This is a genomic window from Ruegeria sp. AWH4_226, from assembly GCF_056159225.1.
The window spans coordinates 1-56102 of the sequence record NZ_JBSWUU010000001.1 but is presented as its reverse complement, the minus strand read 5'-3'; the positions used below and the strand labels follow the sequence as shown (position 1 = coordinate 56102).

The window sequence follows — 56102 nt, the reverse complement described above, 5'->3', positions numbered from 1 at the left end:
TTCAACCCGACCGAACTCTTCCCCGAAGATACCGTCATCCGGGCGGTGCAAGGCTAAGACATCGCGCATCGCTTTCTCGGCATTGCGATCAGCGACCGTAACCGGGTCAAAACCTTTGGACAGCTTGTTGACTGTTTCAATATTCGATTGCCTGAAAAACGGCAGAATGGCCGCCCGCGCAGCGTCGGCCATTTCTTCCGCAACTTCCAGATCGGTCAGAGTGGTCTCATGCATGCGCTACCCGTGCGGCCCGCACGCAACAGAGTCAACCCTATTCGGTTACGCAACGTCGCTGAGAACCCGTGCCAGTTCGAACAGGCGGCGACGCTGGTTTTCGGGAATCGCATAGTAAGATCGCACCAAATCCAATGCCTCTTTGTCGCCCATCAGATCCGCCGGAACCGATTTCTTTCCGGACGCGTCTTTCTCAGGCTCTTCAAGGCCCTCGAAGAAAAAGCTGACGGGCACATCCAAAGCCTCGGCAATGTCCCACAGGCGCGACGCGCTGATCCGGTTGGCCCCGGTTTCATATTTTTGAATTTGTTGAAATTTAATACCAACCTGTTGCGCCAACTGCTGTTGTGTCATGCCAATCAGCCAGCGGCGATGCCGGACGCGCTTGCCCACATGGACATCGACGTGATGGGTCATTGGTATTCTCCTCTAAACTAAACACACAACCAATTCGGGCATGCGACACGCATCTACTACCGCAACACTAGCAAGCCGCACTCTACCATTCCCTAATCAGGACGATGCCCCCCAAATTAGAACCTCAGACAATATTGCGCTTTTTAGGCATTTTTTCAAGAAGGTTGAATCTGTTTTGACGAACAAAGGACTGCGGTTGTATCAGATTGAGAGGTTGCACGTCGTTTCCGTTGCGGCAACTAAGCACGCTGTCCGACCCGGTCTTTCCAGCGGCAAGAGGAAGTGATTGACAATCCACAACCCGCAAGAACGATTGCGGAAAGCGACAGGAGTACACGTATGCTGGCTTACCGGATTTCCACCCAAGGCGAGGCCCCCAAGCTTTGCGAAATTGACCTGCCCAACCCGCAAGAGCGGCAGGTACGGGTTGCAATCAAAGCCTGTGGTTTGAATTTCGCCGATCTGTTGATGCAGAAAGGGACGTATCAGGATACTCCCACCGCTCCGTTTACGCAGGGGATGGAGGTGGCTGGCGTGGTCGATGCAACCGGACCCGGCGTGGACCATCTGAAAGTTGGGGATCGAATTGCGGTATACTCCGGTCAGGGCGGACTGGCGGAATTCGGCGTCTTTGACGCCGAACGCGCGATTGCACTACCTGATAACGTCAGCTTTGAACAAGCTGCTGCCATCCAGATCGCTTATGGCACCAGCCACCTTGCGTTGGATCACCGCGCCCGTCTGCAAGCCGGGGAAACCTTGTTGGTCACAGGTGCGGCGGGTGGTGTCGGGCTAACGGCTGTCGAGATCGGCAAACTGATGGGTGCGACCGTAATCGCGCAGGCCCGAGGCGCGGAAAAACTGGCCGCCGCCAAAGCCGCTGGTGCCGATCACTTGATTGACGCATCTGAGGACCTGCGCACGCGCGTCAAGGAGTTGGGCGGAGCAGACGTGGTCTATGATGCCATCGGCGGCGACGTTTTCAAGGCAGCGTTCCGCGCCACCAACCCCGAAGGTCGCTTGCTGCCAATCGGCTTTGCGGGCGGAGACGTGCCGCAAATCCCCGCCAATCATCTGTTGGTCAAAAACCTGACCGTCATTGGGTTTTACATCGGCGGTTATTTGACCTTCCGACCCCAGATCGTGCGGGACAGTTTTGAAACGCTGTTTCGCTGGTGCGCCGAGGGGCGGATCAAGCCCCATATTAGCCATGTACTACCGCTGTCGGAGACCGAAAAGGGCCTGCAGTTGCTGCGGGATCGCAAGGCAACCGGCAAGGTCTTGATTACGCCCTAACCCACGACTGCCTTCAACGGTGAACTGCCCAGCATGCGGAAGTTCTGGCGGACTAAAGTCGCCAGCGCCTCGATCAAAGGACCGCGGCCTGTATCCCCTCCGTACAGGTTGATCACATGCGCGGGCAGCGTTGGCAACACGCCGCCATCGTCAATCTGGACCAGATGCGCAGCTTCGGTTCCGTCCAACACGGCGTGAATCGCAAGGTCAGCGGCCACGGTGGCCTCGATGGTTCGGTCATTCTCGGTTTCCACTGCCAACTCCCACGGGATGCCAGCCTCATCCAGCGCTGCGATAACTTGCGGACGAAACATGCAGCGGCGGCCCATAGCAATTGGGATTGGCCGTTTGCGCCACGCCGACCCGCCCGGCGCCCCTATCCAGCGCAACGGTAGCTGGGCAATGGTTTCCGCCGCCTCATTGCTGTTGGCCTCGGTCGTTAGGATCAGATCGCATTCGCCGCGTTTGTACATTTCTTTTAATTGCAGCGAGTAGGAAGACACCAACTGCACCCGCACCCGAGGGAAATCCACGTTGAAACGCTGCAAAACACGAGGGATCGCGGGATAAACGATGTCGTGCGGCACACCCAGAACAACTTCGCCCTCATATGCCTGGTCGGTCAGTTTCGCGATCACCTCATCATTCAAGGCGATCATGCGACGGGCGTAGGCCAAGAGTTGTTCTCCGGACGCGGTCAGCGCAATGGTCCGACCGCTGCGGTCCAGCAACTCAAGCCCCAAAAGCTCCTCCAACCGTTTCAACTGCATCGAAACGGCGGATTGGGTCAGGTGCAGGAATCCAGCTGCGCGCGTCACGCCGCCCTGATCCGCCACCGCCACAAAAGACCGCAAGGTTGTAATATCCAAATTTCGCATCTTCACGAATCCTTATGGATCACTTCATAAACATTCATTTTTAAAATGTGTCATGTCGCTCCATATAAATCAAGGAATTTGATAAGAGATACAAAACTCATCGAATACGGATGAAAGGACACAGACTATGACCCAAGTTGCAATTCACAGACCCTGCGCACCGCACCGTGGTTTTGGACCGTCACTGTTGTGGGATGCGCTTGCATTGCGCCGCCAACGCCGCACCCTCGCCAAGCTGGACGACAGAGCATTGGAAGACATTGGAATCACGCGCGAACAAGCGAGGGCCGAGGCCGCTCGCCCAGTATGGGATGCACCGGAATACTGGCAAAAATGACTCTGAAATTCATATTTTTGCAATGAATGGCGGCCCGCATCTAAAGGTCGCCATTTTTTGTTGCCTGATTTTGGGCGGATTCCGTCGCTAAACCCTTGAAACATTGCCCGCAGTTGCCGATATTTGCGGGGAACGGGGTTTGATTTTCAGACCACGAAAAGAAATATGTGAAGGGAGACCCGTATATGGCACAATTTGACACAATCCGGACGGCGGCCGGTGCGCGCGCTGCCCAGATTGACGAGGGCCTACGCGCCCACATGAATAAAGTCTACGGCACGATGTCCGTGGGCATGCTGATCACAGCGCTTGCAGCATGGGCAATTTCCGGTCTTGCTGTAACGTCTGACCCAACCAATGCCGTGGCGCAAATCGGCGCGGATCGTTACCTGACCAGCTTGGGTGGCGCTTTGTTCCTGTCGCCGCTGAAATGGGTCGTGATCTTCTCACCGCTGGCCTTCCTGCTGTTTGGCTGGGGTGCGCTGATGCGGCGTGGATCGGCTGCGGCGGTGCAATTGGGCTTTTTCGTATTCGCCGCCGTGATGGGCGTGTCGATGAGCTCGATCTTCATGATCTACACGCCCTACTCGATCGCGCAAACGTTTATCGTGACCGCAATCGCCTTTGCTGGTCTTAGCCTTTATGGCTACACCACCAAGCGCGACCTGAGCGGCATGGGTACGTTCCTGATCATGGGCGTGATTGGTCTGCTGGTGGCGATGGTGATCAACATCTTCCTGCAGTCGCCTGCCATGATGTTCGCGATCTCGGCCATCGGCGTTCTGATCTTCGCCGGCCTGACCGCGTTCTACACACAGGACATCAAGAACACCTACGTTGCACACGCAACCCATGGTGATCAGGAATGGCTGGACAAAGCTGCCATTGACGGCGCGCTGAGCCTGTACATCTCGTTCCTGAACATGTTCCAGTTCCTGCTGATGTTCATGGGGCAGCAAGAATAGCGCTTACTGCGCATAATGGATAGCGGGCGGGTCGACAACGACCCGCCTTTTTTTGTGAAATAAGCATGTTGATTTGGACGCGACAAAGCATCCACTGCTCGAACGAAAAAGGCCCCGTCCGCCTGGACAAGGCCAATGTCACAAGAAGAAAATAGTCTTAGCTACAGTCCAACAATACGGCAAAACCCGAGCTGCTGCTGGAAGAGCCTTTGCGGAAGACTTCCCCCACTGGCAAGCAACCGGTGAACTGCTCGGCATTTCGTCCAAAGCCCGAACCGATCCTGTTATCGACGCGCGTGCTGTTGCTCTCGGTGCGCAGAACCCCATAGAGGGCGCCGTTCACGCTGACCGTGCTCAGGAAAAGGTTGGTGTCTTGGCCGGTCAAAACAACCGCGTCGGTGTCACTGCGGCCACCATTGTCGATTGCAACCCTGGCAACCTTCTCAGCCTCAACCTGATCCGTCGTCACCGCAATCGTGGGCAAAGCCGCCAGTTCTGCGGGCACGTTGGTTGCAGGGGGAAGGAAGGCAACCGCCCCGGGCACATCTGCCAAAGTGCGCGGCTCACCATCAATCCCGGTGAAACCGATACCTTCGCGGTTGTACGGATCTTCACAAGCCGCAAGGGCCAGAATGGTCACTGTGGATAACAAGATTTTTTTCATGACGGCCAACATTTTGGAACGAGTTGTTGAAGCGTAGGGGCAAGCCCTTCAAAAAAGCAACCCGTGGTGGATTCTATTGGCTTAGCTGCTGATGCTTCAATGCAACGGGGTAACTGGTCAAACACCCTGTGCTGTGTCGCGCCACAAGCAATAAAAAAAGGGCCCAGCCGAGGCGGAACCCTTTGAAACTGTCCAAGATGGGCGGCAGATTACTTAATCTTGCCTTCCTTGTACTCGACATGCTTCCGAACAACCGGGTCGTATTTACGAACGGTCATTTTCTCGGTCATGGTGCGCGCGTTTTTCTTGGTCACGTAGAAGTGGCCCGTGCCCGCGGTCGAGTTCAGACGGATCTTGATTGTCGTCGGCTTCGCCATGGTTATCTCCTGCGTCCGAAAAGGCAGGGGCCTTTCGGTTGAATTCCTATGAGCGTGCGCTTTTACGCGCTGCACCGCTCGTGTCAAGAGGTATTGCACCCACTGCGCAAGTAAGGCGGACCGATGTTACGCAGGCATGGTTGGCGCCCCCATGTAGGCATGAATCTGATCGCGTTCAGCCTCTGACAGGCCCAAAGCCCCGGCCAGTTGCTTCAGGTAGGATGCCTCGGCCTCATTATCCAGACGAATCGCCGCCAACGAGGTGGCATAGATCTGTGTCTTCATGGGTGCTCCGGAATCAGCGGCAAGACCCATCACATCAATCGGGGCGTTCAGTTGCTCTTGAACAAAGGCGCGCTCTTCGGCGCTGATGTCGTCACCCAGCTCTGCCAGGATTGTCTCTTTTTCGTGTTCGTCCAATTCACCATCTGCTTTTGCCGCCTGGATCATCGCGCGCAGCATCAGCTTGGCCTGTTCTTCCATGACGGCACCGCCCGGTGTGCCCTTGAACACGGTTTCCATCATGTCGACTGTTTGCTGGCTTCCGGTCTTGGCGGCACTTTGCATGGCGTTCATAAGCCCACCCAACCCGGCCGCGCCCGCAGTGTTGGTCATGCCCAGTTTTCCCATCATGTCCTGCAGACCAGCGGCCCCACCGGGCATTCCGAATTGCTCGGCCATTTTGCCAAGCTGATCCATGCCAAAGCCCCCGCCTGACCCCTGCATCATGTCTTGCAAACCAGCCATACCGCCCATTTGCTTGTATTTCTCCAACCCCTTGGCGGCGGCAAATCCAACGGCAACCGAGGCAAGTGCTTTCATAAAACTCATGACAATCCTCCCGACTTTTAAAGTATCTTACTTCATCCCAGCGGATGAAACTGAACCTAGATTTTAAACCTTCGCCCACGATAGCGGGTTCAAGGCATCCCAATCAGACTATCCGAAACATGGCTGCGCGGCGGGGATTTCGAAAACTGGCCCGCAAACAAGCACTTTCCCGCACATACTGGACCCGAAATTTGAACGGAATGCGGCTTCGTGCTAGGTTTGTACAAGTTTTTGGCCAGAAAAACCTTTTTAGAAGTTCGGTCTAGGGGCACCACAGACAGGCAAACACCTGTGTCAGCAGAGTGTTAATGCATGTTTTGGGGGCTATCATGACCGAATGGGAAATTCAGGGCGAAGAACTTGCCAATTGCAACTGCAACTTCGGTTGCCCGTGTCAATTCAGTGTTCCTCCGTCCCACGGCAATTGCGAAGCGGTTGTCGTGTTCGATATCCAGACCGGTCACTATGGCGACACCGATCTTGCCGGGGTGAGGGCTGCCGGAGTTTACCACTGGCCGGGTCCAATCCATGAAGGCAACGGTCAGATGCAGTTGATCGTGGACGAAGGCGCCAGCACCGACCAACGCGCGGCGATCGAGGCCATCATGAAAGGTGAAGACACCGACGAGATGGCAACCATGTGGTACGTCTTCAGCGCCATGGCGCCGACCAAGCATGAAACGCTGTATGTGCCAATCGATCTGAAATGGGATCGCGACGAGCGCACGGGATACGCCAAGGTCTCGGGCGTTTTCGATGTCGAGGTCAGTCCAATCCCGAATATCGTCTCTGGCATGCCACACCGCGCCTCAATCCACCTGCCCAACGGGTTCGAATACCGCCACGCCGAAGCCGCCTCGGGCAGTGCTAAATCGACAGGCGGAGCGATCAGCCTGACCTTTGATGCGACGCACGCCCATTTGGCGCATCTCAACATCTCAGGTCACGGCGTTCTTGGCGCTTAATCCGGGGCTGACATGGAAACGACCCCACCCCGCACCGGTGTAGTGGATCGAATGCTGCGACGCGACAGCGGCATTGTACTGATTTGCGTTGCGGTGATCATTCTGGGGGCTTGCTGGTACACGATTGCGGGCATCGGCATGAACATGACCGCCATCGACATGACCAGGATGGCCGGACCCGTCGGCAACCCGATGCGGATGTCGTCCGAGGTTCATTGGACACTGACCTACACCATCCTGATCTTCCTGATGTGGTGGGTCATGATGATTGCAATGATGACACCCAGCGCGGCACCAACCGTGCTGTTGTTCACAGCTCTTAAACGCGTCGGACCAGATGCGGCGCGCGCCACACGGCTCAGCCTGTATTTTCTGGCAGGCTATCTGGTGGCCTGGGGTCTGTTCAGTGCCATCGCAACAGCAGGTCAGTGGGGGCTTGAACTGATCGGATTGTCAGATGGGCCGATGATGACCATCCGGACAGAGGTCTTTGCGGGATGTGTTCTGATCGCTGCTGGGCTGTATCAGCTGTCCAGTCTGAAATCGGCCTGCCTGCGCCATTGCCGCAGCCCTGCACGGTTCCTGGCCGAGCACAACCGCCCCGGACCCTATGGCGCATTTCGCACAGGTGCCTTGCATGGCGCGTATTGCCTGGGGTGTTGCTGGGCGCTGATGCTTCTTTTGTTCGTAGGCGGCGTGATGAACCTCTACTGGATTGTCGGGATCGCTCTCTATGTCGCGCTTGAAAAGCTGCTGCCGCGCGCGCGATGGCTGGTCCCGCTGACCGGGGCGGTGCTGATCCTAGCGGGCCTCTGGTTGATTGCAGGGCCGGCAACCGCTGTTGGTTGACAGACGCGAACAGGCCAAGGGACCCGGCCCAAGAAAGGGTCCCGCTTCAAACTGAAACAGGAGGTCGACATGCCTATCTTCATTACCTACGCGTCCTATTCGCCAGAGGGGGTCAAGGGCATGCTGAAAAAACCCAAAGACCGCACTGCGCCCGTTCGCGCGTTGCTGAAAAAGATGGGGGGCAAGATGCTGGCGTTTTATATGACCACCGGCGACAATGATGTTGTCGTCATAAGCGAAGCCCCCGATGGCACAGATGCAGTCGCCGTGGGCATGGCTGTTGCAGCCTCGGGCGCAGTGTCGAGGCTCGAGACTGTTCAGGCTTGGAAAGCGAAAGATTTTGCAGCCATCGCGAAAAAGGCAGCCAAACTGACCGGCGCTTACACGCCACCGGGTCGCTAGTCAGGAAATACGCGCGGAGGGCCTGTAAGCCGGATCTTGTTCCGGGGTTGCCCCCTTCGATGACCATTCCTCTAGGCCGTGCATTGCTGCGCGGCTCAAGCTGCCAACCCGGTCCCTCTCGGCCAAGACGCTTAGCGGCGGTATCGGCTTGCGCCGACCGGCCCGCGCGGGGACCCTATTTGGCATTGCTCCCGGTGGGGCTTGCCGTGCCGCCGCTGTTGCCAGCGGCGCGGTGGGCTCTTACCCCACCGTTTCACCCTTACCCCCGGCCGTAACCCAAGGCGGTTTGATTTCTGTGGCGCTTTCCGTCGGGTTGCCCCGCCCGGGCGTTACCCGGCACCGTTGTCTTGTGGAGTCCGGACTTTCCTCTCGGGCTTACACCCCAGCGGCCATCCGGCCCTCCGCGCTCTACGCGCTCTAAAGGCGTGCCCGAACGCCGTCAAGGTTTTCGATGCAAGCAACCAATCGGTCCATGTCGCCCATATCTTTGCTTGACAACGACCCTTTGCGAGCCGGTGCGAAACGGCTACGGAACGCCTTCAGCACCGCTTCAAAAGGGGCGTCGGGATATCCAGCACGGTGCGCGGCGTAAACGAAATAGCGCTCATCGGGCGGCATTTCGTCTAGGTAGATATTACGAAGCTCCCTCGGGCCAAGAGCCAACTTCTGCCGCAGCAGGCGATCCCAATCAAATTTTGGCCCAGGATCAAGTTTTCTCTGCGGAGCCATGTCCGAATGCCCGATAACATTCCACGGTCTAATCCCTAAACGGTCTTGAATATCCGCCAGAAGGTTTTCCAAAGTAACCATTTGCGGCTCCGAAAACGGAACCAGCCCAGTGTTGTCTAGTTCGATCCCAATCGAACGCGAATTTATATCGGTTCGCCCCCGCCAACTTCCCGCCCCCGCGTGCCAGGCACGTTCTTCCTCACGGACCATCTGCCACAGCGTCCCATCCGAACCGATCAGGTAGTGGGCCGAGACCTCGTGGGTTGGATCACAAAGTCGATCCAGCGCGGCCTGAGCGCTGTCCATCGCGGTATAGTGGATCACGACTATTGACGGCACCAAACCGTTCCGGCGCGGGCCGAAATTGGGCGAAGGATGCCAGATCGGTTTCAGCGGTTCAGTTACTGACGGCACTGCGGAACGGGCTTGGATCCCAGCTACACGCATATCCATCCCCATCCGGATCAAGACCCTTGCGATCGCGCTGTGGACCACCGTTTGCCAGGAACTCAATCTGAGCCTGATCGGGTGACGGGTACCGTGCGCAGTTGCGCTGCGCCTTGGCTTGCAGGTTGAATCCGGCGCGGCTGTACAACTGGGTTCCCACCGGGTTCGACGTGTCCAGCGCGTATTGCACGATATTGGGCTGACCCTCCGCTCCGCGCTGCGGAACAGCAGTGGGTGTGACGACCTCATAGGTCTGGCGATTCTGCTCGATCCGGGCCGCGTCCGACTCAATCGTGCGACGGCCCGAAACGGCTTCGAAATCCTGTTCGTCGGATATTCCCGTGTTGATGGGATCTTCGACAGGCGACGCAACGGAGGTGATCGTGGCTTGCCCGGACGTGCTGGCCAATGCCGCCGCTGTTGCCGACGCGATATCCGCATTGTCACCGCTTGGCAGCGTTCCATCTGCACCGGGTGCGCCGAGCGGTTGTTCAGACACTTCAACCGGACCAAGCAGAGGGTTTCCAGTGAACCCCTGCCCCGCCAATTGCGCCTCACGCTGGGCCTGGTAGGCGGGCGTGTTGAAGTCCGTGCCACTCACGGGGGCCACCGTGTCACAGGCGGCCAACAATCCGATTGCGGGGATCAGAAGCGAAAAGCGCATCCAGCTGCTCCGTCTAATGTTGTCTTGCCTGATTTAAGGATTACCACCATTTGACCGGCTTGGCCACAAATCCGGCGGCGTTTTCGAGCGCATAGGCCGTGTTCAGCAAATCGCCCTCTTCCCACGGACGCCCGATCAGCTGCAGGCCAAGGGGCAAACCCTGCTTGTCGACACCCGCAGGAACCGAAACACCCGGCAAACCGGCAAGGTTCACCGTTACGGTGAACACGTCGTTGAGGTACATCTGAACCGGGTCTGCCTCGGTCATTTCTCCCAAGCCAAACGAGGCCGATGGCGTCGCCGGGGTCAGGATCGCATCAACGCCAGCTGCGAAGACATCCTCAAAGTCCTTTTTGATCAGTGTCCGCACCTTGCGTGCCCGGTTGTAATAGGCATCGTAGAAGCCTGCCGACAGAACGTAGGTTCCGATCATCACGCGGCGCTGCACTTCGTGGCCAAAGCCCTCGGCGCGGGTCTTTTCATACATCTCGGTGATGCCGTCCCCCTGCGCCAACTGCGCCCGGCGGCCATAGCGGACACCGTCATAGCGGGCGAGGTTCGAGGACGCCTCAGCCGGAGCAATCACGTAATAGGCAGGAAGCGCGTATTTGGTATGCGGCAAAGAGATATCTACGATCTCGGCACCCGCATCTTTCAGCATCTCCGCGCCATCGGCCCAAAGCTTTTCGATCTCGGCGGGCATGCCGTCCATGTGGTATTCCTTGGGGATACCGATTTTCTTGCCGTTGATATCACCAGTCAGCATCGCCTCGAAATTCGGGACAGCCAGTTCTGCGCTGGTGGAATCTTTGGGATCGTGACCGCACATCGCCTCAAGCATAATGGCCGCGTCGCGCACGTTCTTGGTCATCGGTCCGGCCTGATCCAATGAGGAAGCAAAGGCCACGATGCCCCAGCGCGAGCAACGCCCGTATGTCGGCTTGATGCCTGTGATGCCGGTGAAGGCAGCAGGCTGACGGATTGAGCCGCCGGTGTCGGTGCCAGTTGCAGCCAGACACAGATCGGCAGACACCGCTGACGCAGACCCACCCGACGAGCCACCCGGTGTCAGTTGAGCATCGTCGTTGCCTCGACGCCACGGGCTCACCGCGTTGCCGTAAACTGATGTCTCGTTGGACGAGCCCATGGCAAATTCATCCATGTTCAGCTTGCCCAGCATGACGGCACCGGCATCGGCCAGTTGCTGCGACACGGTGGATTCGTATTCGGGTTTGAAGCCTTCCAGAATTTTCGAGGCCGCTTGCGACGGCACGCCCTTGGTGCAGAACAGATCCTTGATGCCAATTGGCAGACCACACATCGACGGCGCGTCGCCGCCCTTGATCCGCTCATCCGCAGCCTTGGCACGTTCCAAGGCGATCTCGGGCGTCTTGTGAACGAAGGCATTCAGCGCATCGGCAGCGTCAATCGCCGTGAGGCAGGATTCTGTCAACTCGACCGAGGTCACATCACCCTTGCGCAGCGCGTCGCGGGCCTCGGCCAGACCCAGTTTGTTCAGATCGCTCATCTCTTACTCCACCACTTTGGGGACTGCGAAAAATCCTTCGCGGGCGTCGGGGGCGTTCGCCAGAACCTTGTCCTGCTGGTTGCCATCGGTCACTACATCCTGCCGACGTTTCAAACGCATCGGCTCGACCGAAACCATCGGCTCCACGCCTTCGACATCCACTTCGTTCAGTTGCTCGATGAACCCAAGGATGGTGTTGAACTCGGACGCCAGCGCAGGCAGCGCATCATCCTCGACCTTGATCCGGGCCAGTTTGGCCACCTTGGCGGCAGTGCTTTGGTCAATCGACATCGGAAAACCTCATATGCGTTAGGGGGCGTTTACCTGTCTGGTGGCCCGGTCGCAAGAGCGCGCAAGGGTGGATGTCGCCCCGTTGGGCTGGGAACCGGCGGTCACCCATTCAAAATTGAATAAGCTTTAAACACAAAAATAAACCGAACAGTTCAGTTTACTACTTGAAATACTAAACTGTACTGTTCATTTCATACCCATGGCACAGCCAAAACCCGGAGAAAGACAATGAAATCCTTCCTGACCGCAGCCCTTTTGACCGCAACCGTCCTTGGCACACCGGCCATGGCCTTTGGCGTCAGCACGCATAACTTGATCCCTAACCTTTCTTTCCCGACGTCCGAGGCACAAACGGTCACTCAAGACTCCGCCAAAACTGGCAAATAAGGGGACAACACGGCCGGGCCAGATTTCCCCACTGGCCCGGTCAGGATGCAATTGACTGCTGCATCCGACAGAACACGCCGCTACGATGTGAAAAACTAAGCCGGACTGCTTCAAGCCCGGCAAGCCAACGGAGCGGAACATGAGCGCACGCAAGCAAGCGGTTTTCGACGCAATAGATGCGGTCAATAAGCAAGATCCCAATCTTGAAGACGGCCAACCCGTCGAACTGCTTTATGGTCAGCGAATGAGCGCGGAACTGGACAGGCTTTTCCCCGACGCCTCAGAGATCTTGCAGATCGCCGCGCGCGGCCAGCACGTGGAACGCTGGAAGCTGGCGCGCAGCGAATACCCCGACGGTCGCGCGGGATACCTTGCCTGGCGCAAGGCGCAGGGTGTCTACCATGCCGAAGTCGTTGCAGAGATGATGACTCAGGCCGGCTACAGCGCGGAAGAGGCCGACTCTGCCTCACGTATGCTGCGAAAGCAGGGCATCAAACGCCATGATGATGTTCAGGCGCTGGAAGACGTTATCTGTTTCGTTTTCCTCAAGTGGTATTTCGCACCCTTCGCGAAAAAGCACTCCGCCGAGAAAATCCAGCGAATCGTTGAGAAAACTGCACGCAAGATGTCGGCAGATGGTCGGGCACGGGTTTTGGCTGAGTTCGATCTTCCAAGCCAGCTTGCCGCGGCGTTTCAGGACTGAGGCGCGTGGGCCATGTGCCTGCGATAAACCTCGATCATCCAACCCAGCATGGTGGCATTCAGGATGTGCCACATGAAATGTGTCCCCAGTGGCACCTGTGTGCAAATCGGTTCATCCAAAGCGCGAAAGGTGATCGAGGCGATCAGGATCGAAGCGCCGATGGCCAAACCTCTGGCGGTATCTGGCACGCGGTTCCGCAGCAGAAAGGCGTAGATCAGGATCAGCAAGGGCACCGGCGCATAGGCCGCTGATCCGCCAAGCCCCGGAACGTATTGAAACAACGGGACAGTGGCCGCTGCATAAGGAAAGAACAGGCTGGTCACGATCCCGGCTGTCACCGGTTTCATATCCCAAACGTCGCGGTTTATCGCGAATATATAGACCAGAATGTACAACAGAATCGGCACGACATCCGCCATCGCGGCCCAGACCTGCGCATGCGTGTGGAACAAATAGCTACCGACTCCTATGGCAGCCAGTATCACGACCAACACCATCGCCAGCGGCATTCCCTGCCCTTGCACCCGCCGCCACATGACAAAAGCTGCGATCAGGAAAGCCGCGTTTGTCACGGCGTTGATCGGTTCAGCCCAATAGTCAGGCGATAGCCGCTCACAATACCCGTCAATTTCCTGAAACCAATCCATGAACTTTTACATAGCTGATGCTAAGTTGATGCCAACAGTTTGTTTTGGGAGGACGATTCATGAAAGTAATCTGGCTGGGGCATGGCAGTTTCCGCATTGAAACCGGGGGGCAGGTTTTGCTGATCGACCCCTGGCTGACAGGAAATCCGGTGCTGTCAGAAGATCATCACGACAATGCCGTGGATGGCGCAACCCACATCCTGCTGACCCACACTCATTTCGATCATGTGGCCGACGTTCTTCCGCTGGCCAAGCACCTGAAGGTGCCGGTTGTCGGCCAATACGATCTTATGGGCTATTGGAGCGAGGCCGAGGCGCTGGAAACCATCGGTTTCAACAAGGGCGGTACGGTGAACCTGAACGGTGTGATGGTGTCGATGGTCCCCGCCTCTCACAGCTCGACCTTTTCCACGCCTGACGGCCTGCGGACCGGAGGCAGCGAGGTCGGCTTCATGATCACCTCGGAAGGGCACACGCTGTATGTGTCTGGTGACACCGATATCATGGCCGATATGGATTGGATGGGTGATTATTACAAACCCGACATCGGCATCTTGTCAGCGGGCGGGCACTTCACCATGGACATGAAGGGCACGGCCTATGCAGCCAAACGGTACTTTGACTTCAAAACGGTGATCCCCTGCCACTACAAGACCTTCCCGATTTTGGAGCAGTCTGCACAGGCGTTGATTGATGGTCTGCCGGGGGTGGATGTGATTGAGCCGGAAGTGATGAAACCCATCACTCTCTAGGGTCACGCCGTTCGGCGAAGAAGTCTTTCAGCAAATCGGCGGACTCTTGTCCTGCAATGCCGTCGTAAACTTCGGGAACATGGTGCGCTTGTTTATGAGTGAATACCCGCGCGCCATGCGCCACTCCGCCTGATTTCGGATCGGCTGCGCCGTAATATATGCGCCGGATACGCGCCGCGGCCAAAGCCGCCGCGCACATCGCGCAGGGTTCCAGCGTCACATAAAGATCATGACCGGGCAGACGCTCGGACCCTGCCTCGGCGCAGGCCGCGCGCAGGGCCAGAATCTCGGCATGGGCTGTGGGATCGTTCAGCTCACGCGTCCGGTTCCCGGCTGCCGCCACAATGCGGCCATCCGGCGCGACAATGACGGCCCCTACCGGAACCTCGCCGCGATCTGCGGCAGCGCGGGCCTCGGCCAGCGCTTTGTCCATATGCGATTTGAACACCATGCCCCTGACTGCATCAGAAACCTGCCTTTCGCAAGCGGGCGGGATGCGCTATGGGCTGCGGATGAACAAAACCCCTCCTCCCGGCGACCGGATCGCCAAAGTCCTTGCCCGCGCGGGCATTGCCTCGCGCCGTGAAGCCGAACGCATGATCGAAGCCGGTCGTGTGAGTGTGAATGGCAAGACTATCACCAGCCCTGCCCTGAATGTCACCGGCAAAGACAAGATCACCGTGGACGGCAAACCGGTATCCGAGCCCGAACCCTCGCGCCTGTGGCTGTATCACAAGCCGCCCGGTCTGGTGACGACAACGCGCGACGAGAAAGGCCGCGCAACCATCTTTGACAACCTGCCCGAGGACATGCCCCGCGTCATGAGCGTTGGGCGGTTGGACCTGAATTCGGAAGGGTTGTTGTTGCTGACCAATGACGGCGGCATCAAGCGGAAGCTGGAATTGCCCTCGACAGGCTGGCTGCGCAAATACCGCGTGCGGGTAAACGGACGCCCCAAGGACGAGGATTTCGCGCCTTTGCGTAAGGGGTTGGTGATCGAGGGCGAGCGGTTTCTGCCCATGGAGGTCTCACTCGACCGACAGCAAGGGGCAAACGCTTGGCTGACCATCGGTCTGCGCGAAGGTAAAAACCGCGAGATTCGCCGCGCGATCGAGGATATCGGCTTTGCCGTGAACCGCTTGCTGCGCGTATCCTATGGCCCGTTCCAACTGGGCACCCTGAAACCCGGAGAGGTCGAAGAAATTCGCCGCCGCGTGATGCGGGATCAGTTGGGGCTGGACGCGGAACCCGGTGACAAACCCAAACACTCGCCCCGACCGCAAAGAAAACGGGCACCGGTGGGTAAGAAATCACGCAAGTGACGCCGGTTTCGCAACCTTCCCCCTAGCGCCAAGCCCGCGCATCCTCTAAATTTTCTGCAAGCTGCTGTTCAGGGGGGCGCAATGTCAGGGACCGGAGTGCAAAAACTGGCCTACGCGGCCCTTTTGGTGCTGCTGTTTGGTGTGTGCACCGGCGTGCTGGGGGGCCTGTAGCACATGGCGAAACGGTATGGCGGAAAGTTCAGCCCCGAAGGCGGCGGATCAGATGATGATCAGTCGCAGCGTGGGCAGTTTCAAGGTGCGCGTGTTGAACCCGCAGGTGCCCGAGCGAACATTCTGTTTGTTCCAGCCATTCCCTTGGTCTTTCTGTCGCTGAACGACGGCGCTATCGGTATGACCATTGGTCTGATCGCAGCGGGTCTGCTGACCGCCGCGGCGTTTCTGTTGCGCGAAGGATTGCGCGCCGAAGCAGAATACAACGCGCGCCGCGCCGCGCGTCGCCCGGCGTTTCCCCGCAAGATTTTCGCAAGCGCTTTAACCGGGCTTGGGGCCGCGCTTGCCGCGTACCGGACCGAGTATCTGGATGCCGAGACTACTACGCAGACCAGTCTGCTGGCTCCGATCCTGTTCGGATTGGTCGCAACGGCATTGCACTCCGTGTCTTTCGGCCTGGACCCGATGAAAGATAAGGGCATGGAAGGGATCGACACCTTTCAGCAGGATCGCGTTGTCCGTGTGCTTAAAGACGCTGAAACGCACCTTTCCGCGATGACGGACGCGGTCAAACGGGCGGGCGACCGGCGGGTTGAGGCGCGGGTCGAACGATTCCAGAACACCGCCCGCGATCTTTTCCGTACGGTCGAAGAAGACCCGCGCGATCTGGCCGGTGCGCGCAAATACCTGACCGTATACCTGCAGGGCGCGCGGGACGCGACGGTGAAGTTTGCCGACGTCTATGCCCGGACCCGTGATCCCCAGGCCTTGGCTGATTACACGTCCCTTCTGGACGATCTCGAACAAAATTTCGCGGCCCGCACCCGAAAAATGCTATTGGATGACCGCAGCGATCTGACGGTTGAAATTGACGTGCTGCGCGAACGGCTGCAGCGCGAAGGTGTTCGGCTGGACTAGCCGTACAGATTTTTTGAGAGAGGATTTTCCCCATGTCCGATGAGATCAAGAATAAGGCTGTCGAAGCAGAAACGCTGGTGCAGGAGGTGACGGCCGTGGCCCTGCCGGAACCCAAGGCAGAGCTTATCTCGCTTGAAGAGGCTGACGAACCCGTCAGCGCCGAAATCCGCAAGCGCATGGATGAGATCGACATGGGCAACACCAACTCGATCGTTTCTTTCGGATCGTCCGCTCAGGCTGAGTTGCAGGAAATCAGCCAGGCGATGTTGGCGGATGTTCGCAACAAGGATGTTGGTCCCGCCGGAGACAGTCTGCGCAGCATCGTGACCACCATCCGGGGATTTTCGGTCAGTGAACTGGACGTGCGCCGCGAACGTAGCTGGTGGGAGAAGTTGCTAGGCAGAGCCGCCCCTTTCGCCAAGTTTACCGCTCAATACGAAGAGGTTCAGGGCCAGATCGACAGGATCACCGACAACCTGCTCAGCCATGAACACACGCTGCTGAAGGACATCAAGTCGCTGGACCTGTTGTATGAAAAAACGCTTGGGTTCTATGACGAACTTGCACTCTATATCGCGGCAGGTGAAGAGAAGCTGACCGAGCTGGACAGCCATGACATCCCGGAAAAAGAGGCCGAGGTTCAGGCCGCGCCCGAAGACGAACAGGTAATGAAAGCGCAGGAGTTACGCGATATGCGCGCCGCACGCGACGATCTGGAACGCCGCGTGCATGACCTGAAACTGACCCGTCAGGTTACAATGCAATCGCTGCCGTCGATCCGGCTGGTTCAGGAAAATGACAAATCGCTGGTCACCAAGATCAACTCGACCCTGGTTAATACGGTGCCGCTTTGGGAAACCCAATTGGCACAAGCTGTCACGATCCAACGCAGTGCCGAGGCCGCCACGGCCGTGCGTGACGCCAATGATCTGACCAATGAACTGCTGACCTCGAACGCGGCCAACCTGCGCGAGTCCAACAAGATGATCCGCGAAGAAATGGAACGCGGTGTGTTCGACATCGAAGCCGTCAAACAAGCCAATGCCGACCTGATCGGTACCATCAATGAAAGCCTGGCCATAGCGGACGAGGGCAAAGCCAAACGCGCCGCAGCCGAGCAGGAGTTGCAGAAGATGGAGGCTGAACTGCGCGACACGCTTGCCGCCGCAAAAGCACGACAAGACGGGATTGGCGACAATGCCGGAACGGCAGTACCAGGCTGACGGCGGGCGACGGGTGCGGGTATCGGGATATCACAAGCCATTTCTGGGCTTGGCGGTGCTGATGGCACTGGCCAATTGCGATGAAGCGCTGACGTCTTCGGTGGCTCCGCAACCACGCCCGGTTGCTCTTGCGCCTGAACCGACTGCCTATGCTGCCCCATCTGCGGCCAGTCAGGACTTGGCCCGATTTTATCAACGGGTCGAGCGTGATCTGCTGACTCGCGGCCTTTTGCGCATAGATGGTGGTGGCCCGGACGCGCCTTATGATGCCGACGATTTGGCGCGCAACTTTGAGGTTATTGCCTTCTACAGCGAATATCCCGACCATGCAGTGACCGTGTCATCCCGGCAAACAGACGGGCAACTCAGCCGTTGGACCGGTCCGGTGCGCATTCAGGCCGAGTTTGCCCCATCCGTTGCGCCCGCTGCGCGCGAACAGGATGCCGCACAGGTTGAAGCCTATTCAGCAAGGTTAGCCAGGCTGACGGACCATCCGATTTCGGTTGTGAATCGCAAGGCAAATTTTCACGTGTTTTTCGCGGGCAAAGATGACAGCGCATTCGTGGTGACGCGCCTCAAACAACTGATCCCGAATATCAGTCAGGCCTTGCTGGACCTTGTCGCCAATCCGCGCGCGAATATTGACTGTTTTGTTTTTGCCTCGGCCACCAGCACCGCACCGCACCGCTATGTGCGGGCGGTGACGCTGATCCGGACCGAGTTGCCCGACCTGCTGCGACAAAGCTGCATTCACGAAGAGATCGCGCAGGGTTTGGGGCTATCGAATGACAGCCCTGCCGCGCGACCCTCGATTTTCAACGATGATGATGAGTTTGCGCTGCTGACCAGCCATGATGAGAAACTGCTGACAATGCTCTATGACCCGCGCCTTCAGCCGGGCGTGACGGTTGAGGCCGCCCGCCCCGTGGTTCGTATCATTGCGCGAGAATTGATGGGCCAACAGCTCTGAGCCCAAGCAAAGGAGATCCAGATGGGTATTTTCGATTTTCTGAGTGGAGAATTTATCGACGTCATTCACTGGGTCGATGACACCCGTGACACCATGGTCTGGCGGTTTCAGCGAGAAGGCCATGAAATCAAATACGGTGCCAAACTGACCGTGCGCGAAGGTCAGGCCGCGGTGTTCGTGCATGAGGGGCAACTGGCGGATGTATTCACGCCGGGCCTTTACATGCTTGAAACCAACAACATGCCGATCATGACAACATTGCAGCATTGGGATCACGGCTTTCGGTCTCCGTTCAAGTCCGAGATCTATTTCGTCAACACGACCCGGTTCAATGATCTGAAATGGGGCACCAAGAACCCGATCATGTTGCGCGATCCCGAATTCGGCCCAACGCGTATTCGGGCCTTTGGCACCTACACGATCCGCGTCAAGGATCCCGCCCGGTTCATGGTCGAGATCGTGGGTACCGATGGTGAATTCACGATGGATGAGATCAGTTTCCAGATTCGCAACATCATTGTGCAGGAATTCAGCCGCGTAATTGCCGGGTCGGGTATTCCGGTATTGGACATGGCTGCCAACACAGCCGATCTGGGCAAGCTGATCGCGGCCCAGGTGTCACCGGTTCTTGACGGCTACGGCCTTGAAATGCCTGAGTTCTACATCGAAAATATCTCACTGCCGCCTGCGGTTGAGGCGGCGCTGGACAAGCGGACATCGATGGGGTTGGCGGGTGACTTGGGCAAGTTCACTCAGTATTCCGCCGCTGAGGCAATGACAGCCGCCGCCAACAACCCGGGCCAGGGCGGTGGCATGGGCGCCGGTCTTGGCATGGGTATGGGGATGGCGATGGCCAACCAAATGTCAAACATGGCAGCGGGTCAACCAAGCGGCCCGTGGGGCGGTTCCGCGCCCGCTGCCCCGCAACCGGCAGCGCATGCGGCACCGCCGCCACCTCCGCCGGTTGAGCATGTCTGGCATATCGCGGTGGATGGTCAGACCAGTGGCCCCTTCTCGAAGGCCAAGATGGGGCGGATGGCCACGGATGGGGAAATCACGCGCGACACCCATGTCTGGACCGCTGGTCAGGACGGCTGGAAAAAGGCCGGAGATGTGCAGGAGCTGGCGCAGTTGTTCACGATCCTGCCGCCACCTCCGCCCGGAGCCTGATCTTTCAGACGTCAGCGCAAGAATAGGGCTGCCCGATGACCGAAGAGCACAGATTCCCTTGCGAGCAATGTGGCGCTGATTACCGGTTCAACCCCGGTGACGGCAGTCTGACTTGTGACCACTGCGGGCATACCGAGGCAATCGGTGCCGGCCCCTGGGGTGGTGCCAGCCTGAAAGAGCTGGATTTCGATGCCGCCATTGCGGACCGGCTACCGGACAGTGAGATCGAGGAAACCCGTGTTCTGTCCTGCCCCAATTGTGCGGCTCAGGTCGAGTTTGACCCTGCCACCCACGCGGCTGAATGCCCGTTCTGTGCAACACCTGTGGTCACAGACACCGGGGTCAATCGACACATAAAACCAAAGGGCGTGTTGCCGTTCGCCTTGGATGAGCGTGCGGCACATAAGGCAATGGGGGATTGGCTGGGGCGTCTTTGGTTTGCACCCAACGGGTTGAAGGACTACGCGCGCAAAGGCCGAAGGATGCAAGGTATCTACGTCCCCTATTGGACGTTTGATGCAGACACGCAGTCCAGCTATCGCGGTGAGCGTGGCACCGTTTACTACGAAACGCGCACCGTCATGCGTGATGGAAAACGCGTACAGCAACAGGTGCCCAAAGTCCGCTGGTCTCCGAAATCCGGGCGGGTAAAGCGGTTCTTTGACGATGTTCTGGTTCTTGCATCCCAGTCTTTGCCAAAAACCTATACCGACGCGCTGGAACCCTGGGATTTGCCCGCGCTGGAGCCTTATCAACCAGAATACCTGGCCGGGTTCCGGGCCGAGGCCTACACGGTTGAATTGCCGGACGGATATACCGAGGCGCGCGGATACATGGCGCGGGTGATCGAACGGGACGTTCGTTTTGACATTGGTGGAGACCGTCAGCGCATACACGCGATTGACACAGATGTGCGCAACGTGACCTTCAAGCACATCCTGTTGCCCGTCTGGATGGCCGCTTACAAGTTTCGCGGTCAGACATATCGGTTTGTCGTCAACGGGCGCACCGGCCGCGTTCAGGGCGAAAGGCCCTGGTCGGCGATCAAGATCACTATCGCGGTTGTACTGGGGCTGCTTGTTGCCGCTTTCATCGGCTATCTTGTGGCAACGGGCCAATAAGGCTGGCACAACCCGTCGCATCTGAAACAAGCGATCTTGGCGCTTGAACTTCTCGTGACCCGGGGCCATTCTGCGCCGCGTCAACGCTGAGGGAGAGGCCAGAGTGACGCTATCTGATCTGAACCGATTGCTGACCGCGCGCCACTCGTGCAGGGCGTTTCTCTCCGACCCGGTTCCGAAAGATCAGATCGAACAAATTCTCAACAGCGCGACACGTGTCCCCAGTTGGTGCAACGCGCAACCTTGGCACGTCATCGTCACCAGCGGGGAAGAGACCGATCGGTTCCGGACAGCCATGCTTGCCGAGGCGGCGGATGGCACCCCCTCTCCGGACCTGCCCTTTCCAACTTCTTATACTGGTATGTACCAGGACCGCCGCCGCGCTTGCGGTTGGGCTTTGTACGAGGCGGTGGGCGTTGAGCGCGGTGATCGTGCAGCCTCGGCCCGGCAGATGATGGAGAACTTTTCGCTGTTTGGGGCGCCTCATTGCGCGATCCTCACCAGCCCGGCAGAGCTTGGGGGCTATGGTGCGCTCGATTGTGGCGGTTTCATCACCGTTTTCTGCTTGGCCGCACAAGCGCTTGGAGTGGCCACGATCCCGCAGGCAGCACTGGCAACCTACAGTCCCTTCCTGCGGCGTTATTTCGATATTCCGGAAGATCGAATGATTTTGTGCGCAATATCCTTTGGCTATGCGGATACAAACCACCCGGCCAACGGTTTTCGTACTGACCGCGCTGATCTGGCCGAGGTCGTCGATTGGGTCGGATAGAATAAACGAAGCGGAGAACGCCCGTGCGCGCAGTTTTACAAAGAGTTTCCAAGGCCAGTGTATCGGTTGACGGTCAGGTAGTCGGTCAGGTCGGGCCGGGTCTGATGATCCTTGTCTGTGCGATGCAGGATGATGATGAGGCCAAGGCAGAGCAGCTTGCCGCCAAGGTATCCAAGCTGCGGATTTTCAAGGATGACGCAGGGAAAATGAACCGGTCGGTGGTTGATGTCAAAGGCTCGGCTTTGGTGATCAGCCAGTTTACACTGGCCGCCGATACGTCACGCGGCAACAGGCCCGGCTTTTCCGGGGCTGCACCGCCGGCTATCGGCAAACATCTGTACGAAGTGTTCGCACAGCGGTTGCAGGCCCAAGGCGTTCCTGTCGAAACAGGGGAATTCGGCGCGGATATGGCGGTTGAGCTGGTCAATGATGGACCGGTCACCATTTGGATAGAAAGTTAATGAACAAAAAAGAACAGGCAATTCGCATCTGGCAGGCTGGTGTTGACGCTGTTGGCGGCCACGCCGCAACCAGCAAGGTTTTGCAGGGCATCCCTGAACCTGATCAGATACTGGCAGTTGGCAAACCCGCAGCCGCCATGGCGCGCGCGGCGCTGGTACATTTTGGAGAGCGCCCGACATTGGTTGTCACCAAGGACGACCATGGGCGTGACTTGCCAGACCATGTCACCGTGATCGAGGCCGCGCACCCCGTCCCAGACTCCCGCAGCCTTCAGGGCGGTCGGGCCTTGCGTGAAGCGGTCGAGGCCATGGGTCCGGACTCGCATCTGCTCTTGCTGGTTTCAGGCGGTGCTTCGTCCTTGGCCGAGGATCTGCTGCCGGGAAAAACTCTGACCGATCTAGAGCAGTTGAATAAAAAGCTGCTGGCCGAAGGGTTGGACATCACGGCGATGAATGCAGAACGGCGCAAGTTGTCACGGATCAAGGGCGGTGGGCTGCTGTCGCATTTCAAGGGGCAGCTGGCGACCGTTCTGGCGATTTCCGATGTGCCGGGTGATGATCTGAATGTTGTGGGTTCAGGAATTGGCGCGCTACCAGATGAGTTTGGCTTTCAGGCCAGCACGCAGATTGTGGCGTCAAATGCGCATGCCCGCGCGGCTGCGGTTGAAATGGCGCAAAGCGAAGGCCTTGCGGTGCACGCCAACGAAGAATGCCTGCATGAAGACGTCCTGCGCGTCGCTAAAACACTTGGAAAACGCCTTCGCGACATGCCAAGCGGTGTCATGGTGTTTGGTGGAGAGCCGACTGTCGTCTTGCCAGAAAATCCGGGACAAGGTGGGCGCAACCAAGCCCTTGCGCTTGCCTTGGCGCGTGAGATTTCGGGCTGTGATGGCATAACAGTGGTTGTCGGAGGTACAGATGGCACAGACGGCCCAACCCGGGCCGCGGGCGCGGTGATTGATGGGACCACATGGGGCGACGGCGCTGAAGAGGCTTTGCAGCAGGCCGACAGCGGCACCTTTCTGGACAATGCGGGAGCATTGCTGGTGACCGGGCCAACGGGAACGAATGTGATGGACCTACTTGTCGCAATCCGTGACTGATCTGACGATTTTGATACCACCCAGATCGAAAACCCTCGGGAGAGTACAGCAATGGCGGCACCTGTAAACACGCTACGGAATATCGAAGACCTTCCCGATGTCGGCATTGAAATGCCTGATGGCTGCCGCTTGTCCGCACGAGTCTGGCGTCCGACGGATGCGGTGGAAAACCCGGTGCCAGCTATTCTGGAGTTTCTGCCCTACCGAAAACGCGACGGAACCACGGCTCGGGACGCGCTGACGCATCCGTGGTTCGCTGAACGCGGCTATGCCTGCATCCGCGTGGATATGCGCGGCAATGGCGACAGCGAAGGGTTCATGGAGGACGAATACACCCAGCAAGAGCTGGACGATGCTGTTGCAACCATTCAATGGCTGGCCGCACAGCCTTGGTGCACCGGGCATGTCGGCATGATGGGCATAAGCTGGGGTGGTTTCAACGCCTTGCAGGTTGCGGCGATGCGGCCCGCGCCACTGAAGGCAATCATAACCTTGTGCTCGACCGCCGATCGTTATGCAGACGACATCCACTATAAGGGTGGTTGTCTGCTGAACGAAAACCTGGGCTGGGGTGCGACCATGTGGTCGTACTCATCCCGCCCGCCGGACCCGGACCTGCGCCCGAACTGGCGCGCGCTGTGGTTGGACCGCCTAGAACATGAGCCCTTTCTGCCATCTGTGTGGCTCCGTCATCAACGGCGGGACACGTATTGGAAACATGGTTCTGTGTGTGAGGACTTTGGCGCGATCCAGGCAGCGACCCTTGCTGTGGGCGGCTGGGGCGATGCGTACAAGAATACCGTGCCGCTGCTGGTGGAAAATCTGGATGCTCCGGTCAAGGGCATCGTCGGCCCCTGGGTGCATAAATACCCTCATTTCGCGGTTCCGGAACCTCGGATCGGTTTCTTGCAAGAGGCTCTGCGTTGGTGGGATCACTGGCTGAAAGGTCTCGACACTGGTGTTGAGAATGACCCCGACTATCGCGCCTATCTGATGGACGGGGTGAGACCGCAGCGTTGGTACAGCGAACGGGCGGGGCGCTGGCTTACCGAACAGAACGGCGCCACCGCTCACCTGCCGGGACTGACGTTACGATTGTCGGATATTGGTCTGGGTCAGGATGGCCCGCTGGATACAAAAATAAGCTCGCCGCAAACCTGCGGGATGGAGGGCGGTGAGTATTGCGCCATTTGGCTAGGCCCGGACATGCCGGGAGATCAACGTACCGACGACGCGTTATCGGCATCTTTCGATGGCGACCCCCTGACCGAGGATCTGGATATCGTTGGCGCGCCCCGTGTTCGCCTGCGCTTCAGCTCGGATCGGCCGCAAGCACAAATTGCCGTGCGTCTGAACCATTTGCATCCCGATGGCGCTTCGACCCGCATCACATATGGTGTACTGAACCTGACCCATCGGGACAGCCATGCTGAACCTGAACCTCTGACGCCGGGCAAGGTCTATGATATCTCGTTTGAGCTGGACCATATCGCCTATCGCGTGCCCAAAGGTCATCGGTTACGGATTGCGATCTCAACCGCCTATTGGCCGCTCATCTGGCCTTCGCCTGAAAAGACCGAACTTCACCTGACCGGGGGGGACGTGACCGTGCCGCAGCGTCCTGCGGGCGATGACTCATATGTCTTCCCGCCTGCGTCATCTGCTGCGCCGCTGGAACAGACGATCTTGCGCGCCTCGCAAAATTCAAGGCGGGTTGAGGTCGATATGAACTCGGGCCAAACCCATATGATCATTGAAGATGATTTTGGTCTGGTTCGAAACGAAGATCACGGGTTGATTCACGGCGGCACAGCCTACGAGCGTTGGGAAATTCACCCTGACGATCCCTTGTCCGCGCGCGGCATTTGCAGTTGGACGCAAGAGATCCGCCGAAACGACATCCATCTGCGCACCGAGACGTCCTGCGAAATGTGGGCCGACAAGACGACCTTTTACCTAACAGCAATGATGAAAGCCTATGACGGTGAAAACCTGGTCTCAACGAAGGAGCACAAGGAGGCGATTCCGCGTGATCTGATATGATTTTCGGGCCAATCCGGGCCAGAGATTTCTCCTTGCCCGCCCGACCGAAATACGCCTAATTTGACTCATGCGTCAAAAAAAAGCCCATCAAGGGCTGATAATCCATTCAACCGGGAGATCTTTGAATGAACGAACAAATCACTCACATGGCCGAACAGGTTACAGCCGGTAAGCTGACCCGCCGCGAATTTATGGGTAAAGCGACGGCTCTGGGTGTCTCGGCGGCGATGGCCAGCACGATGTTCGCAAACGCCGCGCGCGCGGCTGGCCCAAACAAGGGCGGCGACCTAAAGTTTGGCCTGCAAGGCGGTGAGTCCACCAACTCACTGGATCCGGCAACCTATGCCAGCTCGGTTCCGTTTCAGAACGGCAAGCAGTTTGGCGACCAACTGGTCGAGGTTGCGCCCGATGGTTCAATCGAACCCCGTCTGGCGGAAAGCGTGGAAGGCAGCGCTGATGCCAAGGTCTGGACCTTCAAGCTGCGTCAGGGTGTTGAGTTCCACAATGGCAAAACCATGACCAGCGAAGACGTGCTGAAGACTATGGAGCGTCACTCGAACGAAGACTCCAAGTCTGGCGCTCTGGGCATCATGCAGGGCATCGAGTCGATGAAGGCCGACGGCGACAATTTCCAGGTTACGCTGACTGAGCCGAACGCCGACCTGCCCTATCTGATGGCAGACTATCACCTGATCATTCAGCCAAACGGCGGCATGGATGACCCGGGGGCTGGTATCGGTACAGGACCATACAAGGTCGAAGTGGACGAGCCCGGCGTGCGTCACCTGTATACAAAGTTCGAAAACCACTGGAACCCGGATTTCGGGAATTTCGACAGTGTTGAGGTTGTCGTGATCAACGACGCAACGGCCCGGACCGCAGCGTTGCAGTCAGGTCAGGTGCACGCAATCAACCGTGTGGAGCCAAAAGTCGCTGATCTGCTGGGTCGTGCGCCCAACTTGACGGTGCACTCAACGGCGGGTCGCGGTCACTATGTGTTCATCATGCATTGCGACACGGCGCCGTTTGATCAAAACGAACTGCGTATGGCGTTGAAATTCGCAATCAACCGTCAAGATTTGGTCGATAAGATTTTGCGTGGGTACGGAACTGTGGGCAATGACATGCCTGTAAACGCGGCCTATCCGCTGTTTGACGGATCTATCCCGCAACGCGAGTTCAACCTTGAAAAGGCAGCCGAGCACTACAAGAAGTCCGGCCATGACGGATCGCCGATCATCCTTCGTGTTGCCGATGGTGCCTTCCCGGGTGCCGTGGATGCCGCAGCCCTGTTCCAGCAAACCGCGGCGCAGGCGGGTATCCCGCTGGAGATCAAGCGCGAGCCCAACGATGGCTACTGGTCTGAGGTCTGGAACGTTCAGCCCTTCTGTGCATCTTACTGGGGCGGTCGTCCGGTGCAGGATCAGATGTACTCGACCGCGTATCTGTCGACGGCCGACTGGAATGACACCCGCTTCAAGGTTCCGGAATTCGACGAGATGCTGTTTGCAGCACGCGCCGAGTTGGACAACGACAAGCGCAAGGACATCTACAGCAAAATGGGCATGATGGTGCGTGATCAGGGCGGCCTGATTTGCCCGATGTTTAACGACTTCATCGAAGGGGTCAGCAATCAGCTGCAAGGCTGGGAAAGTGACCCAACCCAAGAGATGATGAATGGCAACATGTCCCGCAAAATGTGGTTTGCCTGATACGGAAGACGGATTATGCATCCCATCATCAAACTGGTTTCCCAGCGCCTTGCGCTGGGTTTCCTGTTACTCTTTGGTGCATCGGCTCTGATTTTCGGCCTCACCGAAGCCCTTCCCGGGGACGCCGCGCAAGCGGTCCTTGGTCAAGCCGCAACCCCCGAAGCCCTTGCAAACCTTCGCGAAGAAATGGGGCTGAACCGTCCTGCCCTGACCCGTTATTTTGAATGGCTGGGCGGTATTGTTCAGGGCGATCTTGGGACATCCCTGACCAATAAACTGGATATCGCCGAGTCGGTTGGCAACCGATTGGGCAATACACTGTTTCTGGCGTTCTGGGCTGCCATCGTATCGGTTCCGCTGGCAATCTTTCTGGGCTTGCTGGCCGTGCGCTACCGCAACCGCTGGCCCGACAAACTGATTTCGGCTGTAACGCTTACAACCATTTCGATCCCCGAGTTTCTGATCGGCTATGTGCTGGTCTATTTCGTCGCTGTGAAACTGGGCATGTTCTCACCGCTGGCGATGATCAACGATAGCATGACACTGGGGCAAAAGCTGAACTCGATTGCCTTGCCGGTCATTGTTCTGACACTCGTTGTGCTGGCGCATATGATGCGCATGACCCGGGCCGCAATCCTGAACGTAATGCAATCGGCTTATGTGGAAACGGCTGAACTCAAGGGGCTGAGCAATTTTCAAGTCATCTATCGCCACGCCTTTCCCAATGCAGTCGCACCAATCGTCAACGTCGTGATGCTGAACCTGGCTTATCTGGTTGTCGGCGTTGTCGTGGTTGAGGTGGTGTTCGTCTATCCCGGTATGGGGCAGTACCTTGTGGACCACGTGACCAAGCGAGACGTTCCTGTGGTGCTTGCCTGCGGCGTTATCTTTGCCGCGATCTACATCGGGCTGAACATGGTTGCAGACATCGTTGCCATTCTGGCCAACCCAAGGCTGAGGCATCCGAAATGAAGAATATCCCAATCTCGGCTTTAATCGGGCTGGCGTTTACAGCGCTGTACTTTGTGATCGCGATCTTTGCCCCTCTGCTGGCGCCATATGGCATGGCAGAAGTTGTTGGGGACGTGTGGGAACCATCAGGTGCGCAATTCTGGCTGGGTACTGACAATATCGGACGCGATCTTCTCAGCCGCATGATCTATGGCGGGCGCACGACGATCTTTATCGCGACTGCGGCTACGATCCTCAGCTTTGTAACCGGCTCGATCCTTGGCTTTCTGGCCGCTGTCCTGGGCGGCTGGGCAGATCAGGCCATGTCACGCGCAGTGGACCTGATCATGTCGATTCCTACGCTGATCTTTGCGCTAGTGGTTCTGGCGATGGTGCCTGTAACCGTACCGGTCCTGATCGTCGTCATGGGTTTGCTTGACTCGACGCGCGTCTATCGTCTTGCCCGAGCGGTCGCGGTCGATATCGCCGTCATGGACTATGTCGAAGCCGCAAGGCTGCGCGGTGAAGGCCAAAGCTGGATCATCTTCCGCGAAATACTGCCGAACGCCCTATCGCCGCTGGTTGCGGAACTGGGCCTGCGGTTCATCTTCATGGTTCTGTTTGTCTCGACCCTGTCCTTCCTGGGCCTTGGTGTACAGCCGCCGCTGGCAGATTGGGGCGGCATCGTGAAAGAGAACAAGGACGGCATCGTCTATGGTATCGGTGCTGCGTTGTACCCCGCAGTCGCGATTGCCACACTGGCGATCTCAGTCAACCTTGTGGCCGATTGGGTCTTGAACCGAACAACATCGCTGAAAGGAGGCCGGGGATGAGTGATACACTTCTCAAGGTCCGCGACCTCAAGATCGGCGCGACTGTTTATCCGCCGGGTGAAAAACCCCATGACATCGAGATCGTGCACGGGGTCAGTTTTGACCTTGAACGCGGCAAGGTCCTGGGGTTGATCGGTGAATCCGGGGCTGGGAAATCCACCATTGGTCTGGCTTCAATGGCCTATGGGCGCGGCGGAGTTGAGATCACCGGCGGCGAGGTGTGGGTCAACGGACGCGACATTCTGAAAACATCTACAGGCGACATCCGCAAGCTGCGCGGGGGTGAGGTGACCTATGTGTCGCAATCCGCCGCGGCCTCCTTCAACCCTGCCAAAAAGATCATGGACCAGGTGGTCGAGGCTGCGGTTGAACAGAGAAAGTTCAGCCGAAAAGAGGCTGAAGCCCGCGCACGCGAGCTGTTTGCAAAGCTGGGTCTGCCCGACCCGGACAACATTGGCGATCGTTACCCGCATCAGGTTTCGGGTGGTCAGTTGCAACGCTGCATGACCGCTTTGGCGCTGTGCCCTGAACCTGATCTGGTGGTCTTCGATGAACCCACCACGGCGTTGGACGTGACCACCCAGATCGACGTTCTGATGGCGATCAAAGAGGCTATTGCCGACACCGGCGTTGCCGCGCTCTATATCACGCATGATTTGGCTGTCGTGGCGCAGGTGAGCGATGACATCATGGTTCTGCGCATGGGCAATACGGTCGAGTACGGCCACACCGACCAGATCATCAACAACCCGCAAGAGGAGTATACACAGGCGCTGGTTTCCGTTCGTTCAATCGAACATGAGGAAAAGAAACCAACGCCGGAACCCGTACTCAGCGTCGAAGGTATCACCGCCCGCTACAAAGGGTTGAACTTCGATGTACTGCACAACGTCAATGTTGATCTGCATCCGGGGCAGACACTGGCCGTTGTGGGCGAATCCGGGTCCGGCAAGTCGACACTGGCGCGGGTGATTACCGGCCTGTTGCCGCCGCGCGATGGCGAGATCACCTTTGCCGGGCGCAAGCTCTCAGCTGATTTGAAAGGCCGGACCCGCGAAGACCTGCGCGAGTTGCAAATGATCTACCAGATGGCGGACGTGGCGATGAATCCACGTCAAACCGTGGGTACGATCATCGGCCGCCCGTTGGAGTTTTACTTCAACATGCGCGGCGCGGAAAAGCGCAAGCGGATCATCGAACTGCTGGATGAGATCGAACTGGGCGAGAGTTTTATGGATCGCTACCCTGCCGAACTGTCGGGCGGCCAGAAACAGCGAGTGTGCATCGCAAGGTCACTGGCAGCAAAGCCCAAGATGATCATCTGTGATGAGGTGACCTCGGCCCTTGATCCGCTGGTCGCGGATGGCATCCTGAAACTACTGTTGGACCTGCAAAAGATCGAGGATGTCGCATACCTTTTCATCACCCACGATCTGGCGACAGTTCGCGCGATCAGCGACAGTATCGCGGTGATGTATCAAGGCCGCGTGGTGCGGTACGGGTCCAAGTCCGAGGTGCTTAGCCCGCCATTTGACGACTATACCGACCTGCTTCTCAGCTCGGTCCCCGAGATGCATCTGGGTTGGCTGGAAGAGGTTGTCGCCCATCGCAAGATGGAAAGCGCAGGGAACTGACCCACTTTTTTTCGACATCGCGACACGACATGAAATTCCCGGCGTCACACCTTTGGATTGCGTCGGGAATTTGACGTTTTGGACGCAAATGGATCACCGCAACAAATACGGTTGCGTAAGATCACCCGCAAGACAACCGACCAAAGAGCCCAAACATGGACCGTAAAGTTCTTTTGATCATTCTGGACGGCGTGCCATGGCGCAACTTCCGCCGCTTGTTCGGCAATCTCGAAGGCTGGGTGGACAGCGGCGACGCGCGCGTGTGGAAACACCGCTCGGTGCTGCCGTCAATTTCGGCCAGTTGCTATGCCTCGATCCATACGGGCGTTCCCCCGCAGGAACATGGCTGCACCGGGAACGGCAACGTTTTTCGACTAAGCCACAAGGACGTGTTCAGCCAGGTGCGTGAGGCCGGAGGTGTGACCGGGGCCGTCACCCACAGCTTTTGGTCGCAATTCTTCAACCGTCACCCCTTCGACTACGTCCGCGACATTGAATATGACGAGCCCGAAAGCAAGACGATAAACCACGGCCGGTTTCATACGATGACGGGTTACGGCAAGACCAACCAGATGACACCATCTGATGTTGATCTTTTTGGCACATTAACCAATCTCTGCATGCGTTTCGGATTGGACTACGGCGTACTCCACACCTGCACGCTGGACAGCATGGGCCACCGGTTCTTCCACGATTGCGAAGAAATGGACCACGCCTGTTTCGTCGTCGACGAGATGCTGGCCCCCTTTATCCCCCGTTGGCGCCAAATGGGCTATGAGGTTATTGTGACAGCCGACCACGGTCAGGATGAGCGCGGCCATCATGGCGGGCGCAGTACGTTGCAACAGGAAACCGCGCTGTACTATTTCGGAGACGCCGACGGCCCCGAGGCAGGTGTAACGATCGACCAGCTGCAGCTTGCGCCCACGATCTTGCATCGTATGGGCGCGCCGATTGCCGATACAATGAAGGCCACGCCCTTCCTGAACTGAGGGATCAGTCGTAAGGCCAGACCTGCTGGCCCAGTGCCTCGATCGCGACCGAGATGCGTTCAAAACTGTCTGCGGCGCGTTTCACTGAATTGCGTGCGCGCAGGTAGCCGTGCACAAGGCCGGGTTCGTTGACCCAATAGGCCCTTCCGCCTGCGCTGGTGATCTTTTCACAATAGGTCGCACCATCATCTTTTAGCGGATCGCAATCAGCAGTAAACACGACGGTGGGCGGCAGGCCCGAAAAATCACGATCCTGCAACGGCGCAAATGTTGGGTCATTTTTTGGGACATCGCCGGCGCAACGCACCTTTTCATAGAAATGAATCTCTTCCAGCGTCAGAAGCGGCGCATGAGCATGTTCCACGTATGAACCTGCGGTCGCATCCCCGCCCAGCCCGGGGTAGATTAGAACCTGACCCAGCAGGGACCCAAGCCGCCCACGCGCATAATGCGCAACGGTACCAGCCAGATTGCCACCAGCGCTATCCCCGGCAAGAATCAAGGGATCGTTGAATTCCTGTTCCGCCCATTTCGTCGCCGTCCAACTGTCCTGAAATTGCGCCGGGTGGACGTATTCAGGGCACAGGCGGTAATCGACAGCAACCACCCGATACCCAGACTGAATACAAATCTCAGCGCAAACGTCATCGTGGCTTTCAAGTCCACCAACCACGAAACCGCCGCCGTGAAAATAGACGACGGTTCGTGTTGGATCTCCGGCTGTGTAGACCCGAACTGGCACACCATCAGCGGATTTGTCCAACACATCCACTCCGTCGGGTCGGGGCTGGCGAAAATCCTCACACATGGTGTTGTACAACCGCCGCTGATCTTCAATGGAAAGATCAACCGCATCGTCAGGATAGCTTTCAGCCGTGCGCCTTATGAACGCCCATGTTTCTTCGTCAATCAGACGCTCATAATCCATTATCCCTCCCGGTCAGGCGACCCATTCCCATGGCCGGGTATACGATCCCAGCACTTTGCTGACATCGTCCTCTGCCGAGCCGTTCGCGTCAAGCTGCGCGACGAGGCCGCGCTTTTTGTCGTCGATCACGACAACAACGCGCGCGGTCAGCCCAGCCTCTTCCAACGCGCCGTTGTATACGCGGGTTATGGCCTGTTTACGCAGCTCCGGCTTGAACACCTTGCCTACTGCTGTCTTTGGCAGTTCGTCCAGGATGGTCATATGCTTGGGCTGCGCTGCCCGTTCGTGGACTTGCACTTTGCAATATTCCATCAACTCTTTTTCGGTGACGGTGGCGCCGTCGACCAATTCGACAAAGGCGCATGGCACTTCCCCCGAATGCGCATCAGGCTGGCCGATGGCCCCTGCGAAGGCAACCGCGTCATGGCCCAGCAGGGCCTCTTCAATTTCGGCCGGGTCGATGTTGTGGCCACCACGAATAATCAGGTCCTTTGCGCGACCCGTGATCCAAAGATAGCCGTCTTCGTCAAACCGCCCTAAATCGCCCGTTCGCAGATACTTGTCGAAATGGTAGAGGTTTTGGTTCTTGTCCGCCTCGGTATAGGTGTTGCCGACATAGACGCCCGGGTTCGACACACAGATTTCGCCAATTTCGTCCAGTCCGCATTCCTTGGGCCCGTCTGGTCCGTCTTGCAGGATTTTCACATCGGTGTAGGGGAAGGGAAATCCGATTGAACCGATCTTCTTTTCTCCGTCAACCGGGTTGCACGAGACCAGACAGGTCGCTTCGGTCAGGCCATAGCCTTCGACGATGGTCACACCGGTTGCTTCTTCGAAACGGCGAAACAGCTCGACAGGCAGAGGGGCGGAACCCGAGAAAGCAGTTTTGACGCTTGAGATGTCAGCATCCACCGGGCGTTGCATTTTGGCGGAAATCGCTGTTGGAACCGTGATGATGAAGCTGACTTTCCAGCGTTCGATCAGTTTCCAGAAATTGTCGAAGACACCATCGCCGCGATACCCGGCCGGGGTTGGGAAGACCACATGCGCACCAGACGAGACCGCAGCCATCATGATCACGTGGACTGCAAAGACGTGGAACATGGGCAGTGGGCACATGATGACGTCTTTTTCCGAGAACAACAGCGTGTGGCCAAGCCAGCCATTGTAGATCAGGCCAGTATATGTGTGCTGCGCCACTTTGGGCATGCCTGTCGTGCCGCCTGTATGGAAATAGCAGGCGACCCGATCCTCTTTGCTGTCTTCAAACGTCAGCGTCGCGGGTTGCTTGGCCAGCTCTTTGTTGAAGTTTTTGTAATCCGCATGGGCCAGTTTTACCTTGTCCCCCATTTTTGGGCGCAACAGCGGCACAAGCCATGATTTCGGCGGCGTGAGATAGCGATTGAGGTCAATCTCCAGAATGGTTTTGACCTTGGGCGCGTGGCGCACCGCTTCTTCGACCTTTTGCGCAACATCGGCCTTCGGGAAGGACTTGAGCGTCACCACCACCTTGGCCCCGGTTTCACGCAGGATCGCGGCGATCTGCTCGGGTTCCAACAACGGGTTGATCGGGTTCACGATACCGGCAACCGCACCCCCCATCATTGCAACAAGTGTCTCGTTGCAATTGGGCAGCACGTAGGCCACGACATCTTTTTCACCGATACCAAGTGAGCGGAACAGGTTCGCCGCCTGGTTGACCTTGCCCAATAACGCGGACCATGTCAGCGTTTCCGCCTTGTCCGTCGGACCAGATAACAGCTGGAAGCTGATCGCATTGCTGTTTGGAAAATTTCCGGCTGTCCGCGACAGCATCTGGTGAAGGGTGACCGGAACATCTCGGTCCTCCCACGGCATTTCCTGCTCCATTCGCACCTTGTCTTCCAAACCCACAAAGGCCATCTGGTTCCTCCCTTATCTCTCCCGTGTCCGGCACAGGTTTTTCTCCACCTTAAAGATGGAAGTAAAACCGCCCAGGTTCAAGAAATGCCATAACTGTGAAGAGCCTAAAGGGATAGAATTACGCTGCGGAGCGGTTTGTGTTACCCCTGCGTCACATCATTCGGCTGCCACGCCATCAGTGAATTGCAAACGCGCCAACCTGGCGTAAAGCCCGTCTTGCGACACCAGATCATCATGTGTGCCCTGGGCCACGATGCGCCCGGCCTCAAGCACAACGATCCGGTCCGCCTTTTTGACGGTCGCCAGCCGATGCGCCACGATCAGAGTGGTGCGCCCAGCGCGCATCTTGTCCACGGCACCTTGCACCGCACGTTCGCTTTCTGCGTCCAGGGCTGAGGTCGCCTCATCCAACAGCAAAACCGGCGCGTCCCGCAGGATTGCACGGGCAATTGCGATACGTTGCTTTTGGCCACCTGACAGCATGACGCCACGCTCACCTACGTAACTGTCATAGCCGTCTGGCAGGGTCGCGATGAAATCATGTGCTGCGGCCGCGCGGGCGGCGGCCTCAACCTCAGCATCGGTCGCATCCAAACGCCCAAAGCGGATGTTTTCGCGTGCCGAGGCGGCAAAGATCACCGGGTCCTGCGGCACAAGTGCCATATGGCGACGGAAATCCGCCCTGTCGATGTTGCTAAGATCGACACCATCCAGCGTGACCTTCCCCGAGGCCGGGTCATAGAACCGCTGGATCATCTGGATGACAGTTGTTTTACCCGCCCCGGACGGTCCGACAAAGGCAACGGTTTCGCCGGGCTTGATCTGCAAGGTCATGTGATCAAGCGCCACTATCTCGGGGCGTGAGGGATAGCGAAAAGTCACGTCATCAAAGTGGATTTCACCCTTAACAGGGATAGGCAGCGCAATGGGCTCCGCAGGATCGCTGACCGTGTCTTGCGCATTGAGCAGTTCGACCAGCCGTTCGGTCGCGCCTGCGGCACGCTGCAACTCGCTCCAGATTTCGGACAAGGCCGCCACGGAGCCGGCCATGATGATCGAATAGATCACGAACTGAATCAGAACCCCTTCGGTCATCACGCCGTCGCGGACATCATTGGCCCCCATCCAAAGCACGCCAACAATTCCTGAAAACACCAGAAAGATCACAATCACCGTCAGCACCGCACGCGTTCGAATGCGGTGCAGCGAGACCTTGTACGACGTTTCAGTCATGTCCGAAAACTGCGTACGGCTGGCTTGTTCATGGGTGAAAGCCTGAACTGTTTGCACGGCACTCAATGCCTCGCCCGCGTTGCCAGATGAAGCCGCGATCCAATCCTGGTTTTCCCGGCTGATCACCCGCAGCCGCCGACCCAAAAGCAGGATAGGCACCACCACCAACGGGATCAGCAGCAAAACCATGCCGGTCAGCTTAGCCGAGGTCAGCAGCATCAGCGCCAAACCACCAACGAACAGCAGGACGTTGCGCAATGCGATGGAAACAGACGAGCCAAGAACAGACTGAATCAGCGTCGTATCCGTGGTAATCCGGCTCAGGACCTCTCCGGTCATGATACGTTCGTAGAATTCGGGGCTCATGCCGATAACGCGGCTGAACACGGCCTTGCGGATATCGGCCACGACACGCTCGCCCAATCGCGTCACCAGCGCATAGCGCAGACCTGTGCCAATGGCCAGAAAGGCGGCAATGCCAAGGGCGGCCAGAAAGTACCAATCCAGCAGCTCGCCGTCTTCAATGCGGAAATTGTCGACCACACGCCGCACCGCCAATGGCAAGGTCAGGGTCATGCCCGCCGTCAGAACCAACGCCACCATCGCACTGGCCATCAAAAGTCGATACGGGCGCATAAACGGCCACAGCGACGCAAGAACGCCAATTTTCTTCGATCCGGCGCGTTCTTCGCTTGCGCCGGGTGCAGATTGCTGTGCCGGACTGGCTGAGGCGGTTCTTGCCATGCGTGGCCTTTAAATCATGTTCGCGTTTGAGTGATCGCTTCTTGGCGGCAGCAAACGGCGGGGTCAAGCCGCGCGTCATGAATAGGCATCCCCTCAGGGCCATTTGACGCAGGATTTTAAGGCTGACTTGGAGCGGGCGGCGGGAATCGAACCCGCTTCATCAGCTTGGAAGGCTGAGGTAATAGCCAGTATACGACGCCCGCTCAGCGAAGGTCGGTTTAAGCGAAGCGCCAAGTGTCGTCAAGCGCAGTTCGAGGACTGAAAGCAATTTCTGCGCCCTGCCCACTTCGCGCATGGGACAAGGCCGATGCCGACCGGTTAGTCGTTCTCAGACAGCCATGTGCAGGCGGAAAGATCCGACGCTATCCGGATCATCGACTGAAAACGCAAGGGGCGCGCAAAGGGCGTCCCGATCAGGGATGCCGGATATGTCGTGGCCGCAGCCAGCGCGTCTTGCAACGGAACACCGACCTGAGTCACCAAAACTCGAATGGCCGTGGTCAATTCCAAATCGGCCCCAGCCAGCGTTCCGTCCTCAAGCGTCAAACGCCCGTTGGCCCGTGTGATTCGACGGCCCTCCAGATCAAACGAGGCGTGATCCGTGCCCGCAACTGCCATCGCGTCACTTACCAAAAAGATCTGACCGGGTGCGGTTTTGGCGGCCCAGGCCGCACGCATCACCGCGGGGTGGACATGGATGCCATCAGCGATCATCCCGGCCGACAACCCGCCAATTGCAAGGCACGCCCCGACCAGACCGGGTTCGCGGTTCCCCATCTGGCTCATCGCGTTGAACAAATGGGTGACACAGCGCGCGCCCGCCTTGGCATAGCGTTGGCATGTCGCGAAATCCGCGTTGGTATGGCCCAGCGAGACCAGAACACCCGCGTCAGACAAGGTTTGAACCTGCTGCTCCGAGACGGATTCGGGTGCCAGCGTCACTTTCAGGCAGGGCAAGTTCTCTGCCGCCTGAAGCAACGCTGCCAAATCCGCATCCTCCATGGGCCGGATCAAAGCACCATCATGTGCCCCCTTGCGCGCTACCGACAAGTGTGGCCCTTCAAGGTGTAGCCCGGCCACCCCCGGAACGCCGGCCTGCACCGCCTGTATCGCCGCCGCGACGGCAGCTTCGGTTTTCTCGGGCGTGTCGGTGATCAGGGTTGGTAGCAGCGCCGCGACACCCAACCGTCGATGTGCCTTGGCGATCCTCCGTATGGTTTCGACCGATGGGTCATCGTTGAACATGACTCCATCGCCGCCATTTACCTGCAGATCAACGAAACCCGGGCACAGGATATCGCCGTTCAGGTCGATGACCTGCCCTTCCGGGCTTCCCGTCTGGTCAGGTACGATCGCTGACAGCGTGCCATCACGAAAGGTAACCGTATGGTTGAAATGCACGGATTCGCCATCAAACACAGTACCGTTGCGATATGTCACTGAATTAGGGGTCATACCGTCTCTGTCACTTTCCTGAGATGCCGCGGTGCGTCGGGGTCAATTCCGCGGGCAAGCGCGACCGCTTCGACCATGCTGTAAAACGAGGTGATGGTGGCAATGGGATCGATCAGCCAGTGACCGGTACGTATTACTGGCAGACTTTTGGCCTTGCGCACCTTGTCGGTGGCAGCAAACACAGCGGCCCCCTTGCCCGCCAACGCATCGGCGGCCTCGGCCGTTGCCTGCTCTGCAGCGTCGGCTGCTGCGAAAATGATGGTCGGGAACCCCTCTTCGACGATTGAGACCGGACCGTGCAGTACTTCGGCGACCGAATAGCTTTCGGCGTGAATCTGGCAGGTTTCCTTGATCTTCAGCGCAGCCTCATTGGACATGGCAAAAGAAGGGCCCCGGCCCAAGGTAAACAACGACCGGCCCGTGATCGCCATTGCCGCAGCAGACCAGTCGCACTGCGCGGCCTGCGCCAGATGGGCCGGCAAGGATCTTATCGCTGTGATCAATTCACCATCGCCCTTGACCTCGGCCAACACCCATAGACCCGCGACGAGTGAGGTGACGAATGTTTTGGTTGCAGCCACGCTCAGCTCTGGGCCCGCATGTAGGGGCAAGACCGCATCCGCCACCTCGGCCAAACGCGAGGTCGTGTTGTTTGTTATCGCAACGGTCAGCCCCCCTGAGGACTTCAACGATCGGGTCATTCCCACAATGTCTGGGCTTTGACCCGACTGCGACACCGACAGGCAAAGCGCACCATCTGCGCGCAGATCGACACCATAGATCGAATTGACCGATGGCCCGACCGAGGCAACAGGCAGGTTCAACAGCAACTCGCTGGCATATTTCAGATAGGTACAAGCATGATCCGACGACCCCCGCGCAACGGTGATCAAAAACCGGGGGTCGACCTCTTTCATCAGATTCGACGCGGCCTGAATGTTGGCGGCCCCCTGGCTTAGCAACCGATCAACCGCGTCGGGGATTTCCAAAATCTCCTGCCGCATTTTCGAGCTGTTTTCTGACATGCTTTTCCGGCCTTTCCGGTTACAACCGCAATTCGGCGACAAAGTCATAGGTGTCGCCCCGATAGAGAGATCGGGTCAGTTCCGCGACCCGCCCGTTTTTCAGGAATGAAATTCGTTCGATGTTCAGCCCCGCGGCGCCTTCGGGAACGTCCAGCAAATCTGCTTCGGGCGCAGCAAGATTGACGGCAGAGATTTTTTGCACCGCACGCACGGGCCGCCGACCCAAATCGTCCAAAACCTCATAGAGCGAGGTGGTGACCTCGATAGGGTTGGGCAGAATGTCGAGCGGCAGGGCGGCGCGCTCCAGCGCCAGCGGACGCCCGTCAGCTTCGCGCAGGCGGTAGATGCGCGAAATCTGCTCACCTTCTGCAAGGCTCAATGCCTCGATTTCCTCGGGGGTCGGTGCAAAGACGCCCCGCTCCAGCCATTTGGACGTCGTGCGCATTCCGCGGCTGGCCATGTCCTCGGTGAACGAAGTTAAATGTGTCAGCGATTGCTCGACCCGCGGCATACGATCACGAATGAAGGACCCCGACCCTTGACGCTGTTCGATCAAACCTTCCTGCACAAGCTCTTGAATGGCCTTGCGAACTGTGACCCGAGAAAGGTCCGTGATTTCAACCAGTTCCCGTTCCGATGGCAGCGAAGAGTTAGGCGGAAGAACACCACTGTCGATCCCTTCTTGCAGACGATGCCGCAACTGAACATAGCGCGGGCCTTTGTCCGGGCTCAGCCACAAGTCAGACCGCAAAAAGTCAGAGATGCTCATGCCGGACCTCCTTTGCCAAAGCCAACGCGCCGGTCAGCGGCTCACCCAGCGGCGGGCGAATGGCGGACCTCATGTCATCTGGCAGGTAGTCGGCATAGTGCCCCGCTATCCCCCCGGTCAGACAGATCGTCTGACCTGCCTGCCACCCTAAGCGCCTTGCTGTTCTTTCCAGATAGTCCGCCCCGGCTCGCATGATTTCAACAGCAGCGGTATCGCCGGTTTGCGCCGCGGACGTGACCGCAGGGGCAATCGCCCCGAACTGGGCGGGCGTAGCCGTTCCGGCAAATCGCACAATGCCCGCCGCGCCGCGCAATTCACCCAGCAGCTTTCGCGTTAAACCCGTCTCAAGCCGCGTTCCATCAACGGCGCATAACGTTTCAGCCAATGCTCGGCGTCCGACCCATTGGGCCGACGCCTCATCCCCCAGAACCGACCCCCACCCCCCGGCGAAACGCATTGCGCCGTGTATTTGGATGGCGAGGAAGGATCCGGTTCCGCAATGTGCAATCAAGCCATCTTGCGCACCCAATGCCCCGCGCACTGCGGCGGGCCGATCATCTTCGACCCGCGCGCAGGTTAACCCCAACGCATCCCGCAGCCGCTGCGCAATCTGTTTGTCAGTAACGCCCGCCAAACCGACATAGGCCGGAAAACCAAGCATCTTGGCCCCTAGAACACCAATTCGATCCGACACCTGATCTAAACCCGACCGAATCTGCGCAAGCGCGCCATCAAAATCGGTTGAGACATTGGCCGCTCCGGTCTCGACAGAATGGACCACGCCATCAATCATACAGGCAACACGACATCGCGTTCCCCCACCATCAACAGCCAAAACGGCATTATTCCGAGACTCAGTCATGACAATACCATTATAATACCTTTAAGCTCCGCGAAAGCCCTAATTCGTGAAAATTAGCCCGCAAAGACGAAAAAAGCACCCGAATAACGTACCAAAACTGGAGGAAAATAAAATCTGGACAAGTGGTATTAAATAGGTATTGTATATGCAGAACCGGGGAGGATTCTCTTGACGCTGCCGTCTACAGAACAACTGCATCCTGATGCCGAACACTTGACCCAAGGCGATTTGGTCATAGCTGCACGCGCGCTGGCCGAGGGTCAGATCGCTGCAGCCGCGGTCGTTCGCGACGGTTTGGGCTACATCGCTCAAGGCGCCGCAGCGATGGCAGAAACCATACGCAGCGAAGGTGTGCTGCACTATGTGGCCGCTGGATCATCCGGCCTGATGGCTGCAGCAGACGCGCAGGAATTGGGTGGCACATTCTCGATCCCGCCCGCCCGTCTACGCATTCACATGGCTGGCGGCCTGCCCACCGGGGTCGAGATGCCCGGCGACTCGGAAGACGCAACCGAAGGCTTGAAACAGGCGCTGAGCACCATTGAGGACAAGGACTCGGTGATCGCCGTTTCCGCCAGCGGGTCAACGCCCTACACCTTGGCCGCAATGAACATCGCCCGCGCGCAGGGGGCAACCGTAATTGGGATCGCCAACAACGCGGACAGCCCTTTGTTGTTGGGTGCCGACATTCCAATTTTTCTGGCAACACCGCCCGAACTGATTTCGGGCTCTACACGCATGGGTGCTGGCACAGCGCAAAAGATTGCATTGAACATGCTGTCCTCGCTGATGGCAATCGAGCTTGGCCACGTGCATCGTGGGATGATGGTCAATCTGCGCGCCGACAATCACAAGCTGAGGGCACGCGCCGCCGGAATCGTTGCCCGGATCGCCGACGTAGATACTGCCACCGCGCAACAGGCGTTGGAAACTGCGCACGGGGACGTAAAACCCGCCATTCTTATTGCCGCCAAAGCCCTGTCGCTGGACGAAGCACATGCACGCCTTCAGGCGACAAACGGATTAATGAATGCCGCACTGGCACGGGACTGAAATCAAATTTAACGGGAGAAAGATATGACACACAGAAACCTGAAGCTGGCCTTGCTGGGTACGACCCTGATGGCAACAACCGCTTATGCAGAAGACGTGACGCTAACGATCGAAAGCTGGCGAAATGATGACCTGACCCTGTGGCAGGAACAGATCATTCCGGCGTTCGAAGCACAGCACCCCGGAATCAAGGTTGAATTCACGCCATCCGCCCCGGCAGAATACAACGCTGTTCTCAATTCCAAGCTTGATGCTGGCTCGGCTGGCGACCTGATCACCTGCCGCCCCTTCGATGCTTCGCTGGCGCTGTATGAGGCCGGCCACTTGTCCGATCTGTCCTCGGTCGAAGCGATGAGCAATTTTTCGGACGTTGCGAAGTCGGCTTGGCAGACGGATGACGGCTCGGCCACGTTCTGCGTTCCGATGGCCTCTGTGATCCACGGCTTCATCTACAACAAAGAGGCCTTTGCCGAGCTGGGTCTCGAGGTACCAACCACCGAGGACGAATTCTTTGCCGCGCTGGAGAAGATCAAAGAAGACGGCACCTACATCCCGCTGGCCATGGGTACGAATGATCAGTGGGAAGCCGCCACGATGGGCTACAACAACATCGGCCCGAACTACTGGAAGGGTGAGGAAGGCAGACAAGCCCTGATCGCCGGTGAGCAAAAGCTAACGGATGAGCCGTGGACAGCGCCTTTCGCAACCCTTGCCCGCTGGGCAGAGTATATGGGTGATGGGTTTGAGGCGCAGACCTACCCCGACAGCCAAAACATTTTCACCCTTGGCCGCGCCGCCATTTATCCGGCCGGATCGTGGGAGATTTCGGGCTTTAACGCGCAGGCCGATTTCGAAATGGGCGCCTTCAAGCCGCCAGTTCGCAGTGCAGGAGACACGTGCTACATCTCGGATCACACCGATATCGGGATTGGAATGAACGCAGCCACAGAACACCCCGAGGCCGCTGAAACTTTCCTGACCTGGGTTGCCAGCCCTGAATTTGCCGAGATTTTCGGCAATGCACTGCCAGGTTTTTTCCCGCTGTCCAGCACTCCGGTCGAATTGCAGGACCCACTGGCCAAGGAAATCGCGGGTTGGCGAAACGAGTGTGAGTCCACCATCCGCTCGACCTATCAAATCCTGTCGCGCGGAACCCCGAACCTTGAGAATGAGACCTGGGGCGCGTCGGTTGCAGCCATCAAAGGTGCCAAGTCGCCCGAGGAACTGGGTGCTGAGCTGCAGGAAGGCCTGTCCAGCTGGTACGCGCCGCACCAGTAACGCATGACCCAACCTACCCGGGCGGCGCGGATCGCCCGGGTACTCCTGACACCCCATTGAAAGCGATCCCATGAACCGCCCACGCTTCCGCTGGCATATCGTCGTGTTTCTTGCACCTGCCGTGCTTGTCTACACCGCAGTGATGATTTTCCCGCTGTTCAACACGCTTCGGCTGGCGCTGTACACCGAGGTCGATCAGAGCCGGGTGTTCGTCGGATTGCAAAACTTTCAGACGTTGTTTTTTGACCCGATCTGGTCCGAGCAGTTCTGGAACGCGCTGGGAAACAACTTCTGGTTTTTCCTAATCCACATGCTTGTTCAGAACCCCATCGGCATCGCGTTGGCTGCACTGCTCAGCCACCCGCGCCTGCGGTTTGCGGCGCTGTATCGGTCGGCAATTTTCATCCCCACGATCCTGAGCTTTGTGATTGTAGGGTTTGCATGGAAACTGATCCTGTCCCCGATCTGGGGCATCGCGCCTTCGATGCTGGACGCGATCGGTCTGAAATCCCTGTTTACGCCGTGGCTGGGGAAAGAGGAATACGCCCTGACCACGCTGGCGCTGATTTCGGTATGGCAGTTCGTCGGGATACCGATGATGCTGATCTATGCCGCGCTGCTGACCATCCCCGAAGAAATCCTTGAGGCCGGAGAGATCGACGGCATCACCGGGGCTTCGGCCTTTTGGAGGATCAAGCTGCCTTTGATCCTTCCATCAATCGGAATCATTTCGATCCTGACTTTCGTAGGAAATTTCAACGCGTTCGACCTGATCTATGCAGCGCAGGGCGCGCTGGCCGGGCCTGATTTTTCAACCGATATTCTGGGCACATTCATGTATCGCACGTTCTTTGGCTTCCAGTTGCAACTGGGTGATCCACATATGGGGTCAGCTATCGCAGGGGCCATGTTCGCGATCATCCTGGTCGGTGTCTGCATCTACCTATTCGGCATCCAGACCCGGATGCGCCGCTATCAACTGTGAGGGTCCAGCGATGAACAAAGCACGCCACAACCCCCTGAACACCGCCGCGATGCACGGAGCGTTGATCCTGTACACGCTGATCGCGCTGTTCCCGGTCTTCGTCATCCTGATCAACAGCTTCAAGTCCCGCCGTGCTATCTTTCGCGAGCCTTTGGCCTTACCCAGCGCCGACAGCTTCTCACTGGTCGGGTACGAGACGGTTATGAAACAGGGGGATTTCTTCCTGTATTTCCAGAACTCAATGATCGTTACTGTCGCCTCATTGTTCTTTGTTTTGCTGTTCGGGGCCATGGCGGCCTATGCCTTGTCGGAATATCGGTTCAAGGGGAACCTTGTAATGGGCCTTTATCTTGCATTGGGGATCATGATTCCGATCCGCATCGGCACCGTCGCAATCCTTGAGATGATGGTGGCGACCGGGTTGGTGAACACGCTTTGGGCATTGATCTTTGTGTACACGGCGCAAGGGTTGCCGCTGGCTGTGTTCATCCTGTCCGAATTCATGCGGCAGGTGAGTGACGATCTGAAGAATGCAGGCCGAATCGACGGGCTGTCGGAATACACGATCTTTTTCCGGCTGGTGCTGCCTCTGGTCCGGCCCGCGATGGCGACTGTGGCGGTGTTCAACATGATCCCGATCTGGAATGACCTGTGGTTCCCGCTGATCCTTGCCCCGGCCGAGGAAACCAAGACGCTGACGCTGGGCAGCCAGGTCTTTATCGGGCAGTTCGTCACCGACTGGAACGCGGTTCTGTCTGCCCTGTCTATGGCAATCCTGCCGGTGCTTATCCTTTATGTCATCTTCTCGCGTCAACTGATCCGAGGCATCACGTCAGGAGCTGTCAAATGACCAAAGTTCTGATCGCTGGCCTCGGCAATATGGGGCTGAGCCACGCCCTCGCCCATCACAACCACCCGGACGCAGAAATCGTCGGGCTGGTGAACCGATCCGGCCGCGTGGATCACACCGACCTCGCAGGGTATCGCGCCTTCGCAGACTTCGGCGTCGCGCTGTCCGAGACTAACCCCGATCTGGTCGTGATCGCCACCTATTCTGACAGCCACGCCGACTACGCTTGCGCCGCAATGGAGGCTGGCGCGCATGTATTCGTTGAAAAGCCCTTGGCGACCAACGTGGCGGATGCGCGGCGCGTGGTGGAAACCGCCACACGGCTGAATCGAAAGCTGGTGGTCGGCTATATCCTACGCCACCACCCCTCATGGATGCGCCTGATTACTGAGGCGCGCGATCTGGGTGGACCATATGTTTTCCGCCTGAACCTGAACCAACAATCCTCGGGTGCGGAGTGGGAAACGCATAAGGCACTCATGCAAACGACCTCACCCATCGTGGATTGCGGCGTTCACTATGTTGATGTGATGTGCCAGATCACAGACGCGCAGCCCGTCCGCGTGCATGGGATGGGGCTTCGCCTGTCTGATGAGATCGCCCCGGACATGTACAATTATGGACAGTTTCAGGTGATCTTCGAGGACGGCTCAGTCGGCTGGTACGAGGCGGGCTGGGGTCCGATGATTTCAGAAACCGCATTTTTCGTGAAAGACATCGTCTCGCCCAATGGCTCGGTTTCGATCACGGACGGGAACAAGGGCGCGTCGGCTGATATCGACGGCCATACCAAGGTCGGCAGCTTGCTGGTTCATACCCCGCAGGGCGACCGCACCATCGAAATGCCGGATGAGCCCGGCCATCAGGAACTCTGCGATGCTGAACAGGCGTATATGCTGCGCGCCATCGCCGAAGATATCGATCTGACGCGCCATATGAATGACGCCGTCCAATCCCTCGCCATTTGTTTGGCCGCGGATGAAAGCATCCGCACCGGCCAGCCCGTTTCCCTTGAGGAGCCCGCAAAATGACTGCCTTGACCCTGACCAACGTGAACAAGTCCTTTGGAAACGTGCATGTTTTGAAAGACATCACTCTTGAGGTCGAAGAAGGCGAATTTGTCGTCTTTGTTGGCCCTTCAGGCTGCGGTAAGTCCACCTTGTTGCGCGTGATCGCGGGGCTTGAGGATGCGTCCTCGGGCGAGATCAACATTGACGGACAGCAGGTCAATCTGGTGCCGCCGTCCAAACGCGGGATCGCCATGGTGTTCCAAAGCTATGCGCTCTACCCCCATCTCAGCGTGCGCGGGAATATGACGCTGGCCCTGAAGCAGGAAAGACAGCCCAAAGCAGTGATTGAGGAACGCGTGGTCAAGGCCAGCCGCATGCTGAACCTTGAACCCTATCTGGATCGCTATCCGTCTGAACTGTCCGGCGGTCAGCGGCAGCGCGTGGCTATTGGGCGGGCCATTGTACGCGAACCCAAGTTGTTTTTGTTTGACGAGCCGCTTTCCAATCTGGACGCGGCGCTGCGGATGAACACGCGGATCGAGATCGCAAATCTGCACCGGGCACTCGATGCCTCGATGATCTATGTGACCCACGATCAGACCGAAGCGATGACGCTGGCCGACAAGATCGTCGTGCTGCGCGATGGGCGGGTTGAACAGATCGGCAGCCCAATGGAGCTTTATAACAACCCCGCCAATCAATTCGTCGCGGGGTTTCTTGGCTCACCTTCTATGAACTTCCTGCCCGCGGGGCTATTGCAGGGCGGTGGTCAAACCACCATCGGCATCCGCCCCGAAGACCTGTTTTTGTCCGATGACGGGCCGCTGGTTGCGCAGGTCAGCCACGTGGAAAAACTGGGCGGAGATACAAACGTCATCGCAAAGGTTAACGAGCATGCTGTGACTGCACGCTTGTTTGGACAGCACTCAATTTCCGAAGGCCAGGAACTGCGCTTTGCCTATGCTGCGGACAAAGCCTATCGTTTTGATATGGAAGGGCAACGTTTGGTCTGAGTTTCGGTTGGGTTTTGGTTTTCGCAAGGCGTTTTCTGAAAACTTTACTGCAACCCCCGACCTTTACCAAAGGGGTACTTCGTCGTGTCGTTTCGCCGCACTCTGGTTTTCGACAGCATTAAGCATATCTTTTACAGTACTGTAATCTAGTCGTCACACTCCCGCCCTAAGCCCGTCTCATCTTTTTTCAGACAGCCAGGAGCCATCCGTGAAAAACGTTGATCTCACCGCTATGTCCGCCGACGACTGGGACGAGCTGCATTTCCCCCGCCCCGAAGAAAACGACTTTGACCGCGTTGTTGAACGCGCCATCTCGCGTCGAGGTTTTTTGGGCGGCGTGCTGGCCTTTGGGTCGGGCGCCGCAGCCATGGGTGCCGGCCTTTTGGGGTCGACCGCAGCCCACGCCATCAGCGCCTCGCGGTTTGCATTCACTCCGATCCCAGCACAGACAGACGGTGCCGTTCATGTGCCCGAAGGGTATGAGTGGAAAATGCTGATGCGCTGGGGCGACCCGCTGTTCTCAGCGGCCGATGGCTATGACGTGACGGAAGGTGGTCCGGTCGAGAATTCCGACATGGTTTTTGGTGAAAACACGGATGGAATGGAGACATTCTCGTTCAAGGGTCATGAACTGATTGCGATCAACCATGAATATCCGAACCTGGACATCAACTTGCCCGCCGCGCGGGAAGGTGTCCCGGCGAGTGCCGACGATGTGCTGAAACTCCAGAACATTCAGGGCGTGACCGTTATGGAAATCTCCGAAAGTGCAGACGGATGGTCGGTGGTCAAAGACAGCCCCTTCAACCGCCGTATCCACCATAACACACCGATGAAAATCGTGGGCCCGGCAGCCGGGCATGATCTGCTGAAGACCAAAGCCGATCCAACCGGCACCGCGTCGCTGGGTACCATGAATAACTGCGGTTCGGGCAAGACACCGTGGGGCACCTATCTGACCTGCGAAGAGAATTTTAACGGCTACTTCGGCTCGACCGATGAAACCGCCAGCTATGACCCGAAAGTTGCGGAGGGCTTCGTGCGGTATGGCATCAAAGCAGAAGGCTGGAATTACTACGAGCTGTTCGATCCGCGTTTTGACACGTCGAAGAACCCGAATGAGCCACACCGCGCGGGCTGGATCGTGGAAATCGACCCGACGAAACCGGACAGCACGCCGGTCAAGCACACCGGTCTGGGCCGTTTCAAACACGAAAATGCCGAGGTGACACTGGCCGCTGACGGTCGCGTGGTCGTCTACATGGGCGACGATGAGCGCGGCGAATACTTGTACAAATTTGTCTCGAACGACACCTATCAACCGGGTGCTGAGACCGAGAGCTTGCTGAACGACGGGACGCTCTATGTCGCCAAGTTCAATGACGACGGGACCGGCGAATGGCTGCCCCTGACGCCGGAAACCACCGGTATGGACGCGGCCGAGATTCTGATTTTCACCCGTATGGCTGCATCGGCTGCGGGTGGAACGACGATGGACCGTCCCGAATGGGTGGCTTCAAGCCCGGTCGCGGTCGAAGCTTATTGCTGCCTGACCAACAACAAGAACCGCGGTGTGAAGCCCAATGCCGGTGGCGACGACACGGCAGTCAACGGGCCCAACCCACGAGAGGCAAACAAGTACGGCCAGATTGTGCGCTGGCGTCCGTTGAATGACGACCATGCCTCTGAGGGCTTTGACTGGGATCTTTATGTCATGGCGGGTAACCCCGCGGTGCATTCAGATGCACAAGCTGGATCGGCAAATGTCAACGAAGGCAACCTGTTTAACTCGCCTGACGGCATGGCCATCGACTCGACCGGCCTAGTCTGGATTCAGACAGACGGCAACGATGACAACGAAGAAGACTTCGCTGGTCACGGCAACAACCAAATGCTGGTCGGGGACCCGGTGACGGGCGAAATCGCGCGCTTCATGACCGGCCCCAAAGGTTGTGAGGTAACTGGGCTGGCCTGGTCTACCGACCTGCGCACTATGTTCGTTGGCATCCAGCATCCAGGCAGCAACTGGCCTGATGGCGGCACGCCGCGATCCTCGGTGATTGCGATCAAGCGTTCTGACAACGGTCTGGTCGGGTAAGCCAGATGAAAACGCCCCCGGACTTGCAGATCGGGGGCGTTTTCTCAGATATCCTGTCCCGGCGGCTCAAGCGGCCCGCCCGGTCCTAGAAGATGGCGTTCCGAGAGCCACGGGTTCAGTTCCAGCGCTTGATTCAATGTGTCTCGCGCCTCATCCAATCTTTGCAACCCCAACAAGGTCAACGCACGCCCGCTGATCGCGGCGACATGGTTTGGTGACAGTTCGATCGCCTTGTCCAGATCAGGCAATGCGGCGTCGAAATTCTTACCCAGGTAATACGCAAAGGCGCGCTGGTTATACCCTTCGGCAAAAGAGGGGCAGTAGGCGATCAGTTTGTCGAAATCTTCAATCGCGCCCGACAAGTCCGTAGCCCTTAGACGCGCCATGCCCCGATCCAGCATCTGTTGTGAACTCGCATCCGGCGCGTCCACCCAGAATTCCCACAATCGACCCGACAGGGTACGGGCAGCTTGTTCTGTCTCGGCCTGCTGAATCTGCGAAATAACGCCGCTGACATCCGCGCTGTGATCTGGCGCGGCCGGGCAGTCCCCTGCGTGCGCGGGCGCAGAAACGGTCAACAGGAAAAACACGAAAGAGATCTGTTTCATGATCCAATGATGGCGCCACCGGACTGTTCGTCAACCCATCCCGTCGATCGCTCCGGATACGCCGGTCTCTTTCACAGCCTCCATGGCTACGAAAGTCGAGGTATTGGCCACATGCGGCAGGGACGAGATTTTCTCGGCCAGAACCGCGCGGTATTCCGACATCGAGCCTGTTCGGATTTTCAGCAGATAGTCGAAATTCGACGCAATCATATGGGCTTGCTCAATCTCAGCCACTTTGCGCACCGCCGCATTGAACTCGGCCAGTGCCTTTTCGCGCGTATCGGTCAGGCGCACCTCGACAAAGGCAACATGGTCCAGCCCAAGGCGGATCGGATCCAGCAAAGCGCGGTAACCGGCGATGATCCCTTCGGACTCAAGCCTTTTTACCCGTGCTTGAGTTGGCGATTTCGACAATCCGATGCGCCGGGCAAGATCGGCGACCGAGATACGCCCATCCTCGGCCAGAATCTTCAGGATCAAACGGTCAAACCGATCCAGATCGAGACGGTTCATCTGCATTGTCACACCTCAAAATTTCAGGTCAATCGCCTGGCAGAATCGAGATTTAAACCGACTGTCCTGAAAAATCGACTGTATACTCTACAAAAGCCCGGAGGATACATGACACACAGCCTGCGCACGCATATCGACAGACAAACCTACGCCGATCAGTCCGCCATTCTGGACCATTTGATCAAGCAGACCGACCTGTCCAAGGCCGACCGCGCAGCCATCTGCGCAACTGCAGCGCAGTTGGTGCGCGACATCCGCTCAAGCACCTCGCCCGGAATGATGGAGGTGTTTCTCGCGGAATACGGCCTGTCCACCGACGAGGGCGTTGCGCTGATGTGTCTGGCCGAGGCGCTGTTGCGCGTGCCTGACGCCGATACGATCGACGCGCTGATCGAGGACAAAATCGCGCCGTCGGACTGGGGCAAACATCTGGGCCGCTCCTCGTCTTCGCTGGTCAATGCATCGACCTGGGCGCTGATGCTGACGGGCAAAGTTCTGGATGAGGGAAAAACCTCTCCGGTCAGCGCGCTGCGGGGGGCGATCAAACGGCTGGGAGAGCCCGTTATTCGTACCGCTGTGGGCCGCGCGATGAAGGAAATGGGGCGGCAATTCGTTCTCGGCGAATCTATCCAATCCGCGATGGACCGCGCCCGCGGGATGGAGGCAAAGGGATACACCTATTCCTACGACATGCTGGGCGAAGCTGCGCGCACCGAGGCCGACGCGGCCCGCTATCACCTGTCTTACTCGCGCGCGATTGCGGCGATTGCAGACGCCTGCACCCATGACGACATCCGCGCAAATCCGGGGATATCGGTGAAATTGTCGGCCCTGCATCCGCGCTATGAATTGGCGCAGGAAAAACGGGTGATGGACGAGTTGGTCCCTCGGCTGCGCGCGCTGTGCCTGCTGGCCAAGGCTGCCGGGATGGGTCTGAACGTAGACGCCGAAGAAGCCGACCGTCTTTCACTGTCCTTACAGGTGATCGAGGCGGTCATGGCCGAACCTGCGCTGGCCGGGTGGCACGGTTTCGGGATCGTGGTTCAGGCCTATGGCCCGCGCGCCGGAATCGTGCTTGATACACTGTACGAGATGGCCGAGCGGCATGATCGCCAACTGATGGTTCGGCTGGTCAAGGGCGCTTACTGGGATACAGAGATCAAGCGCGCCCAAGTCGAAGGCGTCGATGGCTTTCCTGTATTCACACAAAAGGCGGTCACCGATGTCTCGTACATCGCCAATGCGCGCAAGCTGTTGGGCATGACCGACCGAATCTACCCCCAGTTCGCGACCCATAATGCCCACACAGTCAGTGCCATCTTGCATATGGCCGACGGGCAACCGTTCGAATTTCAGCGCCTGCATGGGATGGGCGAGACCTTGCACCGTATCGTGAAGGATCAAAGCAAGACCCGCTGCCGTATCTACGCACCGGTAGGCGCTCATCGGGACCTTCTGGCCTATCTGGTGCGACGCTTACTGGAGAACGGCGCGAACTCGTCTTTCGTGAACCAAATTGTGGACGAGAATGTGCCACCGGAAACGGTGGCTGCAGATCCATTCGACGCAATCCATAAGCCGAAACCGCACCTGCCAACTGGCCCCGAATTGTTTCAGCCCGAGCGGCCAAATTCCATGGGGTTCGACCTGCATCACACACCCACGCTTGACAAGATCGACGCCGCCCGTGATGCGTTTCGCGCGCATCAGTGGCACGCGCAACCGCTATTGTCCGAAAAGGCGCATCCAGAGGCTGACCAACCCATTCTGAATCCGGCGCAACCCTTGGATCGACCCGGCGCAGTTGCCCCGGCCAGCGCGCGCGATGTTGAGCTGGCTCTTGCCTCTGCTTGCCCCTGGCAATCCCCGGCGGTCGAGCGTGCACGGATTTTGAACAAGGCTGCCGACCTCTATGAGGCCCATTTCGGAGAGCTATTTGCCCTTCTGGCCCGTGAGGCGGGTAAATCCGTTCCCGATGCGGTCGCTGAACTGCGCGAGGCGGTGGACTTCCTGCGCTATTACGCGGCAAATATCCCCGATGCTGAACCGGCAGGCACTTTTACCTGCATCAGCCCATGGAACTTCCCACTGGCGATTTTCACCGGCCAAATCTCGGCTGCCTTGGCGACCGGCAACGCGGTTTTGGCCAAGCCTGCTCCGCAGACGCCGCTGATCGCGCATCGGGCTGTGCAACTGATGCACGAGGCCGGAGTACCGCGCGACGCGCTGCAACTGCTTCCCGGTGGCCCGTCGGTCGGGGCCGCGCTGACATCTGATCCGCGCGTTTCAGGGGTGGCCTTTACCGGATCAACCGCCACCGCCCTGAAAATCCGAGCGGCGATGGCCGAACATATGCGGCCGGGCACGCCCTTGATCGCAGAAACAGGTGGGTTGAACGCAATGATCGTGGATAGCACCGCCCTGCCCGAGCAAGCTGTGCAAGCCATCATCGAAAGCGCGTTTCAGTCGGCGGGGCAGCGATGCTCGGCCTTGCGGTGCCTGTACGTTCAGGAAGATATCGCCAAAGACCTGCTGACCATGCTGACCGGCGCGATGGAGGCGCTGACGGTCGGTGACCCATGGCATTTGTCAACCGATTGCGGCCCGGTGATTGACGAGGATGCCCGTCAGGGTATTGCGGATCACATTGCGCAGGCACGGGCGAAGGGACAGGTCCTCAAAGAACTGAATACACCGCCCGAGGGGACTTTCATCGCGCCAACCTTGATTGAAATCCCCGGCATTGCCGCGTTGGAGCGTGAAGTCTTTGGCCCCGTCCTGCATGTTGCGCGGTTCAAGGCATCTGAAATTGATCAGGTCATCGCAGATATCAACGCCACCGGCTATGGGCTGACCTTCGGCTTGCACACGCGCATCGACGACCGTGTACAGCACATCACCGAGGCCGTTCATGCGGGCAACATTTACGTCAATCGCAACCAGATTGGTGCAATTGTCGGATCGCAGCCCTTCGGTGGTGAGGGTCTGTCAGGCACCGGCCCTAAGGCGGGCGGACCAAATTACATGACACGGTTCTGCAAACCGGATCGCCAAAACAGCGCCACAGATTGGGACAGCACGATGGGCACGCTACCCACCCCTGAGGGACGAGCCATTGCGGTGCGCACCCAATCCTTGCCCGGCCCAACGGGCGAGTCCAACCGGCTCAGCGAATTCCCTCGCGCGCCGATTCTGTGTATGGGGCCGGGTGCGGATGCTGCACAGGCGCAGGCCAAAGCGGTCGAAGCTTTAGGAGGCGCCGCCATCCGGGCAACTGGCATGATCGACCTGCACAGGTTGGAAAACGTCACCGGAGTCTCGGGCATTCTGTGGTGGGGGGACGAAGATACCGCGCGTGAAATCGAACGCCATCTAGCCCGTCGTACGGGGCCAATTCTGCCGCTGATCCCCGGTCAGCCCGACCGCGCGCGCGTTATCGGAGAGCGTCACGTTTGCGTTGACACTACCGCTGCGGGTGGAAACGCGGCCCTGCTTGGCGGTGCGGCGTAACAGGACCTTGACGCTGGGCCGGGAAAAGCCCAGCGTCGCCCCATGTTTCCGATCCGTGACCATAACCCTTCGGGGCGCACGCCCTATGTCGTCTACCTGCTGATGGCCGCCAATATCCTGATTTTCTTCAGCTATGTCGGGATCATGGAGAACGCACGACTGATCAATCAGCTGTATTTCGACTATGCGATCATCCCAGCCCGAATTACGGACGGCTTCGCTTTCGAAACTCTGGTGACCTCGATGTTTCTTCACGGTGGATGGATGCATCTGGCGGGTAACATGCTGTTTCTGTGGATTTTCGGCGACAACCTTGAAGATGAGATGGGGCACCTGCCCTTTTTGTTGTTCTACATGGCCGCCGGTATTGGCGCGGGTCTGATCCACATTGCCACCGCGCCGGGTTCCGTCGTGCCGACCATTGGCGCATCCGGTGCGATCGCGGGGGTGATGGGAGGGTATCTGCTGCTTTTCCCCAAGGCCCGCGTGGACGTCTTGCTGATCCTGATCGTGTATTTTCGGATTTTCACGATTCCGGCGTTTATCATGTTGGGCCTGTGGCTTGGCATCCAGTTCATTGGCAGCCTGGCCAGCAACCCTGATGAGGGCGGGGTCGCCTATTGGGCGCATACGGGTGGTTTCTTTGTGGGTCTGCTGCTGTGCATCCCCCTTTGGCTGAAACGCGGCGGACCGGGGTTTTGGAGCCGTACCCACGGCCATCCACCCCACCCCGAGCACAAATACCCGCTGACACAATCCCGCATACCCAAAATCCCGCGCAAATAACTCTTAACGCTGAGACCTTTCCGGCAATCGGCCACCACTTAGCTCTGTGATCTCCTGCGCTGCACGGCTGACCAAGGCACCCAGCCCCGCTGCGCGGTCTTGGCTGAACCGGACAGAAGGACCCGACACTGAAACACCCGCACATGGTTCACCGCGGTCATTGAAGATTGCGGCACCGATACAGGACATCCCCTCGTACCGTTCCTGATGGTCATGCGACCAACCCCGCACGCGCGTTTTCGCCAGATCCGCCCGCAACCCCTCACCAGGTAATAGCGTAAATGACGTAAAACGCTCGGCATCCGCCGACATCACCTTGCTTGACGCTGTATCGCTCATCGCGGACAGGATCGCCTTGCCAGTGCCAGAGGCATACATCGGTGTCCGTGCGCCAGGCGGAAAAAACGCACGGATCGGGTTGGGTGTTTCGACCTGCCCGACGAAGACAACCTCGGCACCATCCGGCACGGCGAGATTTGCCGTTTCTCCGCTCTCCTCCATCAATCGCCGCAGAATAGGACGCCCAACTTCAATCACGCTGTTTCTGCGCAGGAACGAGGCACCAGAGCGATAAGCCTCAACCCCAATCATCCATTCCTGCCGGTCATCATCAAAGGCGGCAAAACTATGCTTTTGCAATGTCGCCAGAATGCGGTGCGTGGTGGCCGTTGGAACATCTACCTCTCGGGCCAGATCGCTTAGCACGGCCCGCTCCATCCGGGCCAAGGTTGTCAGAACGTTCAGCGCCCGATCCAGAGACTGCATGGTCCCGGCCGAGCTTTCCTTGAATAGCGATTTTGGTCTGCCACGCGGTCTTTTCCGGTTTTCCATCTTTGGCTTTTCCTTTTTTGCACCGCAGGAAAATTCATACCGTTAATCTTCACCGCGAAAGTGAAAAACAAAAAGTTTCTTTTTATCATATCGCTAGCATTTAAAATCCAAAAATGAAAATATTTTTCAAGAAAATTGCAAAAGGGAACCGAGTTGTTCACACTCAGGCCAAAGCAAAGGATGTAGTGATGTCCAATCAGAACCCGGTTTTCATTCCCGGCCCTACAAATATTCCGGATCGGCTGCGCTTGGCGATGCAGGTCCAGACGCAAGATCACCGCGCGCCTGATTTTGTGAACACTCTTGCACCCGTTCTTGAGGGTACCAAAAAGGTATTTGGAACGACCTCTGGCCAGATCATAACCTTTCCAGCCAGTGGAACCGGAGGATGGGAGGCTGCGGTCACCAATACGCTCAGCCCCGGTGATACGGTTCTGGTGGCGCGTTACGGAATGTTTAGCCATCGCTGGATTGACTTGTGCCAACGGCATGGGCTCGATGTGCGGATTATCGAATGCGCCTGGGGCAGCGGCGCCCCTGCGGATCAGTTCGCCAAGGCTTTGGCTGCGGATACAGCTCATCAGATCAGGGCGGTTCTGGTGACACATAACGAGACTGCAACCGGTGTGCGTTCGGATATTTCGGCAGTGCGCACGGCGTTGGATGCCAGCGACCATCCGGCGATGCTGTTTGTGGATTGTGTCAGTTCGCTTGCCTCGATGCCGTTTGCTTTCGATGACTGGGGCGTTGATATCGCGGTGTCGGGTTCGCAGAAAGGTTTCATGCTGGCAACCGGCATGGCGATCTTATGCGCCAGTCCCAAGGCGCTGGCGGCCATTGAGACCGCCAAGCTGCCGCGTACTTTCTTTGACTTTCGCGACATGATGAAC

56 protein-coding genes, 1 tRNA gene and 1 other RNA gene (1 of these 58 running past the window's edge) are annotated in these 56102 nt (G+C 58.0%); 34 read left to right on the top strand and 24 right to left on the bottom strand.

Annotation, left to right across the window (positions count from 1 at the left end):
* Positions 1 to 234, bottom strand: partial view of a histidinol-phosphatase gene (gene hisN, locus ACXAET_RS00290; protein WP_475179348.1) — the start only. The gene continues 558 nt to the left of window position 1, outside the view; only the first 234 of its 792 coding nucleotides appear in the window; its start codon is at positions 232 to 234; its stop codon lies off the left edge, out of view.
* 45 nt (positions 235 to 279) lie between these two features.
* Positions 280 to 651: a helix-turn-helix domain-containing protein gene (locus tag ACXAET_RS00285; protein WP_068335899.1), complete on the bottom strand. Its 372-nt coding sequence runs from the start codon at positions 649 to 651 to the stop codon at positions 280 to 282.
* Between the two features lie 339 nt (positions 652 to 990).
* Between ACXAET_RS00285 and ACXAET_RS00280 the strand changes: the two genes are divergently transcribed.
* On the top strand, positions 991 to 1947 hold the full coding sequence (locus ACXAET_RS00280; RefSeq protein ID WP_475179342.1) for an NADPH:quinone oxidoreductase family protein: 957 nt from the start codon (positions 991 to 993) through the stop codon (positions 1945 to 1947).
* On the opposite strand, the gene ACXAET_RS00275 is transcribed toward ACXAET_RS00280, so the two are convergent.
* Complete coding sequence (locus tag ACXAET_RS00275; RefSeq protein WP_475179339.1) at positions 1944 to 2825, bottom strand: LysR family transcriptional regulator; 882 nt, start codon at positions 2823 to 2825, stop codon at positions 1944 to 1946. The genes ACXAET_RS00280 and ACXAET_RS00275 overlap by 4 nt on opposite strands.
* Before the next feature lie 127 nt (positions 2826 to 2952).
* Here ACXAET_RS00275 and ACXAET_RS00270 point away from each other — a divergent pair, with 127 nt between their 5' ends.
* Both ACXAET_RS00270 and ACXAET_RS00265 read left to right on the top strand, forming a co-directional pair.
* Positions 2953 to 3162 (top strand): DUF1127 domain-containing protein, encoded by a 210-nt coding sequence (locus ACXAET_RS00270; RefSeq protein WP_475179337.1) that lies wholly within the window; start codon positions 2953 to 2955, stop codon positions 3160 to 3162.
* Positions 3163 to 3347: 185 nt separating this feature from the next.
* Complete coding sequence (locus ACXAET_RS00265; protein WP_475179333.1) at positions 3348 to 4127, top strand: Bax inhibitor-1/YccA family protein; 780 nt, start codon at positions 3348 to 3350, stop codon at positions 4125 to 4127.
* Positions 4128 to 4284: 157 nt separating this feature from the next.
* Here ACXAET_RS00265 and ACXAET_RS00260 read toward each other — a convergent pair whose 3' ends face one another.
* The 3 genes from ACXAET_RS00260 to ACXAET_RS00250 all read right to left on the bottom strand — a co-directional run bounded on the left by ACXAET_RS00260 (position 4285) and on the right by ACXAET_RS00250 (position 5999).
* Positions 4285 to 4791 carry a hypothetical protein gene (locus ACXAET_RS00260; RefSeq protein ID WP_475179328.1) on the bottom strand — a complete coding sequence of 169 codons (507 nt, stop codon included), beginning with the start codon at positions 4789 to 4791 and terminating at the stop codon, positions 4285 to 4287.
* A 209-nt stretch (positions 4792 to 5000) separates the two neighbouring features.
* The gene (rpmG, locus tag ACXAET_RS00255) at positions 5001 to 5168 is read right to left on the bottom strand and encodes a 50S ribosomal protein L33 (protein ID WP_007799108.1); all 168 of its coding nucleotides are present in this window, start codon (positions 5166 to 5168) and stop codon (positions 5001 to 5003) included.
* Between the two features lie 126 nt (positions 5169 to 5294).
* On the bottom strand, positions 5295 to 5999 hold the full coding sequence (locus tag ACXAET_RS00250) for a tellurite resistance TerB family protein (protein ID WP_475179321.1): 705 nt from the start codon (positions 5997 to 5999) through the stop codon (positions 5295 to 5297).
* Between the two features lie 329 nt (positions 6000 to 6328).
* Between ACXAET_RS00250 and ACXAET_RS00245 the strand changes: the two genes are divergently transcribed.
* The 3 genes from ACXAET_RS00245 to ACXAET_RS00235 all read left to right on the top strand — a co-directional run bounded on the left by ACXAET_RS00245 (position 6329) and on the right by ACXAET_RS00235 (position 8215).
* Positions 6329 to 6964: a DUF1326 domain-containing protein gene (locus ACXAET_RS00245; protein ID WP_475179318.1), complete on the top strand. Its 636-nt coding sequence runs from the start codon at positions 6329 to 6331 to the stop codon at positions 6962 to 6964.
* A gap of 12 nt (positions 6965 to 6976) precedes the next feature.
* Positions 6977 to 7813, top strand: coding sequence for a DUF2182 domain-containing protein (locus tag ACXAET_RS00240; RefSeq protein WP_475179315.1), 837 nt, complete (start codon positions 6977 to 6979; stop codon positions 7811 to 7813).
* Between the two features lie 69 nt (positions 7814 to 7882).
* Positions 7883 to 8215, top strand: coding sequence for a GYD domain-containing protein (locus tag ACXAET_RS00235; RefSeq protein ID WP_475179313.1), 333 nt, complete (start codon positions 7883 to 7885; stop codon positions 8213 to 8215).
* A 9-nt stretch (positions 8216 to 8224) separates the two neighbouring features.
* On the opposite strand, the gene rnpB is transcribed toward ACXAET_RS00235, so the two are convergent.
* The 5 genes from rnpB to gatC all read right to left on the bottom strand — a co-directional run bounded on the left by rnpB (position 8225) and on the right by gatC (position 11874).
* Positions 8225 to 8620, bottom strand: an RNA gene (rnpB, locus tag ACXAET_RS00230) — RNase P RNA component class A.
* Between the two features lie 12 nt (positions 8621 to 8632).
* Positions 8633 to 9391: an N-acetylmuramoyl-L-alanine amidase gene (locus ACXAET_RS00225; RefSeq protein ID WP_475179312.1), complete on the bottom strand. Its 759-nt coding sequence runs from the start codon at positions 9389 to 9391 to the stop codon at positions 8633 to 8635.
* A complete protein-coding gene (locus ACXAET_RS00220) occupies positions 9342 to 10055 on the bottom strand; it encodes a hypothetical protein (protein WP_475179307.1) in 714 nt (237 codons plus the stop codon). The genes ACXAET_RS00225 and ACXAET_RS00220 overlap by 50 nt, the downstream gene beginning before the upstream one ends.
* Positions 10056 to 10095: 40 nt before the next feature.
* Entirely contained in the window at positions 10096 to 11583 is a 1488-nt protein-coding gene (gene gatA, locus ACXAET_RS00215; RefSeq protein WP_475179304.1) for an Asp-tRNA(Asn)/Glu-tRNA(Gln) amidotransferase subunit GatA, read from the bottom strand.
* A gap of 3 nt (positions 11584 to 11586) precedes the next feature.
* Positions 11587 to 11874, bottom strand: coding sequence for an Asp-tRNA(Asn)/Glu-tRNA(Gln) amidotransferase subunit GatC (gatC, locus tag ACXAET_RS00210; protein ID WP_068335936.1), 288 nt, complete (start codon positions 11872 to 11874; stop codon positions 11587 to 11589).
* Between the two features lie 228 nt (positions 11875 to 12102).
* On the opposite strand from gatC, the gene ACXAET_RS00205 reads away from it, so the two are divergent.
* Positions 12103 to 12261: a hypothetical protein gene (locus ACXAET_RS00205; protein ID WP_475179301.1), complete on the top strand. Its 159-nt coding sequence runs from the start codon at positions 12103 to 12105 to the stop codon at positions 12259 to 12261.
* A 139-nt stretch (positions 12262 to 12400) separates the two neighbouring features.
* The gene (locus ACXAET_RS00200; protein WP_475179297.1) at positions 12401 to 12964 is read left to right on the top strand and encodes a DUF4202 domain-containing protein; all 564 of its coding nucleotides are present in this window, start codon (positions 12401 to 12403) and stop codon (positions 12962 to 12964) included.
* On the opposite strand, the gene ACXAET_RS00195 is transcribed toward ACXAET_RS00200, so the two are convergent.
* Positions 12955 to 13611: a ceramidase domain-containing protein gene (locus tag ACXAET_RS00195; protein ID WP_475179293.1), complete on the bottom strand. Its 657-nt coding sequence runs from the start codon at positions 13609 to 13611 to the stop codon at positions 12955 to 12957. The two genes, ACXAET_RS00200 and ACXAET_RS00195, sit on opposite strands and share 10 nt — an antisense overlap.
* A gap of 59 nt (positions 13612 to 13670) precedes the next feature.
* Between ACXAET_RS00195 and ACXAET_RS00190 the strand changes: the two genes are divergently transcribed.
* Positions 13671 to 14363, top strand: coding sequence for a metal-dependent hydrolase (locus ACXAET_RS00190; RefSeq protein ID WP_475179290.1), 693 nt, complete (start codon positions 13671 to 13673; stop codon positions 14361 to 14363).
* On the opposite strand, the gene ACXAET_RS00185 is transcribed toward ACXAET_RS00190, so the two are convergent.
* Entirely contained in the window at positions 14353 to 14814 is a 462-nt protein-coding gene (locus ACXAET_RS00185; protein ID WP_475179287.1) for a nucleoside deaminase, read from the bottom strand. The two genes, ACXAET_RS00190 and ACXAET_RS00185, sit on opposite strands and share 11 nt — an antisense overlap.
* On the opposite strand from ACXAET_RS00185, the gene ACXAET_RS00180 reads away from it, so the two are divergent.
* The 15 genes from ACXAET_RS00180 to ACXAET_RS00110 all read left to right on the top strand — a co-directional run bounded on the left by ACXAET_RS00180 (position 14813) and on the right by ACXAET_RS00110 (position 31759).
* A complete protein-coding gene (locus ACXAET_RS00180) occupies positions 14813 to 15685 on the top strand; it encodes a pseudouridine synthase (protein WP_475179286.1) in 873 nt (290 codons plus the stop codon). The two genes, ACXAET_RS00185 and ACXAET_RS00180, sit on opposite strands and share 2 nt — an antisense overlap.
* A 174-nt stretch (positions 15686 to 15859) precedes the next feature.
* Positions 15860 to 16774, top strand: coding sequence for a 5-bromo-4-chloroindolyl phosphate hydrolysis family protein (locus ACXAET_RS00175; protein ID WP_475179283.1), 915 nt, complete (start codon positions 15860 to 15862; stop codon positions 16772 to 16774).
* A gap of 32 nt (positions 16775 to 16806) precedes the next feature.
* Entirely contained in the window at positions 16807 to 17997 is a 1191-nt protein-coding gene (locus ACXAET_RS00170; protein WP_475179280.1) for a toxic anion resistance protein, read from the top strand.
* 61 nt (positions 17998 to 18058) lie between these two features.
* Complete coding sequence (locus ACXAET_RS00165) at positions 18059 to 18967, top strand: DUF2927 domain-containing protein (protein ID WP_475187014.1); 909 nt, start codon at positions 18059 to 18061, stop codon at positions 18965 to 18967.
* Positions 18968 to 18988: 21 nt separating this feature from the next.
* Positions 18989 to 20137, top strand: a complete 1149-nt coding sequence (locus ACXAET_RS00160; RefSeq protein WP_475179277.1) for an SPFH domain-containing protein — start codon at positions 18989 to 18991, stop codon at positions 20135 to 20137.
* 35 nt (positions 20138 to 20172) lie between these two features.
* Positions 20173 to 21258 (top strand): TFIIB-type zinc finger domain-containing protein, encoded by a 1086-nt coding sequence (locus ACXAET_RS00155; protein WP_475179272.1) that lies wholly within the window; start codon positions 20173 to 20175, stop codon positions 21256 to 21258.
* A gap of 103 nt (positions 21259 to 21361) precedes the next feature.
* Positions 21362 to 22030: a nitroreductase gene (locus ACXAET_RS00150; protein ID WP_475179269.1), complete on the top strand. Its 669-nt coding sequence runs from the start codon at positions 21362 to 21364 to the stop codon at positions 22028 to 22030.
* Positions 22031 to 22053: 23 nt separating this feature from the next.
* Complete coding sequence (dtd, locus tag ACXAET_RS00145) at positions 22054 to 22491, top strand: D-aminoacyl-tRNA deacylase (protein ID WP_475179265.1); 438 nt, start codon at positions 22054 to 22056, stop codon at positions 22489 to 22491.
* A complete protein-coding gene (locus ACXAET_RS00140; protein WP_475179263.1) occupies positions 22491 to 23594 on the top strand; it encodes a glycerate kinase type-2 family protein in 1104 nt (367 codons plus the stop codon). The genes dtd and ACXAET_RS00140 overlap by 1 nt, the downstream gene beginning before the upstream one ends.
* Positions 23595 to 23645: 51 nt before the next feature.
* Positions 23646 to 25637 (top strand): CocE/NonD family hydrolase, encoded by a 1992-nt coding sequence (locus ACXAET_RS00135; RefSeq protein WP_475179261.1) that lies wholly within the window; start codon positions 23646 to 23648, stop codon positions 25635 to 25637.
* Between the two features lie 125 nt (positions 25638 to 25762).
* Entirely contained in the window at positions 25763 to 27349 is a 1587-nt protein-coding gene (locus tag ACXAET_RS00130) for an ABC transporter substrate-binding protein (protein WP_475179258.1), read from the top strand.
* 15 nt (positions 27350 to 27364) lie between these two features.
* Positions 27365 to 28321, top strand: a complete 957-nt coding sequence (locus ACXAET_RS00125; protein ID WP_068335986.1) for an ABC transporter permease — start codon at positions 27365 to 27367, stop codon at positions 28319 to 28321.
* Positions 28318 to 29133 carry an ABC transporter permease gene (locus ACXAET_RS00120; RefSeq protein WP_475179252.1) on the top strand — a complete coding sequence of 272 codons (816 nt, stop codon included), beginning with the start codon at positions 28318 to 28320 and terminating at the stop codon, positions 29131 to 29133. Before ACXAET_RS00125 ends, ACXAET_RS00120 begins: the two co-directional genes overlap by 4 nt.
* On the top strand, positions 29130 to 30767 hold the full coding sequence (locus ACXAET_RS00115) for an ABC transporter ATP-binding protein (protein ID WP_475179251.1): 1638 nt from the start codon (positions 29130 to 29132) through the stop codon (positions 30765 to 30767). The genes ACXAET_RS00120 and ACXAET_RS00115 overlap by 4 nt, the downstream gene beginning before the upstream one ends.
* A 155-nt stretch (positions 30768 to 30922) precedes the next feature.
* Positions 30923 to 31759: an alkaline phosphatase family protein gene (locus tag ACXAET_RS00110; protein ID WP_475179248.1), complete on the top strand. Its 837-nt coding sequence runs from the start codon at positions 30923 to 30925 to the stop codon at positions 31757 to 31759.
* Positions 31760 to 31763: 4 nt separating this feature from the next.
* On the opposite strand, the gene ACXAET_RS00105 is transcribed toward ACXAET_RS00110, so the two are convergent.
* The 8 genes from ACXAET_RS00105 to ACXAET_RS00070 all read right to left on the bottom strand — a co-directional run bounded on the left by ACXAET_RS00105 (position 31764) and on the right by ACXAET_RS00070 (position 40677).
* On the bottom strand, positions 31764 to 32687 hold the full coding sequence (locus tag ACXAET_RS00105; protein WP_475179246.1) for an alpha/beta hydrolase: 924 nt from the start codon (positions 32685 to 32687) through the stop codon (positions 31764 to 31766).
* 12 nt (positions 32688 to 32699) lie between these two features.
* Complete coding sequence (locus tag ACXAET_RS00100) at positions 32700 to 34589, bottom strand: acyl-CoA synthetase (RefSeq protein WP_475179242.1); 1890 nt, start codon at positions 34587 to 34589, stop codon at positions 32700 to 32702.
* A gap of 156 nt (positions 34590 to 34745) precedes the next feature.
* Positions 34746 to 36566, bottom strand: coding sequence for an ABC transporter transmembrane domain-containing protein (locus ACXAET_RS00095; protein WP_475179239.1), 1821 nt, complete (start codon positions 36564 to 36566; stop codon positions 34746 to 34748).
* 128 nt (positions 36567 to 36694) lie between these two features.
* Positions 36695 to 36769: transfer RNA gene (locus tag ACXAET_RS00090), tRNA-Gly, on the bottom strand.
* A gap of 115 nt (positions 36770 to 36884) precedes the next feature.
* Positions 36885 to 38021 carry an N-acetylglucosamine-6-phosphate deacetylase gene (gene nagA / locus ACXAET_RS00085; protein WP_475179235.1) on the bottom strand — a complete coding sequence of 379 codons (1137 nt, stop codon included), beginning with the start codon at positions 38019 to 38021 and terminating at the stop codon, positions 36885 to 36887.
* Positions 38018 to 39046 carry an SIS domain-containing protein gene (locus ACXAET_RS00080; protein ID WP_475179232.1) on the bottom strand — a complete coding sequence of 343 codons (1029 nt, stop codon included), beginning with the start codon at positions 39044 to 39046 and terminating at the stop codon, positions 38018 to 38020. Before ACXAET_RS00080 ends, nagA begins: the two co-directional genes overlap by 4 nt.
* 19 nt (positions 39047 to 39065) lie before the next feature.
* Positions 39066 to 39815: a GntR family transcriptional regulator gene (locus ACXAET_RS00075; protein WP_475179228.1), complete on the bottom strand. Its 750-nt coding sequence runs from the start codon at positions 39813 to 39815 to the stop codon at positions 39066 to 39068.
* Entirely contained in the window at positions 39802 to 40677 is an 876-nt protein-coding gene (locus ACXAET_RS00070) for a glucosamine kinase nucleotide-binding domain-containing protein (protein ID WP_475179224.1), read from the bottom strand. Before ACXAET_RS00070 ends, ACXAET_RS00075 begins: the two co-directional genes overlap by 14 nt.
* 168 nt (positions 40678 to 40845) lie before the next feature.
* On the opposite strand from ACXAET_RS00070, the gene ACXAET_RS00065 reads away from it, so the two are divergent.
* The 7 genes from ACXAET_RS00065 to ACXAET_RS00035 all read left to right on the top strand — a co-directional run bounded on the left by ACXAET_RS00065 (position 40846) and on the right by ACXAET_RS00035 (position 48964).
* Positions 40846 to 41730: an N-acetylmuramic acid 6-phosphate etherase gene (locus ACXAET_RS00065; protein WP_475179221.1), complete on the top strand. Its 885-nt coding sequence runs from the start codon at positions 40846 to 40848 to the stop codon at positions 41728 to 41730.
* A 24-nt stretch (positions 41731 to 41754) separates the two neighbouring features.
* Entirely contained in the window at positions 41755 to 43008 is a 1254-nt protein-coding gene (locus ACXAET_RS00060) for an ABC transporter substrate-binding protein (protein ID WP_475179218.1), read from the top strand.
* A gap of 70 nt (positions 43009 to 43078) precedes the next feature.
* The gene (locus tag ACXAET_RS00055) at positions 43079 to 43993 is read left to right on the top strand and encodes a carbohydrate ABC transporter permease (RefSeq protein WP_475179216.1); all 915 of its coding nucleotides are present in this window, start codon (positions 43079 to 43081) and stop codon (positions 43991 to 43993) included.
* A gap of 10 nt (positions 43994 to 44003) precedes the next feature.
* A complete protein-coding gene (locus tag ACXAET_RS00050; protein ID WP_475179212.1) occupies positions 44004 to 44843 on the top strand; it encodes a carbohydrate ABC transporter permease in 840 nt (279 codons plus the stop codon).
* Complete coding sequence (locus ACXAET_RS00045; protein WP_475179208.1) at positions 44840 to 45874, top strand: Gfo/Idh/MocA family protein; 1035 nt, start codon at positions 44840 to 44842, stop codon at positions 45872 to 45874. Before ACXAET_RS00050 ends, ACXAET_RS00045 begins: the two co-directional genes overlap by 4 nt.
* Positions 45871 to 46866, top strand: a complete 996-nt coding sequence (locus tag ACXAET_RS00040; protein ID WP_475179206.1) for an ABC transporter ATP-binding protein — start codon at positions 45871 to 45873, stop codon at positions 46864 to 46866. The genes ACXAET_RS00045 and ACXAET_RS00040 overlap by 4 nt, the downstream gene beginning before the upstream one ends.
* Positions 46867 to 47074: 208 nt before the next feature.
* Positions 47075 to 48964 carry a PhoX family protein gene (locus ACXAET_RS00035; RefSeq protein WP_475179203.1) on the top strand — a complete coding sequence of 630 codons (1890 nt, stop codon included), beginning with the start codon at positions 47075 to 47077 and terminating at the stop codon, positions 48962 to 48964.
* Positions 48965 to 49008: 44 nt separating this feature from the next.
* On the opposite strand, the gene ACXAET_RS00030 is transcribed toward ACXAET_RS00035, so the two are convergent.
* Positions 49009 to 49572 (bottom strand): tetratricopeptide repeat protein, encoded by a 564-nt coding sequence (locus tag ACXAET_RS00030; RefSeq protein WP_475179199.1) that lies wholly within the window; start codon positions 49570 to 49572, stop codon positions 49009 to 49011.
* A 30-nt stretch (positions 49573 to 49602) separates the two neighbouring features.
* Entirely contained in the window at positions 49603 to 50091 is a 489-nt protein-coding gene (locus ACXAET_RS00025) for an Lrp/AsnC family transcriptional regulator (RefSeq protein WP_475179196.1), read from the bottom strand.
* Between the two features lie 102 nt (positions 50092 to 50193).
* Here ACXAET_RS00025 and putA point away from each other — a divergent pair, with 102 nt between their 5' ends.
* On the top strand, positions 50194 to 53595 hold the full coding sequence (gene putA, locus ACXAET_RS00020; RefSeq protein WP_475179193.1) for a bifunctional proline dehydrogenase/L-glutamate gamma-semialdehyde dehydrogenase PutA: 3402 nt from the start codon (positions 50194 to 50196) through the stop codon (positions 53593 to 53595).
* A gap of 42 nt (positions 53596 to 53637) precedes the next feature.
* Positions 53638 to 54381 carry a rhomboid family intramembrane serine protease gene (locus ACXAET_RS00015; RefSeq protein ID WP_475179189.1) on the top strand — a complete coding sequence of 248 codons (744 nt, stop codon included), beginning with the start codon at positions 53638 to 53640 and terminating at the stop codon, positions 54379 to 54381.
* Between the two features lie 3 nt (positions 54382 to 54384).
* Here ACXAET_RS00015 and ACXAET_RS00010 read toward each other — a convergent pair whose 3' ends face one another.
* Positions 54385 to 55212, bottom strand: a complete 828-nt coding sequence (locus ACXAET_RS00010) for an IclR family transcriptional regulator (RefSeq protein ID WP_475179185.1) — start codon at positions 55210 to 55212, stop codon at positions 54385 to 54387.
* Positions 55213 to 55400: 188 nt separating this feature from the next.
* Here ACXAET_RS00010 and ACXAET_RS00005 point away from each other — a divergent pair.
* Positions 55401 to 56102: aminotransferase class V-fold PLP-dependent enzyme (locus ACXAET_RS00005; protein ID WP_475179181.1), on the top strand; the 702-nt coding region annotated here is incomplete at its 3' end.

Excerpts from the sequence above, each read along its gene's own strand:
- ACXAET_RS00285 (WP_068335899.1), bottom strand. The coding sequence starts at position 651 with ATGACCCATCACGTCGATGTCCATGTGGGCAAGCGCGTCCGGCATCGC.
- ACXAET_RS00280 (WP_475179342.1), top strand. The coding sequence starts at position 991 with ATGCTGGCTTACCGGATTTCCACCCAAGGCGAGGCCCCCAAGCTTTGC.
- ACXAET_RS00275 (WP_475179339.1), bottom strand. The coding sequence starts at position 2,825 with ATGCGAAATTTGGATATTACAACCTTGCGGTCTTTTGTGGCGGTGGCG.
- ACXAET_RS00270 (WP_475179337.1), top strand. The coding sequence starts at position 2,953 with ATGACCCAAGTTGCAATTCACAGACCCTGCGCACCGCACCGTGGTTTT.
- ACXAET_RS00265 (WP_475179333.1), top strand. The coding sequence starts at position 3,348 with ATGGCACAATTTGACACAATCCGGACGGCGGCCGGTGCGCGCGCTGCC.
- ACXAET_RS00260 (WP_475179328.1), bottom strand. The coding sequence starts at position 4,791 with ATGAAAAAAATCTTGTTATCCACAGTGACCATTCTGGCCCTTGCGGCT.
- rpmG (WP_007799108.1), bottom strand. The coding sequence starts at position 5,168 with ATGGCGAAGCCGACGACAATCAAGATCCGTCTGAACTCGACCGCGGGC.
- ACXAET_RS00250 (WP_475179321.1), bottom strand. The coding sequence starts at position 5,999 with ATGAGTTTTATGAAAGCACTTGCCTCGGTTGCCGTTGGATTTGCCGCC.
- ACXAET_RS00245 (WP_475179318.1), top strand. The coding sequence starts at position 6,329 with ATGACCGAATGGGAAATTCAGGGCGAAGAACTTGCCAATTGCAACTGC.
- ACXAET_RS00240 (WP_475179315.1), top strand. The coding sequence starts at position 6,977 with ATGGAAACGACCCCACCCCGCACCGGTGTAGTGGATCGAATGCTGCGA.
- ACXAET_RS00235 (WP_475179313.1), top strand. The coding sequence starts at position 7,883 with ATGCCTATCTTCATTACCTACGCGTCCTATTCGCCAGAGGGGGTCAAG.
- ACXAET_RS00225 (WP_475179312.1), bottom strand. The coding sequence starts at position 9,391 with ATGCGTGTAGCTGGGATCCAAGCCCGTTCCGCAGTGCCGTCAGTAACT.
- ACXAET_RS00220 (WP_475179307.1), bottom strand. The coding sequence starts at position 10,055 with ATGCGCTTTTCGCTTCTGATCCCCGCAATCGGATTGTTGGCCGCCTGT.
- gatA (WP_475179304.1), bottom strand. The coding sequence starts at position 11,583 with ATGAGCGATCTGAACAAACTGGGTCTGGCCGAGGCCCGCGACGCGCTG.
- gatC (WP_068335936.1), bottom strand. The coding sequence starts at position 11,874 with ATGTCGATTGACCAAAGCACTGCCGCCAAGGTGGCCAAACTGGCCCGG.
- ACXAET_RS00205 (WP_475179301.1), top strand. The coding sequence starts at position 12,103 with ATGAAATCCTTCCTGACCGCAGCCCTTTTGACCGCAACCGTCCTTGGC.
- ACXAET_RS00200 (WP_475179297.1), top strand. The coding sequence starts at position 12,401 with ATGAGCGCACGCAAGCAAGCGGTTTTCGACGCAATAGATGCGGTCAAT.
- ACXAET_RS00195 (WP_475179293.1), bottom strand. The coding sequence starts at position 13,611 with ATGGATTGGTTTCAGGAAATTGACGGGTATTGTGAGCGGCTATCGCCT.
- ACXAET_RS00190 (WP_475179290.1), top strand. The coding sequence starts at position 13,671 with ATGAAAGTAATCTGGCTGGGGCATGGCAGTTTCCGCATTGAAACCGGG.
- ACXAET_RS00180 (WP_475179286.1), top strand. The coding sequence starts at position 14,813 with ATGCCCCTGACTGCATCAGAAACCTGCCTTTCGCAAGCGGGCGGGATG.
- ACXAET_RS00185 (WP_475179287.1), bottom strand. The coding sequence starts at position 14,814 with ATGGTGTTCAAATCGCATATGGACAAAGCGCTGGCCGAGGCCCGCGCT.
- ACXAET_RS00175 (WP_475179283.1), top strand. The coding sequence starts at position 15,860 with ATGGCGAAACGGTATGGCGGAAAGTTCAGCCCCGAAGGCGGCGGATCA.
- ACXAET_RS00170 (WP_475179280.1), top strand. The coding sequence starts at position 16,807 with ATGTCCGATGAGATCAAGAATAAGGCTGTCGAAGCAGAAACGCTGGTG.
- ACXAET_RS00165 (WP_475187014.1), top strand. The coding sequence starts at position 18,059 with ATGGCACTGGCCAATTGCGATGAAGCGCTGACGTCTTCGGTGGCTCCG.
- ACXAET_RS00160 (WP_475179277.1), top strand. The coding sequence starts at position 18,989 with ATGGGTATTTTCGATTTTCTGAGTGGAGAATTTATCGACGTCATTCAC.
- ACXAET_RS00155 (WP_475179272.1), top strand. The coding sequence starts at position 20,173 with ATGACCGAAGAGCACAGATTCCCTTGCGAGCAATGTGGCGCTGATTAC.
- ACXAET_RS00140 (WP_475179263.1), top strand. The coding sequence starts at position 22,491 with ATGAACAAAAAAGAACAGGCAATTCGCATCTGGCAGGCTGGTGTTGAC.
- ACXAET_RS00135 (WP_475179261.1), top strand. The coding sequence starts at position 23,646 with ATGGCGGCACCTGTAAACACGCTACGGAATATCGAAGACCTTCCCGAT.
- ACXAET_RS00130 (WP_475179258.1), top strand. The coding sequence starts at position 25,763 with ATGAACGAACAAATCACTCACATGGCCGAACAGGTTACAGCCGGTAAG.
- ACXAET_RS00125 (WP_068335986.1), top strand. The coding sequence starts at position 27,365 with ATGCATCCCATCATCAAACTGGTTTCCCAGCGCCTTGCGCTGGGTTTC.
- ACXAET_RS00120 (WP_475179252.1), top strand. The coding sequence starts at position 28,318 with ATGAAGAATATCCCAATCTCGGCTTTAATCGGGCTGGCGTTTACAGCG.
- ACXAET_RS00115 (WP_475179251.1), top strand. The coding sequence starts at position 29,130 with ATGAGTGATACACTTCTCAAGGTCCGCGACCTCAAGATCGGCGCGACT.
- ACXAET_RS00110 (WP_475179248.1), top strand. The coding sequence starts at position 30,923 with ATGGACCGTAAAGTTCTTTTGATCATTCTGGACGGCGTGCCATGGCGC.
- ACXAET_RS00105 (WP_475179246.1), bottom strand. The coding sequence starts at position 32,687 with ATGGATTATGAGCGTCTGATTGACGAAGAAACATGGGCGTTCATAAGG.
- ACXAET_RS00100 (WP_475179242.1), bottom strand. The coding sequence starts at position 34,589 with ATGGCCTTTGTGGGTTTGGAAGACAAGGTGCGAATGGAGCAGGAAATG.
- ACXAET_RS00095 (WP_475179239.1), bottom strand. The coding sequence starts at position 36,566 with ATGGCAAGAACCGCCTCAGCCAGTCCGGCACAGCAATCTGCACCCGGC.
- nagA (WP_475179235.1), bottom strand. The coding sequence starts at position 38,021 with ATGACCCCTAATTCAGTGACATATCGCAACGGTACTGTGTTTGATGGC.
- ACXAET_RS00080 (WP_475179232.1), bottom strand. The coding sequence starts at position 39,046 with ATGTCAGAAAACAGCTCGAAAATGCGGCAGGAGATTTTGGAAATCCCC.
- ACXAET_RS00075 (WP_475179228.1), bottom strand. The coding sequence starts at position 39,815 with ATGAGCATCTCTGACTTTTTGCGGTCTGACTTGTGGCTGAGCCCGGAC.
- ACXAET_RS00070 (WP_475179224.1), bottom strand. The coding sequence starts at position 40,677 with ATGACTGAGTCTCGGAATAATGCCGTTTTGGCTGTTGATGGTGGGGGA.
- ACXAET_RS00060 (WP_475179218.1), top strand. The coding sequence starts at position 41,755 with ATGACACACAGAAACCTGAAGCTGGCCTTGCTGGGTACGACCCTGATG.
- ACXAET_RS00055 (WP_475179216.1), top strand. The coding sequence starts at position 43,079 with ATGAACCGCCCACGCTTCCGCTGGCATATCGTCGTGTTTCTTGCACCT.
- ACXAET_RS00050 (WP_475179212.1), top strand. The coding sequence starts at position 44,004 with ATGAACAAAGCACGCCACAACCCCCTGAACACCGCCGCGATGCACGGA.
- ACXAET_RS00045 (WP_475179208.1), top strand. The coding sequence starts at position 44,840 with ATGACCAAAGTTCTGATCGCTGGCCTCGGCAATATGGGGCTGAGCCAC.
- ACXAET_RS00040 (WP_475179206.1), top strand. The coding sequence starts at position 45,871 with ATGACTGCCTTGACCCTGACCAACGTGAACAAGTCCTTTGGAAACGTG.
- ACXAET_RS00030 (WP_475179199.1), bottom strand. The coding sequence starts at position 49,572 with ATGAAACAGATCTCTTTCGTGTTTTTCCTGTTGACCGTTTCTGCGCCC.
- ACXAET_RS00025 (WP_475179196.1), bottom strand. The coding sequence starts at position 50,091 with ATGCAGATGAACCGTCTCGATCTGGATCGGTTTGACCGTTTGATCCTG.
- putA (WP_475179193.1), top strand. The coding sequence starts at position 50,194 with ATGACACACAGCCTGCGCACGCATATCGACAGACAAACCTACGCCGAT.
- ACXAET_RS00015 (WP_475179189.1), top strand. The coding sequence starts at position 53,638 with ATGTTTCCGATCCGTGACCATAACCCTTCGGGGCGCACGCCCTATGTC.
- ACXAET_RS00010 (WP_475179185.1), bottom strand. The coding sequence starts at position 55,212 with ATGGAAAACCGGAAAAGACCGCGTGGCAGACCAAAATCGCTATTCAAG.